Source organism: Streptomyces sp. NPDC048483 (assembly GCF_040651455.1).
Taxonomy (GTDB): domain Bacteria; phylum Actinomycetota; class Actinomycetes; order Streptomycetales; family Streptomycetaceae; genus Streptomyces.
Map to the genome: position 1 here is coordinate 1 of NZ_JBEZJZ010000068.1, position 42,869 is coordinate 42,869.

37 protein-coding genes are annotated in these 42,869 nt (G+C 72.5%); 15 read left to right on the forward strand and 22 right to left on the reverse strand.

Going from position 1 to position 42,869, the window contains the following annotated elements; all coding sequences use genetic code 11:
• The 3 genes from AB0D04_RS28220 to AB0D04_RS28230 form a co-directional block, all read right to left on the reverse strand.
• Positions 1–494: alcohol dehydrogenase catalytic domain-containing protein (locus tag AB0D04_RS28220; RefSeq protein ID WP_362708736.1), on the reverse strand; the 494-nt coding region annotated here is incomplete at its 3' end.
• A gap of 47 nt (positions 495–541) precedes the next feature.
• Positions 542–1,960 (reverse strand): aldehyde dehydrogenase family protein, encoded by a 1,419-nt coding sequence (locus AB0D04_RS28225; RefSeq protein ID WP_362708739.1) that lies wholly within the window; start codon positions 1,958–1,960, stop codon positions 542–544.
• A gap of 135 nt (positions 1,961–2,095) precedes the next feature.
• The gene (locus tag AB0D04_RS28230; RefSeq protein WP_362708741.1) at positions 2,096–2,680 is read right to left on the reverse strand and encodes a hypothetical protein; all 585 of its coding nucleotides are present in this window, start codon (positions 2,678–2,680) and stop codon (positions 2,096–2,098) included.
• 231 nt (positions 2,681–2,911) lie between these two features.
• On the opposite strand from AB0D04_RS28230, the gene AB0D04_RS28235 reads away from it, so the two are divergent.
• Positions 2,912–4,372 carry a hypothetical protein gene (locus tag AB0D04_RS28235; RefSeq protein ID WP_362708743.1) on the forward strand — a complete coding sequence of 487 codons (1,461 nt, stop codon included), beginning with the start codon at positions 2,912–2,914 and terminating at the stop codon, positions 4,370–4,372.
• 83 nt (positions 4,373–4,455) lie between these two features.
• Here the strand turns inward: AB0D04_RS28235 and AB0D04_RS28240 are convergent, their stop codons facing one another.
• Both AB0D04_RS28240 and AB0D04_RS28245 read right to left on the reverse strand, forming a co-directional pair.
• On the reverse strand, positions 4,456–5,874 hold the full coding sequence (locus tag AB0D04_RS28240; protein WP_362708746.1) for a citrate:proton symporter: 1,419 nt from the start codon (positions 5,872–5,874) through the stop codon (positions 4,456–4,458).
• Positions 5,875–6,485: 611 nt separating this feature from the next.
• Entirely contained in the window at positions 6,486–7,130 is a 645-nt protein-coding gene (locus AB0D04_RS28245; protein ID WP_362708748.1) for a TetR/AcrR family transcriptional regulator, read from the reverse strand.
• Positions 7,131–7,300: 170 nt separating this feature from the next.
• On the opposite strand from AB0D04_RS28245, the gene hmgA reads away from it, so the two are divergent.
• From hmgA to AB0D04_RS28260, 3 genes are all read left to right on the forward strand, one after another.
• A complete protein-coding gene (hmgA, locus tag AB0D04_RS28250) occupies positions 7,301–8,626 on the forward strand; it encodes a homogentisate 1,2-dioxygenase (RefSeq protein WP_362708751.1) in 1,326 nt (441 codons plus the stop codon).
• A 35-nt stretch (positions 8,627–8,661) separates the two neighbouring features.
• Entirely contained in the window at positions 8,662–9,411 is a 750-nt protein-coding gene (locus tag AB0D04_RS28255) for a GntR family transcriptional regulator (protein ID WP_362708754.1), read from the forward strand.
• Positions 9,412–9,748: 337 nt separating this feature from the next.
• Complete coding sequence (locus tag AB0D04_RS28260) at positions 9,749–9,994, forward strand: hypothetical protein (protein WP_362708755.1); 246 nt, start codon at positions 9,749–9,751, stop codon at positions 9,992–9,994.
• A gap of 924 nt (positions 9,995–10,918) precedes the next feature.
• Here AB0D04_RS28260 and AB0D04_RS28265 read toward each other — a convergent pair.
• On the reverse strand, positions 10,919–12,310 hold the full coding sequence (locus AB0D04_RS28265) for an MFS transporter (RefSeq protein ID WP_362708758.1): 1,392 nt from the start codon (positions 12,308–12,310) through the stop codon (positions 10,919–10,921).
• 222 nt (positions 12,311–12,532) lie between these two features.
• Between AB0D04_RS28265 and AB0D04_RS28270 the strand changes: the two genes are divergently transcribed.
• Entirely contained in the window at positions 12,533–13,786 is a 1,254-nt protein-coding gene (locus tag AB0D04_RS28270) for a type ISP restriction/modification enzyme (protein ID WP_362708760.1), read from the forward strand.
• 255 nt (positions 13,787–14,041) lie between these two features.
• On the opposite strand, the gene AB0D04_RS28275 is transcribed toward AB0D04_RS28270, so the two are convergent.
• The 3 genes from AB0D04_RS28275 to AB0D04_RS28285 form a co-directional block, all read right to left on the reverse strand.
• On the reverse strand, positions 14,042–14,305 hold the full coding sequence (locus tag AB0D04_RS28275) for a hypothetical protein (RefSeq protein WP_362708763.1): 264 nt from the start codon (positions 14,303–14,305) through the stop codon (positions 14,042–14,044).
• A 261-nt stretch (positions 14,306–14,566) separates the two neighbouring features.
• Positions 14,567–15,373, reverse strand: a complete 807-nt coding sequence (locus AB0D04_RS28280) for an SGNH/GDSL hydrolase family protein (RefSeq protein WP_362708765.1) — start codon at positions 15,371–15,373, stop codon at positions 14,567–14,569.
• A gap of 251 nt (positions 15,374–15,624) precedes the next feature.
• Positions 15,625–16,332 (reverse strand): YoaK family protein, encoded by a 708-nt coding sequence (locus tag AB0D04_RS28285; RefSeq protein ID WP_362708768.1) that lies wholly within the window; start codon positions 16,330–16,332, stop codon positions 15,625–15,627.
• 278 nt (positions 16,333–16,610) lie between these two features.
• On the opposite strand from AB0D04_RS28285, the gene AB0D04_RS28290 reads away from it, so the two are divergent.
• Positions 16,611–17,738 (forward strand): DUF5925 domain-containing protein, encoded by a 1,128-nt coding sequence (locus AB0D04_RS28290; protein ID WP_362708770.1) that lies wholly within the window; start codon positions 16,611–16,613, stop codon positions 17,736–17,738.
• Between the two features lie 101 nt (positions 17,739–17,839).
• Here the strand turns inward: AB0D04_RS28290 and AB0D04_RS28295 are convergent, their stop codons facing one another.
• The 4 genes from AB0D04_RS28295 to asnB form a co-directional block, all read right to left on the reverse strand.
• Positions 17,840–18,802, reverse strand: coding sequence for a pirin family protein (locus AB0D04_RS28295; protein WP_362708773.1), 963 nt, complete (start codon positions 18,800–18,802; stop codon positions 17,840–17,842).
• A gap of 72 nt (positions 18,803–18,874) precedes the next feature.
• The gene (gene ddaH, locus AB0D04_RS28300) at positions 18,875–19,651 is read right to left on the reverse strand and encodes a dimethylargininase (RefSeq protein WP_362708775.1); all 777 of its coding nucleotides are present in this window, start codon (positions 19,649–19,651) and stop codon (positions 18,875–18,877) included.
• A 26-nt stretch (positions 19,652–19,677) separates the two neighbouring features.
• Positions 19,678–20,067 (reverse strand): GntR family transcriptional regulator, encoded by a 390-nt coding sequence (locus AB0D04_RS28305; protein ID WP_362708778.1) that lies wholly within the window; start codon positions 20,065–20,067, stop codon positions 19,678–19,680.
• A 187-nt stretch (positions 20,068–20,254) separates the two neighbouring features.
• Positions 20,255–22,105, reverse strand: coding sequence for an asparagine synthase (glutamine-hydrolyzing) (asnB, locus tag AB0D04_RS28310; protein WP_362708781.1), 1,851 nt, complete (start codon positions 22,103–22,105; stop codon positions 20,255–20,257).
• A 226-nt stretch (positions 22,106–22,331) separates the two neighbouring features.
• Here asnB and AB0D04_RS28315 point away from each other — a divergent pair, with 226 nt between their 5' ends.
• Positions 22,332–23,261, forward strand: a complete 930-nt coding sequence (locus tag AB0D04_RS28315) for a GNAT family N-acetyltransferase (protein ID WP_362708784.1) — start codon at positions 22,332–22,334, stop codon at positions 23,259–23,261.
• 88 nt (positions 23,262–23,349) lie between these two features.
• Here AB0D04_RS28315 and AB0D04_RS28320 read toward each other — a convergent pair whose 3' ends face one another.
• On the reverse strand, positions 23,350–23,985 hold the full coding sequence (locus AB0D04_RS28320; protein WP_362708787.1) for a class I SAM-dependent methyltransferase: 636 nt from the start codon (positions 23,983–23,985) through the stop codon (positions 23,350–23,352).
• 228 nt (positions 23,986–24,213) lie between these two features.
• Here AB0D04_RS28320 and AB0D04_RS28325 point away from each other — a divergent pair, with 228 nt between their 5' ends.
• Together AB0D04_RS28325 and AB0D04_RS28330 are read left to right on the forward strand one after the other, a co-directional pair.
• Positions 24,214–24,498, forward strand: coding sequence for a hypothetical protein (locus tag AB0D04_RS28325; protein WP_362708790.1), 285 nt, complete (start codon positions 24,214–24,216; stop codon positions 24,496–24,498).
• A gap of 535 nt (positions 24,499–25,033) precedes the next feature.
• Positions 25,034–26,059, forward strand: a complete 1,026-nt coding sequence (locus tag AB0D04_RS28330) for a lytic polysaccharide monooxygenase (RefSeq protein WP_362708793.1) — start codon at positions 25,034–25,036, stop codon at positions 26,057–26,059.
• Positions 26,060–26,148: 89 nt separating this feature from the next.
• Here the strand turns inward: AB0D04_RS28330 and AB0D04_RS28335 are convergent, their stop codons facing one another.
• Entirely contained in the window at positions 26,149–26,616 is a 468-nt protein-coding gene (locus tag AB0D04_RS28335) for an Lrp/AsnC family transcriptional regulator (protein WP_362708795.1), read from the reverse strand.
• Between the two features lie 80 nt (positions 26,617–26,696).
• Between AB0D04_RS28335 and AB0D04_RS28340 the strand changes: the two genes are divergently transcribed.
• Complete coding sequence (locus AB0D04_RS28340; RefSeq protein ID WP_362708798.1) at positions 26,697–28,004, forward strand: APC family permease; 1,308 nt, start codon at positions 26,697–26,699, stop codon at positions 28,002–28,004.
• Here AB0D04_RS28340 and AB0D04_RS28345 read toward each other — a convergent pair.
• Positions 27,994–28,476, reverse strand: coding sequence for an SRPBCC family protein (locus tag AB0D04_RS28345; protein ID WP_362708800.1), 483 nt, complete (start codon positions 28,474–28,476; stop codon positions 27,994–27,996). The two genes, AB0D04_RS28340 and AB0D04_RS28345, sit on opposite strands and share 11 nt — an antisense overlap.
• Before the next feature lie 59 nt (positions 28,477–28,535).
• On the opposite strand from AB0D04_RS28345, the gene AB0D04_RS28350 reads away from it, so the two are divergent.
• Positions 28,536–29,135: a TetR/AcrR family transcriptional regulator gene (locus AB0D04_RS28350; RefSeq protein ID WP_362708803.1), complete on the forward strand. Its 600-nt coding sequence runs from the start codon at positions 28,536–28,538 to the stop codon at positions 29,133–29,135.
• A gap of 77 nt (positions 29,136–29,212) precedes the next feature.
• Here AB0D04_RS28350 and AB0D04_RS28355 read toward each other — a convergent pair whose 3' ends face one another.
• From AB0D04_RS28355 to AB0D04_RS28365, 3 genes are all read right to left on the reverse strand, one after another.
• The gene (locus AB0D04_RS28355) at positions 29,213–30,070 is read right to left on the reverse strand and encodes an alpha/beta fold hydrolase (protein WP_362708805.1); all 858 of its coding nucleotides are present in this window, start codon (positions 30,068–30,070) and stop codon (positions 29,213–29,215) included.
• Positions 30,071–30,315: 245 nt separating this feature from the next.
• Positions 30,316–31,434 carry a helix-hairpin-helix domain-containing protein gene (locus AB0D04_RS28360; RefSeq protein ID WP_362708807.1) on the reverse strand — a complete coding sequence of 373 codons (1,119 nt, stop codon included), beginning with the start codon at positions 31,432–31,434 and terminating at the stop codon, positions 30,316–30,318.
• A complete protein-coding gene (locus tag AB0D04_RS28365; protein ID WP_362708810.1) occupies positions 31,431–34,922 on the reverse strand; it encodes a DNA polymerase III subunit alpha in 3,492 nt (1,163 codons plus the stop codon). The genes AB0D04_RS28360 and AB0D04_RS28365 overlap by 4 nt, the downstream gene beginning before the upstream one ends.
• 264 nt (positions 34,923–35,186) lie before the next feature.
• Between AB0D04_RS28365 and AB0D04_RS28370 the strand changes: the two genes are divergently transcribed.
• On the forward strand, positions 35,187–36,236 hold the full coding sequence (locus tag AB0D04_RS28370) for a DUF3533 domain-containing protein (RefSeq protein WP_362708813.1): 1,050 nt from the start codon (positions 35,187–35,189) through the stop codon (positions 36,234–36,236).
• 217 nt (positions 36,237–36,453) lie between these two features.
• Positions 36,454–36,777, forward strand: coding sequence for a nuclear transport factor 2 family protein (locus AB0D04_RS28375; protein ID WP_362708816.1), 324 nt, complete (start codon positions 36,454–36,456; stop codon positions 36,775–36,777).
• Positions 36,778–36,979: 202 nt separating this feature from the next.
• On the opposite strand, the gene AB0D04_RS28380 is transcribed toward AB0D04_RS28375, so the two are convergent.
• Positions 36,980–37,750, reverse strand: a complete 771-nt coding sequence (locus tag AB0D04_RS28380) for an SDR family oxidoreductase (RefSeq protein WP_362708819.1) — start codon at positions 37,748–37,750, stop codon at positions 36,980–36,982.
• Positions 37,751–37,866: 116 nt separating this feature from the next.
• On the opposite strand from AB0D04_RS28380, the gene AB0D04_RS28385 reads away from it, so the two are divergent.
• On the forward strand, positions 37,867–38,544 hold the full coding sequence (locus tag AB0D04_RS28385) for a TetR family transcriptional regulator (protein WP_362708821.1): 678 nt from the start codon (positions 37,867–37,869) through the stop codon (positions 38,542–38,544).
• 432 nt (positions 38,545–38,976) lie between these two features.
• Positions 38,977–39,417 carry a subtilase-type protease inhibitor gene (locus AB0D04_RS28390; protein WP_362708824.1) on the forward strand — a complete coding sequence of 147 codons (441 nt, stop codon included), beginning with the start codon at positions 38,977–38,979 and terminating at the stop codon, positions 39,415–39,417.
• Between the two features lie 484 nt (positions 39,418–39,901).
• Here the strand turns inward: AB0D04_RS28390 and AB0D04_RS28395 are convergent, their stop codons facing one another.
• On the reverse strand, positions 39,902–40,975 hold the full coding sequence (locus tag AB0D04_RS28395) for a S1 family peptidase (RefSeq protein WP_362708826.1): 1,074 nt from the start codon (positions 40,973–40,975) through the stop codon (positions 39,902–39,904).
• A gap of 605 nt (positions 40,976–41,580) precedes the next feature.
• Positions 41,581–42,612: a slipin family protein gene (locus tag AB0D04_RS28400; protein WP_362708828.1), complete on the reverse strand. Its 1,032-nt coding sequence runs from the start codon at positions 42,610–42,612 to the stop codon at positions 41,581–41,583.
• Positions 42,613–42,869 lie beyond the last annotated feature (257 nt).

Genomic DNA, 42,869 nt, shown 5'->3' on the forward strand with positions numbered 1-42,869 from the left:
CACCGCGAAGACTGGTGACGCGTCTCAACGAGGGAAGCATTGGCACAAAAACGTTTCTTCTGTCTTCTTGATTCGCGTTTGTTGCGATCTGCGGGCGTCCGCCCCAGGCCCGGGTAGAGCGCGCTGCCGTCGGCGGTGAGGGTGGCGTACGGGGTGTTCGCGGCGAGTCCGGCGTGGGCGCAGAGCCACGGTTCGGACAGCCCGCAGAAGTGACAACTGCCACAGGAGGGCGCCCAGTTGAGGACGACCTTGTCACCGGGGGCCACCGTCGTCACCTCCGGTCCGACGGCGGTGACGGTGCCCGCCCCCTCGTGTCCGAGGACGGCCGGGGCGGGCTGGCGCAGGGTGCCGTTGGACAGGGACAGGTCGGAGTGGCAGACGCCCGCGGCGGCCAGGCGGATACGGACCTGTCCGGGGCCGGGCTCGGGCAGGTCGATCTCGGCGACCCGGAGCGGGGCGTTGACGGCGGGCAGTATGGCGGCGCGGACGGCCACAAGATCTCCTCGGGGCGGGGACGGAACGGGGCCTGGGGCCTGGGGCCTTAGAACTGCAGCGACTTCGTCTGCAGATACTCGGTCAGACCGTGCGGGCCCAGTTCGCGGCCGATGCCGGACTGCTTGTAGCCGCCGAAGGGGGCCAGCAGGTTGAAGCGGCCGCCGTTGATGTCGACCTGGCCGGTGTCCAGGCGGCGGGCGAAGGCCACCGCGGTCTCCTCGTCGGCGGCCCAGACGGCGCCGGCGAGCCCGTAGACCGTGCCGTTGGCGATCCGTACCGCCTCCTCCTCGTCCTCGTAGCGCAGGATCGAGATGACCGGGCCGAAGATCTCCTCCTGGGCGATGGTCATGTCCGCGGTCACGTCCGCGAAGACGGTCGGGCGGATGTAGTAGCCCGCATCGAGGCCGTCCGGGGCGTCCTCGCCGCCGGCCACCAGGCGCGCGCCGTCCGCCACGCCCTGCGCGATGAAGCCGCGGACGCGGTCGCGCTGCTTGGCGCTCACGACCGGGCCGAGGCGGCTGCCCTCCGCCGTCGGGTCGCCGGGGGTGCATGTGGCGACCGTCTCGGCGGTGAGCGCGACGGCCTCGTCGTACTGGTCGGCGTGGACCAGCATCCGGGTCAGGGCGTTGCAGGACTGGCCGGAGTTGCGGATGACGTCGGCGACATTGGTCTGGACGGCCTTGGCCAGGTCCGCGCCCGGCAGGATGACATTGGCGGACTTGCCGCCGAGTTCGAGGGCGACGCGCTTGACGGCACCGCCCGCGATCGCGCCGATCTTCTTGCCGACGGCCGTGGAGCCGGTGAAGGAGACCAGGTCCACGCCCTCGTGCTCGGCCAGTGCCTGGCCCGCGACGGTGCCCAGGCCGGTGACGAGGTTGAAGACGCCCGCCGGGATGCCGGCCGCGTCCACGCACTCCGCGAACAGCTGGGCGGTGAGCGGGGTGTCCTCGGCGGGCTTGAGCACCACGGTGCAGCCCGCGGCGAGCGCCGGGGCGACCTTGTTGGTGATCTGGTGGAGCGGGTAGTTCCACGGCGTGATCGCGCCGACGACACCGACCGGCTCGTGCAGGACGGTGGAGTTGCCGAGCTTCTCCTCGAAGGCGTACGTGGCGGCCAGTTCGGCGTACGAACCGGTCACCGCGACCGGCACGGCGGCCTGCACCCTGGTGCTGAAGGCCAGCGTCGAGCCCAGTTCGGCGGTGATGGTCGCGGCGATCTCTTCGGCGCGCGCCGCGAGCTGGTCGCGCAGCGCGGTCAGCCTGGCGGCGCGCTCGGCCGGGGCGGTCGCCCGCCAGGCCGGGAGCGCGGCGCGGGCGGCGCGCACGGCGGCGTCGATGTCCTCGGCGGTGCCGGCCGGTACGGTCGCGATCACCTGTTCGTCGGCGGGGTTACGGACATCGATCGTGTCGGCCCCGGCCGCGGGCCGCCACGCTCCGTCGATGTACATCCCGTCGTGTGCCTTCATCTCGCCGTCCTCCCGAGCGGTCCCGACGCGCGGCGGTCTGCCGCACCTCTCAAACTAGCGGCGCTAGTTTGAGAGGTGCCACCCCTTCCCGGAGTGGAGCGCGTCACCCGGACATCATGACCCGGACACGGCCGGTCACGCCGCCGGGATGTCCGCGCGGAACTTCTTCGTCAGATCGGCGCCGCGGATCACCCCGCCCTGGTGGTACTTCAGCCCCCAGGCGTCGATCACCGACCCGTCGCCGAACATACAGGCGGAGATCGCCTTCGACGGGTCCGTCTCGTTCCTGACGCCCCAACCACCGCCGTCCGTGGGCTTGTTGCCGAACATGGCGGTGCCGTTGATGCCCTGGCAGTAGGCGATGGACGGGTTGCCGGGGCTGCTCGGACCGTCGGGCCTGCGGACGTAGGCGAGCGCGGCCAGCGTCGGCCTGTCGGCGGCCAGGGTGTCCGTCGCGATCATGATCCGGCTGCCGTCCTCGGCGGTGAAGAGACACATCTCCCGCTCGCCGCCCAGCGGAGTGATCTTGTTTCCGGTGCCCGTGAAGTACGGGACGCGGGTCTGGGCCACGCCGCCCTGCTTCTCGCACCAGGAGGCGGCGGCCGACCTGCTGTGGGCGGCGGGCCCGGCAAAGCGGTCGCCGTCGGCCGCGTGGGCCGTCACGGCCGTGCCGGAGACAAGGACGAGGGCGGAGACCACAAGGGCATGGGAACGCTGCACGCTTTCCTCCTGAAAGACGGTCCAGCTGGTCGGGGCACCGCGTACGGGCACATCCTCAGCACCGCCCATCCCCCCGTCAACGGCCGTCCCGGCCCTCCTCGGCAACCCGCGGCACATTGACGCGATCACTGCGGCCGACCGCCCTTGACATGCCCCGACGGGGGTCCTGATCCGGCCAGTAATGTGCGAGTAACAGCCCCCGGAATCCGACCGGTTGGAGTGTCCGGCCTCATGCATCCCCCACTGCTGCGCATCCGTCTCCTCGGCGGGTTCCGGCTGGAACGTGACGGTGGCGCGCCGCCCGCGGAGCGCTGGTCGCGGCCCGGCGCCCGGACCGTGGTCAAGCTGCTCGCCCTCGCGCCGGACCGTCAGCTGCACCGCGAGCAGATCATGGCCGTGTGCTGGCCGCACGCCGAACTCCCGGCCGCGCTGCGCAGTCTGCGGGTCGCGCTGCACGCGGCCCGGCACGCGCTGGAGCCCGAGCTGCGGCCGCGTACCGCCTCCGCGTATCTGATCGGCGACGGCGCGCTGCTGCGGCTGGCGCGGGAAGCGGTGTGGATCGACACCGAGCATGCCGCGACGCTCGCCCGGCAGGCGCTGGCCGGCGGCCGCGGCCCCGAACTGGGCGCCGCGCTCGCGGCGCTGACCGGCGAACTGCTCCCCGAGGACCGCTACGCGAACTGGGCCGAACCGGCCCGCGAGCGCCTGGAGCGGCTGCGCGTCGAGGTGCGCGGCGCCCTGGCGCGGGCGGCGTGTGCCCCCGGCGGCGCGGAGCCGCGGCCCGAGGCGGACGCGGCGCGGGTCCGGCTGGACTGGGCGCTGGCCCTGGAGCGTTCGGGGCGGTACGAGGACGCCGCGGGCGTGCTGCGGGAGGCCCTTGCCGCCTATGAGCGCCAAGGGCTGCGCGACGCCGGGGCGCTGGCCGCCGCCCGGCTGGCGGAGGCGCTGTCCCGCAGCCGCGGCGAAGGCGCCGGGGAGGCGCTCGCCGTGCTGCGTGCCCATCCGCCGGGGCCCGGCGCTCCCGACGCCGTGCGGGCGGCGCACCACATGGCCCGTTCCGCGGTGTTGTCGTACACCGGCCGGTACGAGGAGGGCCTGGCGGCCGCGCGGGCCGCACAGCGGGCGGCCGAGGCGGCGCACGGTCCGGACCGGCCGACGCTGCTGGCCCGTTCCCTCGCCCAGCAGACCGTCTGCCTGGGCCTGTCCGGCCGCACCGGCGAGGCGGCGGGGCCCGCCGAACGCGCGCTGGCCCCGGCCGAGGAGTCCGCGGACCCGGCGGTGGTGGCCACCGTCCTGTCCGTCCTGCGCGAGACCGCGCGCCGTGCGGGCCGGTACCGGCAGGCGCTGGAGTACGGGCGCCGCGCCCTGGCCCTGGCCGAACAGGCCGGCCGCCCCACGGCCACCGCCTTCGAACGCGCCAATCTCGCCGAACTGCATCTGCTGCTGGACGAGCCGGAGGACGCCGAACGCCTGGCCCGCGCCGCCGTCGAACTGGCCACCCCCTTCGGCGGCACCGCCCTCGCCTTCGCCCTGGTCGCCCTGGCCCGGGTCCATGCCGTGCCCGCCCCGGACGACGCGGCCCTCCTCCTGGACCGCGCCGAACGCTGCGCGGAGTCCGGCGGCCATCTTCAGGCGCTGGACGAGGTCCGGGCGGCGCGGGCGGCGCTGGCCGCGGGGCGGGCGGGGCGGTGACGCGCGGCGGCAGGACGCGCGTGGCCGGCGGGAGCCCCGCAGTGGGCTCCCGCCGGACCTCGCGCGGGGCGTCCCCCGCCCCTTCAGAGGATCCCGAAGAGCAGTCCGGCACCCAGGACCACCAGTGAGGTCAGCGCGGCCCATTTCACGGTGAATTTGGTGTGGTCGCCGAATTCGACCTTGGCCATGCCGACCAGGACGTAGGCGGCGGGGACCAGCGGGCTGGACATGTGCAGGGCCTGGCCGACAAGGGAGGCGCGGGCGATCTCGATGGGGGCCACGCCGTGGGCGGCGCCGGCCTCGGCGAGGATGGGGACGATGCCGAAGTAGAAGCCGTCGTTGGACATGAAATAGGTCAGCGGGATGCTGAGGACGCCGGTGACGATGCCCATGTGCGGGCCGAGCGCGTCGGGGATGCCGGCGACCAGCCAGCGGGCCATGTGCTCGACCATGCCGGTGCCGGTGAGGACGCCGGTGAAGACGGCGGCGGCGAAGACCATGCCGGAGACGTTGAGGACGTTCTCGGCGTGCGCGGCGACGCGGGCCTTCTGGTCCTTCATGTGCGGGAAGTTGACGGTCAGGGCGATGGCCGCGCCGAGCAGGAACAGGACCGGGATGGGCAGGGGCTGCATGATCAGCAGGGCGAGCAGCGCCACGGTGAGTGCGGCGTTGAACCAGTAGAGCCTGGGGCGCAGGGTGGCGCGGTGCGGGTCGAGGACCTCGAGGTCCGCAGCGGTTCCGGCGTCCGCGGAGCCGGTGCCCGCGCCGCCGGCCGGGGCCGTACGCGGCGCAGCGACGGGGCCGCCGCCGCCCGCACCGACCAGCACCTGCTCGGTCTCCTTCTCCTCTGCGGCCTCCGTCACCACACCGGTCTCGCCGAGTGTCAGCACCCCCAGCCGCTTCCGCTCGCGCCGCCCCAGCACGTACGCGAGGGCGAAGACCGCGACCAGGCCCACGGCCAGCGCGGGGATCATCGGCACGAAGATGTCGCCGGCGTCCAGCTTGAGCGCGGTGGCGGCGCGGGCGGTCGGGCCGCCCCAGGGGAGGGTGTTCATCACGCCGTTGGCGGTGGCGGCGACGCCGGTCATGACGACCAGGCTCATCTTCAGCCGCTTGTAGAGCGGGTAGAGCGCCGAGACCGTGATCATGAAGGTGGTGGAGCCGTCGCCGTCGAGCGAGACGATCGCGGCGAGCAGCGCCGTGCCGACCACGACGCGCACCGGGTCGGCCTTGCAGAACCTGAGGATGCCGCGGACGATCGGGTCGAAGAGCCCAACGTCGATCATCACGCCGAAGTAGATGATGGCGAACATCAGCATCGCGGCCGTGGGGGCCAGGTCGCCGATGCCCTTGAGGACGTAATCGCCCAGGTGCGCGCCCTGTCCGACCAGGACGCAGAACAGCGCGGGGACGATCACCAGCGCTGCCATCGGTGACATCTTCTTCATCATGATCAGCACCAGGAAGGTGGCGATCATGACAAATCCGAGGATTGTCAGCATTAGAGGTACCTCACGTTCGCCCTTGAACATCTGCCGAGGGGGTGCCGGGGGGGGCGGTTCAGGCGACGTTAGGTCCCGCAAAGTTTTGTTAACAAGGTCTTGACGCGCGAGCAATACGAGCAAAACGGTGCGCTGCGCTTTGGCTTTGGCCCCACGTTTTCGGCTGTCCCGCCGTGGGGGTTTCTCGCCGTTTCGCCGGTCCGCTGCGCTTTGCCTGGGCCCCACGTTTTCGGCTGTCCCGCCGTAGGGGGTTTCTCGCCGTTTCGCCTGCGGCGGGCGGTGCCGCTGCGCGGGGCTGTTCGGCTGCGGCACCGGGCCTACACGGCTCCGCCGCTACGGCCCGGCACCTCCCCATTGGGGGTGGTGAAGATCGGTGGGGGTGTATGTGCGTGGTCGAGTGCGGCCAGTGGACCCAGTCATGGGGCACTGGACACACCACGCCCACCCCCACCGGCCTCACCACCCCCCACGGGAGGGGACGGACCGTAGCGGCGAAGCCGTGCAGGGCCGTCACCGCACCCGACAACACCACGCCCGCCGCAGGCGAAACGGCGAAACACCCCCACGCGGGAGAGCCGACAACGTGGGACGCAGACCCAAGCGGCAGCGGATCAGTCGACGCCCCCCTCACCCGGAGGGTCCAGGTACCGGGCCAGATACGCCCGCAGCAGCAGCTTGCACTCCGCCACGATCGCGGGGTCGCCGGCCGGATCGGTACGGAAGGCCAGCTGGAGCAGCGCATCGGCCGTCTCGACGCCGACGAGGAAGGCGGTGCGCAGCCGTTCCCCGGCGGCGTTCAGGCCGAGGGGGGCGGCGAGCAGGGCGAGCAGCCGGTCGGCGACCTCGTAGTTGGCCCGGCGGGACTCGCGCGGGGCGGGGACGGTGAACTCCACCAGGGCGAAGCCGGGCACCGTCCGCTTCATCGCGAGGTACTCGTCGACCACCACATCCATGGCGGCCCGCCAGCCCGAGACCGCGTCCGGGGCGGTGAGCCGGGCGGTGATCCGGTCCGCGTAGGCGTCGAGATTGCGCCGGGCGAGCGCCTCGGCCATGGCGCGCTTGTTGGGGAAGAACCGGTAGACCGAGCCGATCGGGACGTCGGCGCGGCCGGCCACGGCGCGGGTGCTGAGGTCCTCGTAGCCGGTCTCCTCCAGGAGTTCGGCGCAGGCGTCGAGGATGCGGGCGAGGCGCTGGGCGCTGCGCTGCTGGACGGGGGCGCGGCGGAGCGGGGTGGGCTGCGGGGTCGGCTGCTGCACCCGGACATCCTGCCCGGCGTTCGCGCGGCGGGTGCACGAACGCCGGGATCCGGCCATCGCGGCCGGGAACATCCGTTGACGGGCGCGACCTCCGGCCGCAATCCTAAGGACCTACATAGGATTGAGTCGGGTACACGATCCTCAGGTTCCTCCAGCGGCGGGAGCGCACGATGACAGGTACGGGCAACGAGCAGGCGAGGGAGACGGCCGAGGCGCTGTCGTACTCCTCCGGCTTCGGTAACGAGCACAGCTCGGAGGCGGTCACCGGCGCGCTGCCGGTGGGCCGCAACTCCCCGCAGCTCGCCCCGCTGGGCCTGTACGCCGAGCAGCTCAGCGGATCGGCGTTCACCGAACCGCGCGGCCACAACCGCCGCTCCTGGCTCTACCGCATCCGCCCGTCGGCCGCGCACCCGCCGTTCGTCCGCGCCGAGCAGGGCGCGATGCGCTCCGCGCCGTTCACCGACTGCGCCCCCGACCCCAACCGGCTGCGGTGGAACCCGCTCCCCGAGCCCACCGGCCCCGTCGACTTCCTCTCCGGCCTGTGGACGCTGGGCGGCAACGGCGACGCCACCCAGCGCACCGGCATGGCCGTCCACCTCTATTACGCCAACACCTCCATGACCGACCGGGTCTTCAGCGACGCCGACGGCGAGCTGCTGATCGTGCCCGAGCACGGCGGGCTGCTGCTCCGTACCGAACTGGGCCTGCTGCGCGCCGAGCCGGGCCATGTGGCGCTGATCCCGCGCGGCGTACGCTTCCGCGTCGAGCTCCTGGAGGCGACCGCCCGCGGCTATGTCTGCGAGAACTACGGCCGGCCCTTCCAGCTCCCCGACCTCGGCCCGATCGGCGCCAACGGCCTGGCGAACGCACGGGACTTCCTCGCCCCGGTCGCCGCGTACGAGGACGTCGAGGGCCCCGTCGAGGTCGTCAACAAGTTCTGCGGCAACCTCTGGACGGCGACCTACAACCACTCCCCGCTGGACGTCGTCGCCTGGCACGGCAACCACGTCCCGTACGTCTACGACCTGCACCGCTTCAATGTCATCGGGTCCATCAGCTACGACCACCCCGACCCGTCCGTCTTCACCGTTCTCACCGCCCCCTCCGACACCCCGGGCCTGGCGGGCGTGGACTTCGTGGTCTTCGCGCCGCGCTGGCTGGTGGGCGAGGACACCTTCCGGCCGCCGTACTTCCACCGCAATGTGATGACCGAGTACATGGGGCTGATCGAGGGCGCCTACGACGCGAAGGCGGAGGGTTTTGTGCCGGGCGGCGGCTCGCTGCACAACATGATGTCGGCGCACGGCCCGGACCGGGAGACCTTCGACCGGGCGAGCGCCGCCGAGCTGGTGCCCCAGAAGATCGACGACGGGCTGGCCTTCATGTTCGAGACCCGGTGGCCGCTCACCCTCACCGAGCAGGCCCGCGATGCCGGACATCTCCAGCGCGGTTACGACGACGTGTGGCAAGGTCTCCAGCGCCACTTCCGCCCGTGACACCGGGGAACGCTCTGCACACCGGGGAATGCTCTGTGACCACCTTCGCACCCGACTCGCTCGCCCTGAACCGCAAGCTGCCGCTGTGGTACCAGGTCTCGCAGTCGCTGCGCGCCTCCATACTCGGCCGCTCCCCCGAGGCACCGCTGCGGCTGCCCACCGAGGACGCCCTCGCCGCGCACTACGGCGTGAGCGTGCTGACCATGCGCCAGGCCCTCAAGGAACTGGAGACGGAGGGCCTGATCAGCCGGCACCGCCGCCGCGGCACCTTCATCGAACCGGGCGCACAGCGGGGTGCGCCGGTGCGGCTGCTCGGCTCGGTGGACGCGATCGTGGCCCAGCAGTCCGGGATGCGTACCCAGCTGCTGGCGCACGGCCCGGTGTCCGTACCCCGCGAACTGGCCGAACACTTCCCGGACATGACGGAGGTGGCCGGCTTCCGCCGTCTGCGCAGCGATGAGAAGACGGACGAACCGACCAACCACGCCCGCAACTACGTCCGCCCCGATGTCGCCGCCCGGATCGACCTCGCGGACCTGGAACGCTGGCCGATGACCAAGGTGCTGCGGGACGCGGTGGGCATCCGCATCAGCCGCATCACCGACACCGTCGAGGCGCGGCTGGCGGACCCGGAGACCGCCCGCCTCCTCCAGGTGCCGCTGCTCAGCCCGATCCTGCACTACACCGGCATCACCTACGACGAGGACGGGCACGTGGTCGACGTCGCCCGCATCCACTACCGGGGGGACCGCTTCTCGTTCACGGTCACCCTGGATGCGCACTGACCGCACCCTTCTCGGGCAGCCGAGGGTCAGCCGGCTGCCGGGATGTGTGCGAGGCCGTGCGCGCCCTGGTTCGGCACGCTGCGGTCCCCGGGGAGCCCCGCGCCGCGGTCGGCCTCCAGGGTGGCCGCCACGCGGCACGCCGCGATGTCGACCACGCTGACGGTGCCCGACTGGAGGTTGGAGACGAACGCCGTCCCTCCGCCCGGGGCCGAGATGATGTTGATGGGCCCGACCCCGACCTCCAGTTCGGCCAGGGGCTCGTACGAAACGGCGTCGAAGACCGACAGCAGCCCGCTGCGGAACCCGAAGCCGCCGATGCCTCCGTCAGCGCAATGCTGTGCACGATCTCGTCCGACGCGGCACCGACCTCGTCTGCCTCGCTCCCGGTTTCCTCGATGCACCGGCACTGACGGCACTCGGCCTGCATGCCTTCACAGTTCCCCTCCCCCTGCCGCAGGCCGAGCTGGCCATGGCATGGCACCCCCGGCACGGCGCCGACGGCGGCCACCGCTGGCTGCGCGCCCGCGTCCGTGAGGCGGTCGCGGCGTTCCTGGGGGTCGCAGACCACCGGGCAGGCGGGTAAGCCGGCAAGAGCGGCGCCAGGGCACGAGGGTCGTCCGACTCCCCGGCCTGACGGGATGGTCTCCGCGCGCAGGGACGGACGGGTACCTGCCGGCACCGGATACCGGCCGGCATGACCGCTGCCTCCCGTGCCCGCCCTGCCACGACCCGGCCGACTTCGCATCCCGCCCGGCCGCGGCCGAGGACTGGCTCGACGTTGCCGTAGGTGCTCATCAGGAGGGCGAGTGGGTCCTCACCGATGAGGAGCGCCGCATCTGGGCCGACGTGGTGGCCGCGACCAACCCTCTTCACGGGGGGTGACCTGCCGCCGCACACCGGGGACTCCGTGTATGTACGGGTCGGGGGGATCCGTAACCGGGCCGGCGTGCTCCGGCTCGCCGCACGTGCCGGGTGCTGGGAGCTCTTCCCCGTGACGGGCGCGGACCCCTCGGCCTGCACCCACCCGGTCGGCATGGCTGACCCGGACATCGGGCCCGGCCCGCCTTCGTAGAGTGTCCGACGGCCATCGCAGCCTGCCGGCATCCCTGGCGCCTGTGCCGATGGCCGCGCCTGGCCCGACGCCTCCCGGCCCGACGTGGCGCCCCGCACACCGAGCGACTTCCTGAACTTGATCGACTACCAGCCCGTCGCGCTCTCTTCCACCCGCCTCATCACGCAGGACCGTGAAACCTTCACCACGGCCCTCACCGAGGCCCTCGCGCACCACGACCGTTACCGGAACGGCTCGGGGCGACCCACGCAGCCGGGTGGCGCTGGGCCCCCTCACGATGGCGTGCCTCACCCACGAAGGGGGCTTCCCCCTCGAGAACACGTCGCCGGATCTGCCCAAGTACCTTCTCAGCCGGGCGTGGTACGGGAAATTCGACACCTGAAACTCCCCGGCCCGGCACGGCCGACCGCGCTTCCGGCTTCCCTGCCCCGGCCCTCAGATCCGCTCCAGGCTCCGCCCCGTACTCCGCGGCCCCAGCAACCCCACGTCCAGGCACAGCAGCGCCATCAGCACCGCCGACCCGGTGAACACCGCCGGCGCCCCGAGAGCGTCGAGCGCCGTCAGCGCGACAAACGGCAGCACGACCGAGGTGAGCCGGGACAGGGCGTACGCGATGCCGATGGCACTGCTGCGCAGACCGGTCGGGAAGATTTCCGTCTGGTAGACGTGGAAGGCGTTGGAGAAGACATTGCTGCACACCGTCAGCAGGAAACCGAAGGTGACGATCGCCCAGTTGGCCGCTGCGAAGCCGAAGGCGAGGCCGCAGGCCGCCATGCCGAGCGCCGCCGCGATGATCAGCGTCCGGCGCTCGATGCGGTCGATGAGCGGGACGGACAGCGCCGAGCCGACCGGATAGCCGCAGAAGCTCAGCGCCGCGTACAGCAGCGACTCGGTGACGGTGTGGCCCTTCGCCGTCAGCACCACCGGCGCCAGCGACCCGAAGCCGTAGTAGCCGACGGTCTGCAGTACCTGGAAGATCCACCACATCAGGGTGCGCCGCCGGAAGTCGCCGCGGAACATCTCGCCCAGCGGCACCTTCCGCTCCGGGGCGCTCTCCGCCTCCGGTACGGAGGGGAGGGTCGTGCCGGTCTCCCGTGCCACCCGTTCCTCGATGCCGGTCACTATCGCCGCGGCTTCCGCATCCCGCCCCTGCACGGTCAACCACCGTGGTGATTCCGGTAGTTGGCGCCGCATGAGCTGGATGAAGGCGGCCCCCAGCGCGCCCGCGACCAGCAGCCAGCGCCAGCCCTCGATGCCCCACAGCTGATGCCCGGCCACCAGCCGGGCACCGAGCAGCGCGGCGACCGGCACGCCCACGAACCCGACGGTGTACGCGGCGGCGATATAGCGGCCGCGCACCGCCCGGGGCAGGAGTTCCGCGAGGTAGGTGTCCACCAGCACGAGTTCGGCGCCCAGCCCGAGCCCGGACAGAAAGCGCAGTACGAGAAACCACTCCAGGTTCGGGGCGAAGGCGGCCGTCAGCGAGAACAGCGCATACGCACCCAGATTGACCAGGAACATCCGGCGCCGCCCGAAACGGTCGGCCAGCACCGACAGCACATTCGCGCCGACGAACATGCCGAGGAATCCCGCCGCAATCACCCAGGACTTCGCGGTGTGCCCGAGGTCCCACTGTTCGGCGAGGACCGCGGCGAGCACCCCGCCGAGGAAGATCTCGTAGAGGTCGAAGAAGGCGCCGATGCCGACGACGATCGTGATCCGGCGGTGCCACCGGGACGGCGGCAGCCGGTCCAGCCGCGCGGCGGCCCGGGTGCCGGTGGGGGTCCCCCCGCGCCGTTCAGGCGTGGGGGAGGCGGTGTCCGTCAAAAGGTCCTCCCCTGCATACGGTCCTCCCCTGAGCAGGTCCCGGCGTGCGGGGCGGAGCGGCGTGCACCGTGCGGCCGGGCGTACGGCGGGACCGTACCGCTCCAAGATCAGTAAGCGGAAGACCGCGGGCGCGGGGGTGGGCCGAGCCGGTGGCCCCTCCGGTCGGCCCGTGCCCGTGGATACCATGCCGGGGTCAACCGAACGGTCCGGGAGGGGCTCCGCGTGACGGCGAAGCAGGACGCGCCACGGCCGGCCGCGCCACGACTGTCCGATCTGATGCCGTGGTCGGTGGCGCCGCTCCGGCTGGGCCGTTCCTGGGTGCGGGCGCCGGATCCGGCCACGCTGCGCGCCCGGTGGAACGCCCTGGTGGCCGCCGAGGACGCGGCCACCCGCGAGCGGCTGTTCCGGCCGTCGCGGTCCCGCACCCTGCACTCCGCCGTCGGGCAGCTGCCGGGCCAGGCCACGCCCACCGAGCGGCTGGCCCGGGCGGGCGGCCCGTGCCCCGAGCCCGTACGGATCCTGCACGGCCCCTTCGACCAGCAGTGGCTGCTGCCCGACCACCGGCTGATCGACGCGGCGCGGCCGGAGCTGTGGCGGGTGGCCGACGAGCGGCAGCTGTTCGCGGTCGAACCGGGCCAGGTGCCGCAGGTACCGGGACCCGCCGTGGTGTGCTCCGCCCTCCTGCCGGACGGGCGTTCCCCGGCCGGGCGCCCCGGCCGGATCCACCCCCTCTACCGGCGCCCCGGCGGCGCCGAACCCAACCTCGCGCCCGGCCTGCTCGATCTCCTCGCCCGCCGGCTGGACCGCCCGGTCCGCCCCACCGGCCTCCTCGCCTGGATCACCGCGAGCGCCCGCCACTCCCCCGACGGCACCCTGGTCCCGCTCACCGGCGACCCGGCCCTCTGGGACACCGGCGTCGCACTCGGCGAACGCCTGCTGTGGCTGCACACCCGCGGCGGATCCGCGTACGGGCCGCACTCCGGCCAGCGGCCGCGGATGCCCGGCGGCCGCCGCCCCTACGTCCGCTCCGCGCTGCCCGCCCACGGCCTGCCACGGTCCATCGGCTACGACGCCGGCGAGGAGGCCCTGCTGCTCGGCGACGGCCGGATCTCGCCGGTGCCGCCGGGCGCCTGGGAGTTCCATGCGGGCGGCGTACGGGTCCTGGAGGCCTGGTTCGCGCAGCGGACGACCCCCGCGGATCCGGCCGAGGAGGGTGCGCTGGCCGCGCTGCGCACCACGGCCTGGCCACAGGAGTGGACCTCGGAGCTGCTGGAGCTGATCACCGTACTGGCACTGCTGGCCGAACTGGGCCCGGAGCACGCGGAGTTGAGTGCCCGGACAGCAAACGGTCCGGTCATCACGGCGGACGCTCTGCGGGAGTCGGGCATCCTCCCGGCACCGGGCCCGGCGCGCCGCCCGGCCTCGGTACTCGACCATCACGAGGAAGGCCCGGAAGGCCAGTTCGCCTTGCTGTGAGGCACAGAGGCACACACGGCGACCGCCGCGCCCGGCCACGCTGACGGGCACTGACGGGCACAAAAAAACCACCCGTCACGAGAACGGGTGGTAAAGGAAGAGCCGGGTGGTGCGTGCCTCGGCGAACACACCGACGCGCTGTGAAGGCCCCGTAACTGACCGACCGGAAACCGGCGAGCCAGTTACGGACAGGCGACGGATCGCAACGCTGTGCCGGGACGGTGTGGTCGCCCGAGGTTTCGCTTCAGGGACGCGTCAGCCGTGACCGCCGAAGAGCGAACGCCGCAGCCTGCGCAGCGGCGCGAACAGCGACACCCTGGCACCGCGGCTCTTCCTCGTGCGGGAGTGATCACGGGCGGTGAGCTCGCGCATGAGCGAGGTCGCGCCCTCCGTCTCCCGCTGCGGTATGGCAGGACCGCCCAGTACCGCGAGATGGCGGTCCAGGCGCGCACTGGACGCGCCGCTGCCGCAGCTGATGGCAGGGACTCTCGCCCTGCTTCGCACTGTTATCTGTTCCATGACTCTCCCCACCCTGACGAGGGCACCCGGCACGGGCAGGGTAACCCTATCTCCCTTGGAGGACACGCGTGCAGACCGGTCAACGGATTCACCTGCCTCGCCTTGACGTTGACGAACACCATACGTAACGACGCCTACAGGGGTCCCAGCAGGGCGAGTTGATGCACCGTCGGGTCGGTCGGAGGCCATCTGACGGGCCGAGGGGACGCACGAGGAGGGCCCGTACGGGCGGTTCCTCCTCGGCGTCGCGTGTACGGACGGTTACGCAGCGGAGGCGAACACCGGGAGATAGCCGCTGGACTGACCGGCGGCGGTGGGGTGGTAGGACGCGTCGACGGGATAGGTCACGCTGTGCAGCCAGGCGCTGCCGGAGCACAGCTCATGGCCGGCGAAGGTGGAGTTGACGTCGGCGAAGGCGAAGCCGTGGTCGGCGGCCCGCTTGGCGGTGACGGTGTTGATCTCGTCGGCCGCACCGTTTATGGCGGCCCGGGACTTCTCGGTGAGTCCGGCGAAGCAGCTGCCGCCGAGTTGGTAGAAGCGCGGATAGCCCAGGACCACCACCTGTGCGGCGGGGGCCTTCTGGTCGATGGCGTTGTACACCCCGTCGAGCTGGCCGGGCAGGGTGGTGTCGATGTACTGCCTGGCCTTGGCGACGCGGGCCAGGCAGGCGCTCTCGCCCTGGAGCGCACAGGTCGTCATGGTGTCGGCGAAGCCTGCGTCGTTGCCGCCGACGGTGATGCTCACCAGGCCGGTGGAGGCGGTGAGCGGGCCGAGCTGACCGCTCAGAACATCACCCGTACGGGCTCCGGAACAGGCGGTGAACGAGAAGGACGAAGGTGCGTGCGCGGCTGCCCAGAGGGCCGGGTAGGCCTTGGTGCTGCGCTTGCAGGCGCCGCTGCCACTGTCGTAGCTGCCGGCGCCGACACCCGAGGAGTAGGAGTCGCCGAGGGCCACATAGCCGGTGGCGAGCGGGAGTTGGGCGGATGCGGCGGCGCTCGCGCCGGTGAGCGCGAGCGCCGTGGTGACAAGGAATGCGGAGCCCAGGGCCGCCGCTCGGGACAGTCTCATAGAACCTCCCATAGCAGGATCTCTGCCTTATTCGTGGTAGCAGGACCCACGGAGAGCCGGAAGTGTCCATGCCAAAAGTGGTACGGGATTCTCCGATGTTCACGGGACATCCACCGATCCGTCCGGATCTTCACTGCAATGTCATTTCTTGGCCGCGGCGCTCACGGCGCAGGTCGCCACGGCTCCGACGAACGGCGCCACTTCGGGGGTGGTGACCGGCCCCGGCCCCGGGCCGTCGCCCCCGGAGCCGGTCACTCCTCGCCGTCCTGACGGTGGGTGAGCCCCGGCACCAGCAGCGCGGTGGCCGCGACCGACGCCGCCACGAGCAGCAGCACCAGCGGCGGCCGGGTGCCCAGGCCGATCAGCCAGGCGCCGAGCAGACCGCCCAGGAACATCGCCCCGACGGACGTCAGCCGCCGCGGGCCGGCACGGGTGCCGTACCCCAGCCTCCGGTCGTGGCCCAGGACGGACCCGCCGACGAGGGCCGTCATCGCCCGTGTCGCCACCGTGGTGGTGAGATCGGGGGCGCCGACCCTTATGGCGGTGACATTGCGTACGCCCATCGCCGCCGCCATCAGACCGATGACGGCATAGCGCCGGGCGGGCGCCGGATCCCCGGCCGGGCCGGCCTCCCAGTCGGTCACCGCCGCGGCGGCCAGCAGCGCCGCCTCGGCGACGAGCGCGACCGGGAACCACTGACGCAGCCGGGCCGCCGGCGCCGACTCCAGCCGCGCGCCGAGCGCCGCGCCCAGGACGAAGGCACCGAGCGAGACGAGAGGGGCGGCGATCGTCAGCCCGCCCTGCCGCGCGATGCCGAAGCCCAGGAAGAGCAGATTGCCGGTCTGGGTGGCGGTGAAGACATGGCCGAGGGCCAGGAAGCTGACGGCGTCGAGCACTCCGGTGGCCACGGTCAGGCACGCCATGACCACGGTCAGGGCGGTTCCGCTCGGTGGCTCCACGGACCCGGCTCCTTCCGGCGGACACCTCCGCACCACGTCCGGACGCCTCCGTACGGCGCCTGACGGCTCGTCACAGTGTCCGGACGGCCGGCCCGCACCGCCGCCATTGCGCCGTCTGTGGGCGCCCCGCCCGGAGCTGTGTGCGGCGGCGGGCCTGCCGCTCAGGCGGACGCGCCGCCTCCGGTCGGGGCGGTGAGGGCGGGCGCCGTACGGGCCGCCCGCAAACCGACGCCGATATTCCGTGTACGCGGCGGCCCGGTCTGGCGGATCATGGCGGCATGTGTGCCGATCACGTGCCGCCGCCTGTCGTGCCGCCGTCCGCCGCCGAGCGTGCCCTTCCCCTCCGTCTGACCATGGACGACAGCGATTCCCCTGCCGATGTGGTCGATGCGCTCTTCCTGGGACGCTTCGCCCAGGGCGAGCAGCCGTATTCCCGTAGCCGCTCGGTGGACCGGGTGAAGTCGGGGCTGACCCTGCTGCCGCCCGGCGCGCGGGTGCTGCGTGCCGCGCGCGACGACGACCGCAGCGCGACCCTCGCCGAGGGCGACGGCTATACCCTGCTGGTCTCCCGGTGGAACCGCGGCGCCGATGTGACGGTCACCGCCGTCACCGATGAGCTGGCCGAAAAGGTGCTGGGGCAGTCCGCGGACGGCGCGGAGGACGAGCCGGAGCCGCAGCCGGAGAACGTCCCGATGGGCTTTTGGTACTTCTCCCCGCGCCGCGGACCGCACCGTACGTCCCGGCAGATCTCCGCCGGCACCTGGGAGGAGATCCGTGCGAACTACACCGCACCGGTCGCCGAGGCGATGGACTCGCTGATGAAGGTGGCGCCCGAGGAGATCGCCGGCCGGCTGCTGTTGCTGCACGGCCCGCCGGGCACCGGCAAGACCTCCGCGCTGCGCACCCTGGCCCGCTCCTGGCGCGACTGGTGCCAGGTGGACTGCGTACTGGACCCGGAACGGCTCTTCAACGACGTCGGCTATCTCATGGACATCGCCATCGGCGAGGACGACGGTCCCGGCAAGGGCCGCTGGCGGCTGCTGCTCCTGGAGGACTGCGACGAACTGATCCGCGGCGAGGCCAAGCACGCCGCGGGCCAGGCGCTCTCCCGGCTGCTCAATCTGACCGACGGCCTGCTGGGCCAGGGCCGTAACGTCCTGGTCGGCGTCACCACCAATGAGGACCTGGAGCGGATGCACCCCGCGGTGGTCCGCCCCGGCCGCTGTCTGGCCCGTATCGAGGTCGGCCCGCTGACCCGTACGGAAGCGGTGAACTGGCTCGGCACCGAAGAGGGCATCGGCCGCGAGGGTGCCTCCCTCGCCGAGCTGTACGCGCTGCGCCGCGGCACCCGGCCCGCATCGGTCCCGGCCCAGGCCCCGGGGGCGGAGGCGGGGCTCTATCTCTGAGGGGTGGCAAGGGCCGAGCGCGGCAGTGCCAACTCCGCTTCCGCAGACGTGAGTTGCCTGGAGGAAGAGGGTACGGGCGCGGTTGGTGCAGGCCGGACCGCTCAGCGCTCCCGTCCCCGCGGCTTCAGGGGCAGCGGCGGGAGTTCGGGGGCGGGCAGCGGGGCGCCGTCGTAGCCGTGTACCTCGCCGAAGCGGGTTCCGGCCGTCCAGTCCTCGCGGGCCTGGGCGATGTCGTCGTGGGAGCGGCCCACGAAGTTCCACCACATCACCAGCCTTTCCTCGAACGGCTCGCCGCCGAGGAGCATCAGGCCGCTGTCGGTGCGGGCGCGCAGCGGCAGTTCGGTGCGGCCGGAGCCGAGGTAGAGGAGGGAGCCGGGGGCCAGGCGGACGCCGTCGATCTCGCTCTCGCCGGAGATGGTCAGGGCGGCGTACTCGAAGTCGGGGTCGACGGGGAGCCGGGTGTCCGTGCCGTCGGTGAGGGTGAGGTCGGCGCCGACGAGGGGGGAGTAGGTGGTGCCCGGGGAGGCGGCGCCGGCCAGTTCGCCGAGGATGACGGTGGCGCAGAGGCCGCCGCCACCGGTGATCACCGGGAGTTCGGTGTGGTGCTCGAACGCCGGGGCCGCGTTGCGGTGTTCGCCGGGGAGCGCCACCCACAGCTGGGCGCCGTGCAGCATCGCGGGGTGGCTGCGCGGCGACTCCTCGGAGTGCGCGATGGCGCGTCCCGAGGTCATCAGGCCCAGTTCCCGCGGCCGTACGGTCTGCAGGCTGCCCAGGCTGTCGCGGTGCAGCACCTCGCCCGCGTGCAGCCAGCTGACGGTCTGCAGGCCCATGTGCGGGTGCGGCGGCACCTGCATACCGGGCTCGTCGGTGATGTCGTCGGGACCGTAATGGTCGATGAAACACCAGGCCCCGACCATCCGCCGGCCGAGGTTGGGGAGCAGCCGCCGGACGAGGGTGCTCTCGCCGAGCGGTACCTGTTTGCCGGGCTGAACGTCGCGTACGGGGCCCGTACGGCCGTTGCCTCCGCAGCGGTTGGGCGCGGGTCTGAGGTCGAGATTGCTCATGTCGTCACGATATGCGGGGGTGGGCGGAGGGGGCGGGGAGGCGCACGACGGCGGCCCGGCGGACCTCGCCCGTCACGCGGAGAGTTCGCGCAGGCGCACCGAAAGGCATGTCACACAGCCCTCCAGCTTCTCGAATTCGCCGATGTCCACCAGGACCGGCTCGTAGGCCAGGCCGGCGAAGAGTTCCGCGGTCCTGGGCGCGGAGGCGGCCATCAGGAGCCTGCCGCCGCCCAGGAGGACGACATGGGCGCCCGCCTCCTCGGGGACGGGGCGGAAGCCGGGGAACACGGCGGGGTTGTCGACCAGCGGCGGGTAGCCGATGACGGTGCCGTCCGGGAGGGCGGTGACCGCGGACTTCAGATGCAGGACGCGGCTGATCGGTACGGCGACGACGCGGGCGCCCAAAGGTTCGAAGGCGGCGCGGAGTTGGCGTACCCCCTCGGCATTGGTGCGGCCGCCGCGGCCGACGTAAACGGTGTCGCCGATCTTGAGGATGTCGCCGCCGTCGAGCGTGCCGGGCGCCCGGACCTCGCCCACCGGGCAGCCGAGCGCCTCGGCGGCGGCGCGGGCGTCGGGGGTCTCCGGTCTGCGGGCGGCCGCGCCGGGGCGGGCGATCAGCGCGACGTTGCGGAAGACGACCATGGTGTCCTCGATGAACGCCGCGTCCGGGCAGTCGTCGGCGGGCGCCACCTCGGTGGTCCGCCAGCCGTGGTCGTGCAGCGTCTGCACATAGTGCTCCCACTGGCGCAGGGCGAGCGCGGGGTCCACCGGCCGCCGGGCGACATGGGCGACCAGGCCCTCGGCGAGCCGGGGGCCGGGGCGTCGGACGAGGGCCTGTGGGCCGGGCATGGGACTCCTTGGGGCCTCGAAGGGGTTCAGGCGTCCGCCCCGTACGTCGCCCGCAGGGCGTCGTGGACGGCGGCGAGGGCCGCGTCACGGTCCAGGCCGAGGCGCTTGGCGCGCCGGGCGTAGGTCTCGGCGGCCGCGGCGACCTCCTTGTCCGCGGCCTCCCCCGCCGCCGCGATGAAGCTGCCGTTACGGCCGCGGGTCTCGATCACGCCGTCGGACTCCAGGGCGCGGTAGGCCTTGGCGACGGTGTTGGCGGCGAGGCCGAGGTCTTCGGCGAGGCCGCGGACGGTGGGGAGTTTGTAGCCGACCGGCAGGGCGCCGTCCCGGGCGCGGTCGGCGATCTGGGTGCGTACCTGCTCGAATGGCGCGTCGGCCGCGTCCGGATCGATGGTGATCGTCAAGGTCTGCGGGGACACGGCGGCGCTCCTGGTGCTGGTGGTGGGGCGGGGCACCCATTGTGCGCCAGGAGCGGCCGCCGTGCCGGGCTCGGGGCGGTAGCCCTTTGGGGTGGTGGGGGGGGTCGGGGTTGAGGTTCCGGGGGTGGGTTGCCGGTGGGGATGCGGGTGAGGTTGCCGGTGGGGATGCGGCCGGGTTGACGGTCGGTCAGAGCTCGAGGGTGGTGCCCGAGGTCCGGAGCCATTCGTTCATGCCGAGGACCAGTTCGGCGCCCGGACGGATGTCGCCGACGGCGCCGCCGGCGGTGGCCTCGGCGACGGCACGGGAGTCCAGCAGCGGCCGTACGGGGGCGTCGCGGTCGGCGGCCAGGTCCTTCAGTCCGGCGCGCAGTGCCTCGTTGTAGCGGGGGTCCTGGGTGCTGGGGTAGGGGCTCTTGACCCGGTCGGCGACCTGATCGGGCAGCACATCGCGGGTGGCGGCACGCAGCAGGGACTTCTCGCGGCCGTCGAAGGTCTTCATGGACCAGGGGGTGTTGAAGACATAGTCGACGAGGCGGTGGTCGCAGAAGGGGACGCGGACCTCGAGGCCGACGGCCATGCTGGCGCGGTCCTTGCGGTCGAGGAGGATCTGGACGAAGCGGGTCAGGTGGAGGTAGCTGATCTCGCGCATCCGGCGCTGGAGTCCGGTGTCGCTGTCCAGGTACGGCACTTCGGCGAGCGCCTCGCGGTAGCGGCCGTCCTGGTAGCCGCGCAGGTCGAGCTTGCCGAGCAGCGCCTGGTCCAGCAGTGCCTCGCGGGTGGCGTTGCCGCCGGCGAAGCGCCCCGAGAGGCCGGCCGCGATCCAGGGGAAGGTGTCGGCGTGCACGGACTCGGGGTCGTGGAACCAGCGGTAGCCGCCGAAGACCTCGTCCGCGGACTCGCCGGAAAGGGCGACGGTGGACCGTTCGCGGACGGCCTTGAAGAGGAGGTAGAGGGAGGTGTCCCCGTCGCCGAAGCCGTTGGGCAGGTCGCGGGCGGCCAGGACGGCGGAGCGGTGGCCGGGGTCCATCAGGTCAGCGGTGTCCAGGACGATGTCGCGGTGGTCGGAGCCGACGTGCTCGGCCAGGGCGTGGGCGTACGGGCCGTCGGGGGTGCCACGCAGGTCGTCGGGCCGGAAGTTCTCCGTGTAGCCGGTGAAGTCGACGGCGAACGAGCGGACCGGGCCGCTGCCCGCTGCCGCCAGCGCCTTGGCGGAGAGTGCGGTGATGGCGGACGAGTCCAGGCCGCCGGAGAGCAGGGTGCACAGCGGGACATCGGCGATCAGCTGGCGGGCGACGATGTCGTCGAGCAGGTCGCGGATGTGCGCGACGGTGGCGTCGAGGCCGTCGGTGTGCTCGCGGGCCTCAAGGGCCCAGTAGCGCTTGACGGTCACGCCGCCGCGGCCCACCCGGACGACATGGCCGGGGCGCACCTCGTACATGCCCTGGTAGACGGCGTGGCCGGGGGTCTTGGTGAAGGTGATCAGCTCGGCGAGGCCCTCGGCGTCGACGGTGGGCCGTACGGAGGGGTGGGCGAGGATCGCCTTGGGCTCGGAGCCGAAGAGGACGCCGTCGGGGGTGGGGTGGTAGTAGAGCGGCTTGATGCCCATCCGGTCGCGTATCAGGAAGAGTTGTTCGGTGCTCGGGTCCCAGAGCGCGAAGGCGTACATGCCGTTGAGGCGCTCGGCGCACGCCTCGCCCCACTGGAGGTAGGCGTGCAGGACGACCTCGGTGTCGCTGTGCGTACGGAAGGTGTGGCCCAGCTGCGTCAGTTCGGCGCGCAGTTCGCGGTAGTTGTAGACCTCGCCGCTGTAGGTGGTGACGAGCACGGTGCGGCCGTCGTGCTCGACGGTCATGGGCTGCTTGCCGCCGTCGATGTCGATGACGGCGAGGCGGCGGTGACCGAAAGCGGCGTGGGTGCCGAGCCAGAGGCCGGCGGCGTCCGGGCCGCGGCAGGCCATGGTCGCGGTCATCGCCTCCAGGGCGGTGCGACGGGTGGTCAGGTCGTTGTCGTAGGAGATCCATCCGGTGATTCCGCACATGGGCGCGGCTCCTCTCCTTCGTGGACGGCGGGCCGGGGGCGCCCCGGGGGGCGGCCCGCGGAGGTCACCGTACGCCGAGATAGTTGCATGGGCCACGTATGGCGGATCCGGACCGTTCGGAATGAGCCAGGCGCACACCGCATTACGGAAAAGGGACGGCAAATCACTCGCCGCCCGGCGGAAAAGGAGAGGCAAAAGCGGAGGTGGCGGCGTACCGTCCGCGCCCATGACACTCACCGTGCGCGACTTCCGCCCCGCCGACGCCAAGGCCGTGGCAGACCTGCGGCGCGCCTCGCTGCCGTTCATGATCTCCACTCCGCAGGGCGTCGCCTGGCAGGTGACCAGCGCCCCCGCGGCACAGCAACTGCGGCTGTTCGTCGCCGAGCTGGACGGCCGGGTCGTCGGCTCGGTGCACAGCGGAATGCTGTACGAGAGCAGCACGCCGGGTCGGGGCGCGGCCACTCCGCAGGTGCACCCGGAGCACCGTCGGCGGGGCGTCGGCGGCGCCCTGCTGATCGCGGCCGAGGAACATCTGACCGCGGCCGGTGCCGGCCGTCTCTTCGCCTGGGCCCTCGACGAGCCAGGTCCGTCGGCCTTCGCCGAACGCCGCGGCTACCGCCGCACCCGCCCGTCCCACTGCCTACGGCTCGATCTCGCGGCCGCCGGACTGCCGCCGCTCCCCGCCCCGCTCCCGCCCGGCGTCCGGCTGTGCACCGCAGCGGACCTCGGCGCCGACCCGCGACCGCTGTTCGCGGCCGACGCGGAGGCCACTGCCGACGAACCGGGCGATGTCGCCGCCGATGCCCTCACCTACGAGCACTGGCTCCGCGGCACCTGGGAACATCCCGACATCGACCTCGGCCTCACCTCCGTGGTGACCGTCGACGGCGAGGTCGCCGCCTACAGCCTGGCCGCCGCCGACGGCCTCGGCCGCTACGCCTCGGCCGGAACCGGCACCCGTCGCGCCTTCCGCGGCCGCGGCCTGGCCCGCCTCGCCAAGACCTACTCCCTCCACCGCGCCCGGGACGCCGGCTGCACCGAGGCCTTCACCGGCAACGACGCCGACAACGCCCCGATGCTCGCCATCAACCGCTCCTTCGGCTACCGGCCGTTCGGCGGGGAGTGGCGGTACGTGCGGGAGGTGGGGCGGGACTGAATCACAGGGCGCGCGCGGTCAGCACATCACGGTCAGCACATCACGGTCAGCACATCACGGTCAGCACATCACGGTCAGCTCATCACGGTCAGCACATCGCGATGAGCGCATACCGCTCGTCGTTCACCTCCTTGCCCCACAGGTCAGGGTCGCCGGAGAGCCGCTCGAGCTGCGTGCGGGCCGCCAACGGCGCCAGGAGCGCGGTCAGTTCGCCGGCCGGGATGCCTATCGGGTCGGACTCCCCCCAGCGCCCTTCGACCAGCACCAGACGCCCGCCGGGGACGAGCAGCCCGGCCCAGTGGCGCAGCGCGGCCGCCGGGTCGGGCAGTGCCCACAGGAGGTGCCGCACCAGGACCACGTCGAACCGCCGCTCCCCCACGGGCGGCCGGGCCGCGTCCCCGACCAGGAACCCGGCGCCCCTCCCCGCGAGCTTGGCGCGGGCCCGCGCGATCATGGCGGGCGAGCGGTCGACGCCGGTCACCTGGTGGCCCTGCTCGGCGGCGAGCAGCGCCAGGCTCCCCGTCCCGCAGCCGAGGTCGAGTATCCCGGCGGGCCCGGACGGCAGCCAGGACCGCAGCCGGGCGGCCCAGGCGGCACGCACGGCGGGGTCGCGCAGGCCGTGGTCGGGCTCGTCGTCGAAGCGCTCGGCGGCGGCTTCCCAGTAGGCGGCGTCGGAGGTGGGGAGCGGCGGTGTGGTCCGTTCGGTGGTCCGTTCGGTGGTCATGTTCCGATGGTGCCAGTGGCCACTGACAACGGCGGGCGGAGCGGCCCGGCGTACCCGACGGGCCCGGCAACTTACCAGCGACAAGCCGCATCCCAGACATGAAGATCACGATCTACAGCTGGAGTACTGAGCACCCGTCCGTCGGATGCGCTCCGCGCCCCGTGAGTGGAAGCCGGAAGCGAACTACTGAGGCGGTGGTCCGCACCTGGCGGGTGAGACCATCCCGAGATGGCAGACGCACAGCTACCCACGGGGTGGACCCTTCGGCAGATACGCGACGTTTCCGGGGACCGAGAGGCTGTCGCCCTCAATCCGAACCGACCGGTGCGGTGGGTGGGCCACGCCGGAGCCGATGAGGCGATGCACCCGGAGATCGTTCTCGGGTTCCACAGCCTTTGCCTCGTCAAGCCTGTCCATGACGGCGACTGGTACATGGGCAGCCTGTACGACGACGGCAGCATCGGCTGCTGGGCAGCCTATGACGATCTGCACGAGGCGCTACGCGGTCTGTAGCGGCATGCCGCCCGGACGGCCAGACTGATCGAACGGGTCATGCGGTGGGTAATCGGTCCGCGGCCGTGACGCTGTGGCAAGCGTGACGCCGTGAAGTGAGGAGACCCGGACGGACTGTCCGGGTCTCCTTCTTCATGTTCGAAGGTGAGTTGCGCCGGCCGTCTCCCGGCAATGGCGGGGAGCCGGAGCGAGGCGGGCGGGGAGCCAAAGGGGGAGCCGCCGGAGGCAGATCCAGGTGGACTCTCCCGGACGGTGACGGACGGACAGTGGGGCAACTCCAGCTCACACTGCCCCTTTTCGGCACTCCTGCCTGTGCCCCCGCTTAGCGCTTCCTTAAGTGCGCCATAAGGATCTCCAGGATCGCCCTCCGGCCCTCAAATCCGCTGTTCAGCGGGGCTAGCGTGCTTCTCGCAAGGCGGGGCTGCGTGCCCCGGCGCCGTACACCGGGGGACGGCGCCGTGCAGGTGTCCCGACCCCCCACGGACCGTCTTGCCGCCCGCCCCGCTCGACGTACCTGATGAAGGAGACCCCCACGATGACCGCTCGTCGTAAGGCCGCCCGCACGGCCGGCCGTAAGGCCACCGGGATCGCACTGGCCGGTGTCGCGCCGCTCGCGCTGACCATGGTGACCGCGGGTCCGGCCGCGGCGCACGGTTCGATGTCGGACCCCGTCAGCCGGGTCTCGGCCTGCTACGCGGAGGGGCCCGAGAGCCCGAAGTCCGCGGCGTGCAAGGCCGCCGTGCAGGCGAGCGGTGCACAGGCCTTCTACGACTGGAACGGCGTGCGGGACGGCAACGCCGGCGGCGAGTCGAAGACGAAGATCCCGGACGGGAAGCTGTGCAGCGGCGGCGACGACAAGTACAAGGGGCTCGATCTGCCGCGCGCGGACTGGCCGTCGTCCAAGCTGCAGGCCGGCAAGCACACGTTCCACTACAGGGCCACCGCCCCGCACAAGGGCTCCTTCGAGCTGTACCTCACCAAGAAGGGCTACGACCCCACCAAGCCGCTGAAGTGGTCGGACCTGGAGGACAAGCCGTTCGCGAAGGTCACCGACCCGACGCTGACGAACGGGGAGTACGTCTTCGACGGGAAGGTGCCGGCGCGCTCCGGACGGCATCTGGTCTACAGCATCTGGCAGCGGTCGGACAGCCCGGAGGCGTTCTACACCTGCTCCGACGTGGTGTTCGGGAAGGACAGCGGCGGCGGGGCGGGGGCCGGGTCCTCCGCGGCCCCCGCGCCGGCCGCGTCCGCGCCGACGGACGGCCAGATCGCGGCCGGGGCGGACAAGTCGTCGATGGACATGAACCCTCACGACCACGGTGCCGGCACCGGCCACTCCGGGGCGGCCGCCCCGGACGACCCGGCGCCGGCCCATGGCGCCGGGGCCGATGGTCTGCACCCCGACGGCGCCGCCCGGCCGGCCGACGGCAAGCGGCTGGCGGAGACCGGTGGGGACAGCTCGACCGCCCCGCTCGCGATCGGCGGCGCCGCCGTACTGGCCACGGGAGCCGCGGTGCTGTTCGCCACCACCCGCCGCAGGGCCGCCCGGCTGCGCGGCTGACCCCTCTGACCCGCCGGGGCCGGCTGCGACGGCCCCGGCGTACCGTGACGCCGTCCCCTCCCCGCCCCGGAGGGGGCGGCGTCACACCGTCATGCCCCCTTCGCCGGCAGCGGCCCGATGATGTCGTTGGCGACATGCTGGTAGATCACCGAGCTGCGGCAGTCGACAACCTCACGCCGTTTGAAGATCTCGTCCATCAAAAGCCCGTGCAGCCGGTCGACGTCCGGCACGGCGACATGGGCCAGGAAGTCGTCACCGCCCGCGACGACATAGATGTTGAGCACCTCGGGCAGCGAGACCAGGAATGCCTTGAAGCGCTCGATGAGTTCGCGGTTCAGAGGGCGGATGCGGATGTGGAGCAGGGCCTGTACGGGGCGGTTGAGGGCGCGCAGGTCCACCGTCGCGCGGTAGCCGGTGATCACGCCGCGGGCGCGGAGCGCGCGGACCCGCTCCAGGCAGGTGGAGGGGGCGATGCCCAGCATGCGGGCCAGTTCGCGGTTGGTCTGCCGTGCATCGCGCTGCAGTTCGCGGACAATCGCCGAATCAATGTCGTCCATGTGGTCCATGATGCGGGCTCTGCCAAATTTCATTCGGCCAGGACGATCGTTGATCACTCTTCCAGTTAGCTTCGGCGACTGTGACCGTACAAGAGACAACACTTCCCGCTTCTGCACGGCCGGATGTACGGCGGCTGGGTGTCGGGGGCGGCACCGCGCTGTGCGCGGGTGCCGTGCTCGGTCCCGGTGTGCTGACCCTGCCGTCCCTCGCCGCCGAGGCGGCCGGGCCCGCCTCGGTCCTGGCCTGGGTCGTCCTGCTGGCGATGTGTGTGCCGGTGGCCGCCTCCTTCGCGGCGCTCGGCGTACGGTTCCCCGACGGCGGGGGCGTGGCCACGTACGTCCACCGGGCAATGGGGCCGCGGGCGGCGGCCGTTGTGGGGTGGTGGTTCTACGGTGCGGTGCCGATCGGGGTGGTCTCGGCGGCCTGGATCGGCGGGAAGTACGTGGCCGATGCGGCCGGCTGGGGCGAGGCGGGCGCGGCGGCGGTCGGCGGGCTGGTGCTGGCCGGGGCGCTGGCGTCCAATGCGTTCGGGCTGCGGATGTCGGGGCGGGTGCAGCTGATGCTCGGCGGGCTGCTGGCGGCGGTGCTGCTGTGCACGGTGCTGGCCGCCGCCCCGCATGTCACCGCCGCGCATTTCACCCCGTTCCTGCCCGGCGGCTGGACGTCGGTCGGTTCGGCGGCCTCGGTGCTGTTCTTCGCGTTCGCGGGGTGGGAGGCGGCGAGCCATCTGTCCGGTGAATTCGCCGATCCGGGGCGCGACCTGCCGCGGGTGACCCGTAACACCCTCGCCGTCATCAGCGTCCTCTACCTCGGCCTGGCACTCGCCACGGTCGGCGCACTGGGGCCGGCCGCCGCCGAGACCGACACCCCGCTCACCGCCCTGCTCGACCGGAGCGTGGGCGTCGCCGCCCGCCCGGTTGCCGCCGCGGCCGCCCTCTTCCTCACCTTCGGGGCCGTCAACTCCTATCTGGCCGGGGCCTCCCGGCTCGGCGCAGCCCTCGGCCGGGACGGGGCGGCGCCCCGCTGGCTGGCCAAGGGCGGCGAGCCCGGCGAGGTGCCGCGCCGCTCGCTCGCGGTGCTCGGCGCGGCCGCCGTGCTCCTGGCGGTGGCGGCCGAGTGGCGCGGGGCGGATCTGCATCTCCTGATGGAGGCGACCGCCACCTGCCTGGCCGCCGTGACGCTGGCCGGCCTGGCCGCCGCCCTGGTGCTGCTCCCCCGCCGCACTCCCCTGTGCTGCGGCGTGGTGGTCAGCTCCGTGCTGACAGCGGTGGTGCTGGCCTTCTCCGGGTGGCTGCTGCTGATCCCGGTGCTGCTGGCGGCCGCTGCTTTCTCGTTTCTGACGCTGCGTGGCGTGCTCGCACGGAGGGCGGGGCGCGTCAGCGGTTGAGGCGCCGCAGCAGCCGGACGTACGGGCTCCACCGGGCGGGCCGGGCGACGCCGCCCGTGCAGGCGCGCTCGGCGCCGTCCAGGCTGTCCTCCAGGACCGCGTCGTGGAAGTGACGGTAGGCCAGCGGCCAGGTGAGCCGGGCCGGGCCGCGGGCGCGCATCGCGAGGGTGTGGCGCAGCAGGGTGCGGTCCGGGCCGAGCGGCTGCACGGTGTACTCGTGGAAGCCGTGGAAGCCGCGCGGCCCGCTGAAGGTGAAGCGCACCCACTGGCCCGGCACATGGGCGGCCACGGTGTAGCGGACCGGTCCGTGGCCGCCGGCCGCCCCCGGGCCCAGGGGGCCGTCGAGCACCATCGGTGGCCAGTCGCGGCGCGGCCACAGCCGGTCGGCGCCGCCGGAGAGGCCGTCGAGCAGGGCCCCCGCCTCGGCCACGGGCACCGGCAGCACCCTCTCGTGCACGTTGTAGACACCCATCCCTACGGGCCCCTTTCTGGAGAGTTCTCTCTAATATTATGGAGGGTACCCTCTAGAACATGGCCAGGCCACCTCGCTTCGACACCTCCCTCCTCCTCGACGCCGCCGTACAACTCGCCGCCGCATCAGGCCCGTCGGGTGTCACCATGTCGGCGGTCGCCGCGGCCGCAGGCGCCCCCAGCGGCTCGCTCTACCACCGCTTCGCGGGCCGCTCCGCCCTGCTCGCCGAGGTGTGGCTGCGCACCGTCGAGCGCTTCCAGGAGGGGTACTTCACGGCGCTGAAGTCGTCCCCGGACCCGCGCTCCGCGGGCCGCGCGGCGGCCCGGCATGTCGTCGCATGGTGCCGCGCGCACCCGAAGGAGGCCGCACTCCTGCTGTACGGAGCCGAGAGCTTCGGGCGGGACGGCTGGTCGGCGGACCATCTGCGGCGCGCCGACGAGGGCAACCGCCGGGTGTACGCGACCGTGACGGAACTCGCGGCCGCACTGGGAGCCACCGGCACCCAGGACACCGAACAGGTCGCCCTCGCCGTCATCGACGTCCCGCTGTCACTGGTCCGCCGCCACCTGCGGGGCGGCTCCCCGCTGCCCGGCCACGCGGAGGAGCTGGCGGAGCGGTGCACGGATGCGCTGCTGGGCGGGCCGGGCGGGCGGGACTGACGCGGCGCCGGGTACGTCGACGAACCCGGCGCCCGGAGCCTGCCGCAGGCCGCGATCGCCGCACCGACCCGGGCCGGTCAGCCCACCGATGCGCAGGTCGTCGGGGTGGCGTGGGCCGGGTCGAGGGCGTTGGCGGTTTCGTGGAAGGCGAGGCGGTCGGCGAGGCCGATGGCGACGTGTTCGGAGAGGTCGACGGGACACAGGTCCTGGAGAACGACGTTGCGGACATCGGGGCCGTCGAGGAACTGCGTCCGGTACGGCGTGACGACCTCGTCGTACCTGGTGGCGATGACGGTGTAGTGGATGCCCGGGAGGGTGTCGCCGCCCTCGTTGAGGCGGTTGAGGATGTCCGAGCCGGCGATCTGGTCGGTCAGGCCGGGGGTGAGTTCGCTGACGTACTTCTTGGCGTCGGGGAAGAGGTCCAGGAGCCGGGTCAGGCCGTCCACATCGGTGCCGTGGTTGTCGGGGGCCAGCCCGACCAGCGCATTCACCTTGTCCGCACCGCCGTGGAACTTCAGATAGACCCGCGGCATCATGCCGCCCTGGGAGTGCCCGACGAGATCGGCCTTGCCCGCGCCGGTGGCGGCCAGCACCTTGTCGACGTAGGCGGCGAGCTGCTCGGCGGAGGCGTCGACGGGGCCCAGGCCGTGGAAGAGCGGGACGCCGGGCAGCTGGCCGTAGTCGAGGGAGAAGACGCAGTAGCCGCGGGCCACCAGGTAGGGCGCAAGGCCCAGCCAGTTGTCGACGGAGTTGCCGAAGGTGCCGTGCACCAGGACCACCGGGCGGGGGTGTGCGGCGGAGGGCTTGCAGGAGAAGTTGTTCCAGCCGCTGCGGACGGTGGGGGCCTCGGCAGCGGCGGGTGCGGCGGTGGTGAGACCGCAGGCCAGGGCGAGGGCGGGGAAGAGGGTGAGCGCTCGTGACCAGCGCAGCTTCATACGATGCTCCTTGCGGGGTGAGGGGACTCCGAAGTGCTCGGTGAGCCGTTCACCTGCGATCCGGATCGCAAGGGCCAACGCAGTTGACTGCCAAGTAAGTTACGGCTGGGTAAGCAGGATGGGCCAGTCAGGTGACGGTGAAGGAAGCAGCACGGAACTTTCACCGGACGTACGGGAGCAGCCGCCGCAGGACGCGCTGTTTCTTCGACGAGCCGACACCACGGTCCGCGGTATGCCGAGAAGCTCTACCGCGACCGGGGGGATCTGGGGGCGGCCCCGCCGACGGGCTTCGCCGCCGGCCGTACGGCGCCCGGTCCGAAGCGGGCCCTGGCCCGGTCGACGGCCGCCTCGATGCGGTACGCCTTGTCGTCGACGGGGTCGAACGTCAGCTGGCGCGCGGCGAGTTCGGCGCGGCACAGGTCCTCCGCCCGCAGCGCCACGGACCGCACCCGCGCCCGTTGCAGGCCGAGCGCGGCGTGCAGCGCATAGGCCGCCCCGGTCAGCGCGGGCCCGTGCGCGGTCGGCCCGTCCAGCCGCCGGCTGCGGGTCGTGGTGGAGCGGTCGGCGTAGCGGACGGTGAGGGTGAGGGTGCGGGCCACCTGGCCGCTTGCGCGCAGCCGGGCCCCGAGGTCGTCGGCGAGCGAGAGCAGCGCGTGACGGCGGCGTACGGGGTCCAGCTCGTCGTGGAGGAAGCGGTGTTCGGCGCCCATCGAGCGGGCCGCGGCATTGGGCGTCACCGGTGTCGGGTCGATGCCGCGGGCCCGCTCGTACACCGCGCGGCCGGTCTTCGCGCCGAGGATCCGCTGCAGCGTGGCGGGCGGCGCGGCGGCGATCCGCTCGACGCTGTCGAGTCCGTACGCACACAGGGTGCGCGCAGTTGCGGGCCCGACGCCGTAAAGGGCCGAGGCCGGGCGGCGGGCGAGGAAGGAGGCGACGGATCCGGTGTCCGAGGGGACGGACCGGATCTCGCCGGGCGGCGCGGTCTGGGCCGCCATCCGCGCGAGCAGCGGGTTGGCGCCGATCCCGATCGTGCACCGCATGCCGTACCAGGCCAGCGCGCGCAGCCGGATCAGCTCGGCGATGCCCGCCGCGTCCCGGTCGAAGTAGCGCAGCGCCCCGCGGACGTCGGCCAGTGCGGCGTCCGGCGGCAGCGCCTCGATGACGGGCGTGAACTGCGCCAGGAGGTTGAGCAGCTGCTCGTACCGGGCGGCGCTGACGGGCGTGTCGTCGGCGGCGCGGAAGCGCACATGGAGCGTGGCCGGCGGGCGCGCAGCGGGGGGCGCGGCGTCAGCCGCTCCAGTGGAGCCGGTGCTTGCACCGGAGGGGTCCGGCGGGGCGGCGGGGGGCTTCGGTGCGGGATTCATCCTGCGCTCCCCTGGCTGGAGTGCCACAGCTTGCGGCCGGTGGCGGCGCGTTCGCCCGCGGGCTGGAGGTCGGCCCAGGGGTGCATTTCGTAGCCGGTCTCCAGGCGGATGGTGCGGCCGGAGTCGGCGGCGGAAGCGGCAGTCTCGGGCCCCCTGTCCGGCCCCTGCGCGAGCCGGTCCGTGACCGCCTTCAGGCCGCCCTCGCGGCGCAGTTCGGCCAGTTCGGCGAGGTTCCAGGCAGCCGCGCCGACCACGCTGAGGCTGCGCGGCCCGCGGCGCTGGACCGTACCGCGCACCAGCAGCAGCCAGGAGTGGAAGACGGTGCGCGCGCAGGCCTCGTGGGAGTCGTCGAAGAAGGCGCAGTCGACCAGCCCCGTACTGTCGTCGAGGGTGGTGAAGATGACCCGGCGGCCGGACCGGACGGGCGGGGTCTGGGTGGCCGCCTTGGCCCCGGCGACCAGTACCGTCTCGCCGTGCCGGGCGCCGCGCAGCAGCCGGGCGGGCAGGACGCCCAGCTCCGTGAGGAACTCCCGGTGGTCGGCCATCAGATGGCGGGAGGCGTCCATGCCGAGGATGCCCAGCTCGGCACTGAGCCGTTCGACGTCGCTGAGGTCGGGCAGCCCCGCCGGCTCGACCGCATCGGCCCTCGTCGCCGCTTCCTCCTCCGGTGTGCACATCGTCAACTGGCCATCCGCCACGCCGCGTTGGTGGTGGTGCAGCTCGGCGATGTGCAGCAGCAGATCGCGCCGGTTGGCGCCGAAGGAGTCCAGCGCGCCCACCCGGGCGAGGCGTTCGGCCACCGGACGGGACGGCCGGGCCCGCTGCCACAGGTCCTGGAGCGAGCGGTAGACCTGCCCCGCCTCGATCCGCCGCGCCTCGGCCTCACTCATCCCGTGCACGTCACAGAGGGCGAGCCGCAGCCCCCAGACACCGCGGGAACCATCCCCATCGGACACCAGTTCGATCCGATGGTCGACCGCCGACCGGTTCACGTCCAGCGGCAGCACCGGCACCCCGCGCCGCCGTGCATCCGCGAGCAGCAGCCGCTTCGGGTACATCCCGGGGTCATGGGTGAGCAGCCCGGCGTAGAAGGCCGCGGGGTGATGCGCCTTGAGCCAGGCGGACTGGTACGTGGGCACCGCGAAGGCGACCGCATGCGCCTTGCAGAAGCCGTATGCGCCGAAGGCCTCGACGATCTCCCAGGTGTGCGCGATCACCTCGGGGGTGTAGCCACGCCGCTCGGCCCGCTGCGCGAACCAGGCGCGCACCCGCCCCTGGAGTTCCGGATGCGACAGCGCGCGCCGCTTCTCGTCGGCCTCGTCCCGCGCGCAGCCTGTCATGATCCGCAGCGTCTCGATGATCTGCTCGTGGAACACCACGACCCCATAGGTCTCGCGCAGCGGTTCCTCCAGGTCGGGGTGCGGACAGCGGACCGCCTTACGGCCGTGCCGGGCCTCGATGAAGGGCCGCACCATGTCGGCGGCGACCGGCCCCGGCCGGAAGAGGGAGATGTCGACGACGAGGTCGTGGAAGGTGGCGGGCTGGAGCCGGCCGACCAGATCGCGCTGGCCGGGCGATTCGATCTGGAAGCAGCCGAGCGTCTCGGTGGAGCGGATCAGGTCGTAGGTGGCCGGGTCCCCGGGCGGCACCTGCGCGGGGTCGTCGAGGTCGAGGCGGCGCCCGGTGGCCCGGCCGATCTCGGCGACCGCGTGCGCCATCGCGGACTGCATCCGCACGCCCAGCACATCGAGCTTGAGCAGCCCCATCTCCTCCACGTCGTCCTTGTCGAACTGGGACATCGGGAAGCCCTCGCCGCTGGTCGGCACGACGGGCGTACGGTCCAGCAGCGTGGCGTCCGAGAGCAGCACCCCGCACGGGTGCATGGCGATGCCGCGCGGCAGCGCGTCCAGCGCCTCGACCAGCTCCCACAGCCGCTCGCCGCCGGCTTCCCGTACGCCGCGCAGCTCGGGGAGTTCGGCCAGCGCGGCCCGTGCGTCGCGGGCGCGGATGTGCGGGAAGGCCTTGGCGAGGCGGTCCACCCGCGCCGGGTCCATACCCATCGCCGCGCCCACGTCCCGTACGGCGTGCCGTACCCGGTAGGTCTCGGGCATCGAGACCGTCGCCACCCGCTCCGCCCCGAAGCGGTCGAAGATCGCGCGGTAGACCTCCAGCCGGCGGGCGGACTCCACATCGATGTCGATGTCCGGCAGCGCCGCCCGCCGCTCGGACAGGAAGCGCTCCATCAGCAGCCCGTGCTCGACCGGATCGGCGTGCGCGATCCCCAGAAGGTGGTTGACCAGGGACCCCGCGCCGGACCCGCGGGCCGCGACCCGGATGCCCATCTCCCGTACATCGTCGACGACCTGAGCGACCGTCAGGAAGTACGAGGGGTAGCCGAGCCGTTCGATCGTACGGAGTTCGTCGTGCAGCCGCTCCCATCGCGTGCGGTCGCGGTCGTAGCCGCGCAGGACCATGGCGGCGGCGCAGCGCGAGCGCAGCACCCGGGCGGCGGCGCGGCGGTCGGCGCCGACCAGGTGGGGCTCGGGGAAGTGGATCCGGCCGAGCCCGATGTCGTCCCGGGGATCGACCAGGCACTCCCCCGCGGTCTCCTCGGTCATGGCGAGCAGCCGGTGGGCCAGATCGCGGCGGAATCCGGCCGCCTCGGCGATCCGCCCGGCGGTCCGGGCCATCGCGGCGGTGTCCTTGAGCCAGCGCTCGCCGCCGTCCCAGGACTCGGGGCGGTGCCGGTCCACCGGCACCAGGCGGCGGGCGGAGTCCAGGACGTCGGCGACCGGACCCTGGCCGGGGTCGGCATAGCGGACCGCGTTGGTCAGGACGGCGCGGATGCCCTGGTCGACGGCGAAGCCGAGCATGCGGGCGGCCAGCCGCGGGGAGCCGGGGCCGCTGCCGGGGCGGCCGTGGTCGACGACCTCCAGGCGGAGCGCGTCGCCGTACCGCTCGCGCCAGGGGGCGACGAGCTTGGCCGCGCGGTCCGGGCGGCCTGCGGACAGTGCCCGGCCGGCCTCGGAGTCCGGGCCGAGCAGCACGGTCAGGCCGTCGGTGGCGGATTCCAGGGCGCCCCAGGGGACCACGGGCCACTCCTGCCGCCCGGCGTGGGCGGCGGAGACCAGCCGGCACAGGGCGGCCCAGCCGGACGCGCCGTCGCGGGCCAGGAAGACGGCGCGGGCGGCGGACTCGTCGAGGAAGGCGCCGCCGCGCACCGGGGTGCGCCGCCGGGCGGTGGCCGCGGGGGTCCCGGCGGCCGACTCGCACTCCTCCACGGCGAGTTCGGTGCCGAACAGCGGGCGGATACCGGCCTCGGCGGCGGCCTTGGCGAACCGTACGGCTCCGGAGAGGCCGTCCCGGTCGGTCAGCGCGAGGGCGTCCATACCGCGTTCGGCGGCGCGCTCGGCGAGCCGCTCCGGGTGGGAGGCGCCGTAGCGCAAGGAGAACCCGGAAGCGGTGTGCAGATGCGTGAACCCGGGCACCCACACCTCCTGCACCTCATCGGCCCCCCGGCTGATCCTCGGTCCCTCTGGTTTCTCCCTCCACCATAACGCGTAACTCGAACATTCGTACGAACACACACGCGGGGATCATTGCCGCTGCCGTCTACATCCGCACCCTCAACCGCACCCTCAACCGCACCCTCCGCATCGACCGGCCTTCCATCGATCGGCCCCGCCCGATCTGCGCACCCGCACCGCCGACCGGAAGATGTGGGAACACCGGGCCCCAGAACGGAGCGGCGCATGGCCAGCACGGACGACGGCACCCGTACCCGAATGACCTTCCCCGAGGAGGTCAGGAGCGCGGTGACGACCCGGGCCGCGCTGATGGTGATCGGCGTACTGGGGCTGATGGTCGCGTTCATCACGTCGTACGCGGGCGCCTTCCACCACCCCACGCCGACGGATGTGCCGTTCGGCGTGGTCGCTCCCCCGCGGACCGGCGGGCAGCTGGTGGCACAGCTGGACCGGCTGCCGGGGTCGCCGCTCGACCCGCGCGCGGTGACCTCCGAGCGGCAGGCGCGGCAGCGGATCGCGGACCGGACGCTCGACGGCGCGCTGATCGTCGACCCGCGCGGCACCACCGACCGGCTGCTGGTGGCGAGCGGCGGCGGCGCCTCGCTCTCCCAGGCGGTCGAGGCCGTCGTCCGGGGAGCGGAGAAATCCCAGCAGCGCACCGTCCGTACGGTGGACATCACCCCGGCCGACCGCAGCGACAGCCGCAGCCTGACGTCCTTCTACCTCGTCGTGGGCTGGTGCGTGGGCGGCTATCTGTGCGCCGCGATCCTCGCCATCAGCCACGGGGCCCGCCCGGCCAACGGGGCGCGCGCGGCCATCCGGCTGGCCGCGCTCGCGCTCTATGCGATCGTCGCCGGGCTGGCGGGCGCGGTCGTCGTCGGCCCGATCCTGGGCGCGCTGCCCGGCAGCATCGTCTGCCTGTGGGGCCTGGGCGCCCTGATCGTCTTCGCCGTCGGGGCCAGCACCCTGGCCTTCCAGTCGCTGCTGGGCATCATCGGCATCGGCCTGGCGATCCTGGTGATCGTGGTGTTCGGCAACCCGAGCGCGGGCGGCGCCTACCCGTACCCGCTGCTGCCCCCGTTCTGGCGGGCGATCGGCCCCGCCCTGCCACCGGGCGCGGGCACCTGGGCGGCGCGCTCCGTCGCGTACTTCCGGGGCCATGCGATGACGGGGCCGCTGCTGGTGCTGGGGGCCTGGGCGGTGGGGGGTGTGCTCGTCACTCTTGCGCTGTCGGTCTTCCGGAGGAACGGGGAAGGGGGGCGGCGGCCGGCGTGAGACCGTTCGGCCCGTCGGACCGTCGCCGCACCGCTTCGTCGCTCAACCGCTCAACCGTCGTCGCTTCGCCGCTTCGCCGCTTTGTCGCGTCGCCGCGTCGCCACTTCGTCGCTCCGAACGGATGGCACACCGGCCCTGTGCGCATGGCCGCGGCCGTCCCGTGGAACACACCCAGCGTCACGAGGGGGCGATGCGACGCACATCCGGGAGCAACACCATGACCATCCCCGCCGACAAACTGTCCCAGCCTGCGGTACGCGCCCTGGTCACCGCCGTCAACAGCCACGACGAACAGGCATTCTTCGCCGCGCTCACCCCCGACGCCACGATGTCCGACGACGGTTCCGACCGGGATCTGCGGGAGTGGTCCGAGCGGGAGATCTTCGCCACGCGGGGTCACATCGATGTGCAGTCGCAGGCGGACAACGGGCTGTCCCTGGTGGCGAACTACCGCAACGACACCTGGGGCGAGATGCGCACGCGCTGGCACTTCACGGTGGCGGACGGAAAGGTGAGCCGCTTCGAGACCGGGCAGGCCTGAGGGCGCACCCGGTTGGGGCCGGACACCCCGGTGCGGGAAGAGCACGGCGCCCGCACGTGCTGCGCCCCTCCCAACGCCACACGCGCGGGCACCGCGCCCTTCCCGCGGATGCCCCGTCACCTTTCCGCACCGCTCACCCATGCCACTTGCGCAGGGGTTCCGCCGCCGCTGCGCAGGGGTTCCGCATGCAAATGAGTTCCGCCTACATATGGGTTCCGCCGTCGATACGGATCTCCGTACCGGTGACGAACGCACCGTCCTGCGAGGCCAGCATCGCGATGACGCCCGCGACGGTCTCCGGGCCCGCGAAGCCCTGGCCGATGGCCGGGGCGAGCTTGGTGAACAGGCTCAGGTCCGCGTCCTTGGGGAGCCCCGGGCCGCGACCGGTGGTCATGCCGCTGGCGATGGAGCCGGGCGCCACGCACACCGCGCGCAGCCCCTGCTTGCTGTACTCGCTCGCGATGGCATGCGTCATCGACTGGATGCCGCCCTTGCTCGCCGCGTACGCCGACATGTACGGGTGCGCGAACGAGGCGGAGGTGGAGCTGAAGTTGACCACGACCGGGGAGTCGCCCTCCAGGAGAGCGGGCAGCGCCTCACGGATCATCAGGAAGGTACCGGTCAGATTGACCGAGATGATCTTGTTGAAGAAGTCCAGGCTGGTCTCGTGGGTGTGCGAAGAGCGCAGGATGCCCGCCGCGTTGACCAGCGCATCCAGGCCGCCGAGGCCGGACACCGCGGCGGCGACACCGGCCCGGACCGCCGCCTCGTCGGATATGTCCAGGGGCGCGGTCACCAGGCGGGCGGCTGCGCCGTCCGCGGCCGCGCGCTCGGCGGTGACCTTGAGACCCGCCTCGTCGATGTCCGCCGCCACGACCCGGCCGCCCTCGGCCAGGATCCGGTGGACGGTGGCCTGACCGATGCCCGAACCGGCTCCGGTGATCAGTACGCGGCGGCCGTCAAAGCGGTTCATGGTGCTGCTCCGTTCTCGAGGTTCAGCCGCACCGTACGCTGAAGTGGCACGATGTGCCACATTCGCACGTTACGCCGATGTGCCACTGCACTCCCCCGCCTCCGTAAGCTGAGCCCATGTGCACCGCGCCCCGCCCCGCCCCCGCCGCCCGCCCCTCGCTGACCGAGCGGCGCAAGGCAGCGACCCAGCTGGAGATCGCCCGCACCGCGGCCGCCCTGTTCGCGGAGCGCGGCGCCGCGGTCACCGCCGACGAGATCGCCCGCACGGCCGGCGTCGCGCTGCGCACCTTCTACCGCTACTTCCGCACCAAGGAGGACGCGGTGGCGCCGCTGCTCACCGTCGGCGTGCGGGAGTGGATCGACGATCTGGCCACCCCGGCCGGCGGGCCCGACGCACCGCCCGCACGGGAAGCGCTGGAACAGGCCGCGCGCCGGGCCCTGACCCCCACCGACGCACCGGCCACAGAGGCGCTGCACTGGACCCGCGGGCTGCTGCGGGCGATGCCCGGCGATCCGGCGTTGCGCGCGGTCTGGCATCGGGTACACCACGACTCCGAGGAGGCGCTGGTCCCGGTGCTGGCACGGCTGACCGGCGCCGATCCGCTGACGGTTCGGCTGGCTGCGGCGGCCGCGAACACCGCGATGCGGGTCGCGGTGGAGGAGTGGGCCGCGAGTGAGGAACCCGAGGACGGGCCGCGGGGTCCGGCGGAACTGGTGACCCGGGCAATGCGGGCCCTGACGGCGGGGCTGCCGGAGCTGACCGTCAGCGGATCGGCAGCGGATCGACAAAACTGACCGTCAGCGGATCGGCAGACGGGCGCGCGGCCGCGGCTCGCCGGCCGAAGTAGCGGCTCACGGTTGACCCCATGGAGCGACTCCCCCGGCCGGGCCCGTACGGAGGCATCTCCAACCCATACGGAGGCAGCCTCTGGCCCCCCTCTTCGGCCAATCGCGGGAGATCGACGCCCTCCCGAACGACCGGTCGGCGGCCGGATTCCTCCCCTCCAGGCGCGACCGAGGCCCCGTTCCGTACGGCCATCAACACCGCATCCCGGCTGGCCGCACACTGCGCTGTCACACCCCCTTCACAACCTCACCGCATTCGATCGCGCCATTACGCACTGCTTTCATCTATCGACTCAAAGCGATCGCCAGAGGTGCATCCGGCGCACAGGTTGAGCCAGACTCCCGTCCGGCATCTGCACCTTCGAGCAAGGAGTTTTCGTCATGCGGTACATCTCTGGAGCGATCGCACTCGGCGCGGCGCTGGTTGTCGGCACCCTGGCCACCACGGCCCAGGCGGCCGAGGCACCGGCGCAGCCCGTACGGTCCGGCGGGCTCTACGCCCCGACGGAGCTGGTGCTGACCGTCGGCCAGGGCGAGAGCCGCGCGACGGCCACGGTGGAGCGCGCCGTATCCCTCAGCTGTACGCCGAGGGCGACCGGCAGCCACCCGAACCCGAAAGCAGCCTGCGCCCAACTCCGCGCAGTATCCGGCGACTTCACCCAGGTGACCGGCGCGGCGACGGACCGGCTGTGCACCAAGGAGTGGGACCCGATCGTGGTCACCGCGGACGGCGTCTGGGCGGGCCACCGGGTGTCGTACACCTACACCTTCGCCAACTCGTGCACGATGAGCGATGGCCAGGGGTCGGTGTTCCGGTTCTGACCGGAACACTCCGGATGCGTCGGACGCGTCGGACGCTCCGGATGAGCGATTCCTGACCAGAGGGACCAGATCCTCGGGCACCGGACGGCGGTGCCCGGGGATCTCGGCGTACTGGGACTCCGGCCGCACAGGGGGATCCTGGCGTACGGGGGGGGGGATCCTGGCGTACGGACCGCCGCTCGCCCGCCGGCTGCGCCGGGCCCCGCAGGCGCAGCCCGCGTTCACCCCGGAGAGCCGACTACCATCCGGTGGAACTAATTACTCTCCGTAATCGTTGCTGGAATATGGAAGCAGCGAGCAAGGCACCGGCACACGGCACGACACCGGCCCCGGACGGCGAGCACGTCCCGGGCCGGCACCAGTGTCATCACCGCCATCAGCCGCAGGCACAGATCGACCGAGCCGCCCCGACGGGGCAGCCTCTCCGGCCGAGCCGCCGGACAGGTCAGCCTCTCCGTACGGCAGGTCAACTCCGTACGGCAGGTCAGCCGATCTCCGCGCCCTCCGCCTGCAGGGCCTCCGGGACCGGCTGGAAGAAGGTCTCGCCGCCGCCGGAGCAGTCGCCGCTACCGCCGGAGGTGAGGCCGAGCGCGGACTCGCCGTCGAAGAGGGCGCCACCGCTGTCGCCGGGCTCGGCGCAGACGTCGGTCTGGATCAGACCGTCGACCGTGCCCTCCTGGTAGTTGACGCTGGCGTTCAGCGCCTTGACCGTACCGTCGTGCACCTGGGTGGTGCTGCCGCTGCGCTGCACCTTCTCACCGACCGTGGCCTCCGCGGCCTTGGTGATCTTCTGGGTGCTGCCGTTGTAGAGGTTCACCTCGCTCGGGTGCGCGGTGTCGCCGGTGTACTTGGCGATGGCGTAGTCGTCACCGGGGAACTTGGAGTCCTCGGTGGTCGCGATCTCCGAGCCACCCTGCTGGTCGGACCAGCTCTTGACGGCGTTGCCGCAGTGGCCGGCCGTCAGGAAGTACGGCTGGCCGTCCTTGACGACGTTGAAGCCGAGCGAGCAGCGGGCGCCACTGCCCCAGATTGCGTCGCCGCCGCCGATGAAGGGCTTGAACTCACCCTTGCTGTGGCGGAGTTCGACCTTGTCGCCGAGGCCCTTGGTGACGCTGGTGAGCCGGTCCAGCTTGGCGCCCTTGACCGTGCGGTCGGCGGTCACCACGACCTTGTTGCTGACCGGGTCGACGCCCCAGGCGGTGCCGGGGATGGTCGCCTTCGACTTCAGGGTCTGCCGGGCCGCGTCGAGCTGGGCGAGCGTGTGCTTGACGAGTCGGGCCTCCGCGCCCTTCGCCCGTACGGTCTTGGCCGCGGCCTCGTTCACGACGTTGACCACGAGCTTCTTGGCCTGGGCGTCGTAGTAGGCGCCGGCCGTGCCGGTCTTGAGCTGGGACGCCAGGGCGGTCGCCGCGGCGGAGGTCAGCTTGACCACCTTGGGGGTGGTGGGGGCGGGGGCCGCGTTGGCGTTGGCCAGGGTGACGGTGGCGGTGGTGGCGAGGGCCAGCGCTCCCGCGCCTGCCAGGAGTGCGCGCCGGTTGGGTATGCGTCGGTGCTTCAACTCAATGCCTCCCGTGGGGGGATGGACCCGGTCCGTGGGGGGATGTCCGGGTCCGAGAGTGTGAGGAATCGGGACACAAACGTTTCGCCCGGTACAGCAGCACTGTGCAGCAGCGCTCCGGGGAGTCGCGTCCATGCCAACGTGCGGGGCCGAGTATCCCCATCCCTCTCACTCGCGCACAAGACCGAGTTCCGGTCTCGGGTACGGGAGTTCACCGTTTCATCACACGAGGGTCACACCGATATCCGCGGGGGTGCGTCCTGTGTACGGACGGGGCTGCGCCTGGCCGGAAACCGTTCATGATTGCGTTCATGGTTGGCGGTCCTGTCCGGCCCAGTCCAGTCCAGTCAGGGTCCAGTCCGGTCCGGTCTTGTCCTGTCCTGTCCGGCGCGGTCCGGCCCCGTCCGGCGGCGCAGCCCGATCCGGCCCAGGTCACCGGCGCCGACGGCCGGCGCTCACAGCTCGGCGGTCGGCGCCGGCGTCGGCGGCCCGGCCCGGCGCGGCCCGGCGCGGACAGCGGTCGGCTTCGGCGGCCCGGCGCGGACAGCAGTGATCGCCGTGTCCGTCCGGCGGGCGGGCGCGGCGATCACATGCCGTCGGCGGCGCTATCCGCGCTCGGTGCCCCGCCCCACGTCGAGGCTGTCCGTCCTGGGGAGGTCGGGCAGGGCGGCCAGCTCGGCGGGCAGCGCGTCCTCATCGACATCCTCGACAGGGGCGACGTCGTGGATGTCGTCGAAGTCCGCGGTCGCGTGGGCGTCGGTGCCCGTGGGCGTCGTCCGCCCGGCATCCTCGGCGGGCTCGACCCGCTCCGCCCGCTCGTCCGGCCCGGCGTGCTCCGCCCGCTCCGCCTCGACCTGTGCCGTCTGCGCCTGGGCCTGGAGGCCGGAGCGTTCCAGGAAGCGCAGGAGCTCCACGGGGAAGGGCAGTACCAGGGTGGAGTTCTTCTCGGCGGCGACTGCCACCACGGTCTGCAGGAGTCGCAGCTGAAGTGCGGCCGGCTGGTCGGACATCGCTGCGGCCGCCTCGGCCAGTTTCTTCGAGGCCTGCAGTTCGGCGTCGGCGTTGATCACCCGGGCGCGCCGGTCGCGGGTTGCCTCGGCCTGGCGGGCCATCGAGCGCTTCATGGTCTCCGGGAGGGAGACGTCCTTGATCTCGACCCGGTCGACGGTGACGCCCCAGCCGATGGCCGGGCTGTCCATCATCAGCTCCAGTCCCTGGTTGAGCTTCTCGCGGTTCGAGAGGAGATCGTCCAGTTCGCTCTTGCCGATGATCGACCGCAGTGAGGTCTGTGCCATCTGTGAGACGGCGAAGCGGTAGTCCTCGACCCGGATGACCGCGTCGGCGGCGTCCACGACCTTGAAGTAGACGACCGCGTCGACCCGGACCGTGACGTTGTCGCGGGTGATGCCTTCCTGGGCGGGCACCGGCATCGTAATGATCTGCATGTTGACCTTGCGCATCCGGTCGACGGCCGGAACGATCATGGTGAATCCCGGTTGCCGCACCTCGGAGGCCAGCCGCCCGAGCCGCAGCACCACTCCGCGCTCGTACTGCTTGACCACGCGCGCCGCGGCCATGAGGTACACCAGGCCGGCGCATCCCACCGCCACCCCGGCCGTCACCAGTTCTGCGAGCATCACGGCCCCCTGACATCAGCCGTCCGCCACTCGGGCCAGCCGCCCGAATGGCGCTTATCTATCATCGTATGCCCGGTTCAGGGGGTGGTCGAAAGACGCAGGCGGCCGCAGGGCGCGGGCCCCTGTCCGCCGGCGGACAGGGGCCCTGACGAGGACCTTGGCGGGTCCTGGCCTCATTCCCTACTCGGCGCAATACGTCATCCTGCGCGGCTTCTATGCCTACGAGGACACCCGCACTCCCTTCTACAACACCCTCG

Excerpts from the sequence above, each read along its gene's own strand:
- AB0D04_RS28225 (WP_362708739.1), bottom strand. The coding sequence starts at position 1,960 with ATGAAGGCACACGACGGGATGTACATCGACGGAGCGTGGCGGCCCGCG.
- AB0D04_RS28235 (WP_362708743.1), top strand. The coding sequence starts at position 2,912 with ATGCATCCCCCACTGCTGCGCATCCGTCTCCTCGGCGGGTTCCGGCTG.
- AB0D04_RS28240 (WP_362708746.1), bottom strand. The coding sequence starts at position 5,874 with ATGCTGACAATCCTCGGATTTGTCATGATCGCCACCTTCCTGGTGCTG.
- hmgA (WP_362708751.1), top strand. The coding sequence starts at position 7,301 with ATGACAGGTACGGGCAACGAGCAGGCGAGGGAGACGGCCGAGGCGCTG.
- AB0D04_RS28275 (WP_362708763.1), bottom strand. The coding sequence starts at position 14,305 with ATGGAACAGATAACAGTGCGAAGCAGGGCGAGAGTCCCTGCCATCAGC.
- AB0D04_RS28280 (WP_362708765.1), bottom strand. The coding sequence starts at position 15,373 with ATGAGACTGTCCCGAGCGGCGGCCCTGGGCTCCGCATTCCTTGTCACC.
- AB0D04_RS28290 (WP_362708770.1), top strand. The coding sequence starts at position 16,611 with ATGTGTGCCGATCACGTGCCGCCGCCTGTCGTGCCGCCGTCCGCCGCC.
- AB0D04_RS28295 (WP_362708773.1), bottom strand. The coding sequence starts at position 18,802 with ATGAGCAATCTCGACCTCAGACCCGCGCCCAACCGCTGCGGAGGCAAC.
- ddaH (WP_362708775.1), bottom strand. The coding sequence starts at position 19,651 with ATGCCCGGCCCACAGGCCCTCGTCCGACGCCCCGGCCCCCGGCTCGCC.
- asnB (WP_362708781.1), bottom strand. The coding sequence starts at position 22,105 with ATGTGCGGAATCACCGGATGGATCTCCTACGACAACGACCTGACCACC.
- AB0D04_RS28315 (WP_362708784.1), top strand. The coding sequence starts at position 22,332 with ATGACACTCACCGTGCGCGACTTCCGCCCCGCCGACGCCAAGGCCGTG.
- AB0D04_RS28320 (WP_362708787.1), bottom strand. The coding sequence starts at position 23,985 with ATGACCACCGAACGGACCACCGAACGGACCACACCGCCGCTCCCCACC.
- AB0D04_RS28325 (WP_362708790.1), top strand. The coding sequence starts at position 24,214 with ATGGCAGACGCACAGCTACCCACGGGGTGGACCCTTCGGCAGATACGC.
- AB0D04_RS28330 (WP_362708793.1), top strand. The coding sequence starts at position 25,034 with ATGACCGCTCGTCGTAAGGCCGCCCGCACGGCCGGCCGTAAGGCCACC.
- AB0D04_RS28335 (WP_362708795.1), bottom strand. The coding sequence starts at position 26,616 with ATGGACGACATTGATTCGGCGATTGTCCGCGAACTGCAGCGCGATGCA.
- AB0D04_RS28345 (WP_362708800.1), bottom strand. The coding sequence starts at position 28,476 with ATGGGTGTCTACAACGTGCACGAGAGGGTGCTGCCGGTGCCCGTGGCC.
- AB0D04_RS28350 (WP_362708803.1), top strand. The coding sequence starts at position 28,536 with ATGGCCAGGCCACCTCGCTTCGACACCTCCCTCCTCCTCGACGCCGCC.
- AB0D04_RS28355 (WP_362708805.1), bottom strand. The coding sequence starts at position 30,070 with ATGAAGCTGCGCTGGTCACGAGCGCTCACCCTCTTCCCCGCCCTCGCC.
- AB0D04_RS28360 (WP_362708807.1), bottom strand. The coding sequence starts at position 31,434 with ATGAATCCCGCACCGAAGCCCCCCGCCGCCCCGCCGGACCCCTCCGGT.
- AB0D04_RS28370 (WP_362708813.1), top strand. The coding sequence starts at position 35,187 with ATGGCCAGCACGGACGACGGCACCCGTACCCGAATGACCTTCCCCGAG.
- AB0D04_RS28375 (WP_362708816.1), top strand. The coding sequence starts at position 36,454 with ATGACCATCCCCGCCGACAAACTGTCCCAGCCTGCGGTACGCGCCCTG.
- AB0D04_RS28380 (WP_362708819.1), bottom strand. The coding sequence starts at position 37,750 with ATGAACCGCTTTGACGGCCGCCGCGTACTGATCACCGGAGCCGGTTCG.
- AB0D04_RS28385 (WP_362708821.1), top strand. The coding sequence starts at position 37,867 with ATGTGCACCGCGCCCCGCCCCGCCCCCGCCGCCCGCCCCTCGCTGACC.
- AB0D04_RS28390 (WP_362708824.1), top strand. The coding sequence starts at position 38,977 with ATGCGGTACATCTCTGGAGCGATCGCACTCGGCGCGGCGCTGGTTGTC.
- AB0D04_RS28400 (WP_362708828.1), bottom strand. The coding sequence starts at position 42,612 with ATGCTCGCAGAACTGGTGACGGCCGGGGTGGCGGTGGGATGCGCCGGC.